Source organism: Rickettsia senegalensis (assembly GCF_056135685.1).
Map to the genome: position 1 here is coordinate 1,326,443 of NZ_JBVYTQ010000001.1, position 52,442 is coordinate 1,378,884.

A 52,442-nucleotide genomic window follows, 5' to 3' on the forward strand; every position below is an offset into this window, starting at 1 on the left:
TCATGGCTAAATCGTTTATAATAATCATATTTTTAGATGTCGTGGTTAAATTTAGGAATAATTGAAAAGGTTTTAGAAAAGTTATAAATATTTAATATTTCTTCATTAACTCAAAAGCTTTTGCAAAATCTACTATATATTCTTCTTGCTTTTCTAAATCTTTAAGCTTGAGATTATTATTTGCCTGCTCTTCATCACCGATGAAAATAATAAATTGAGCATTTTCATTAAGAACGCGTTGTATTCTTTTAGCTATTTTACCTACGGGATCTATAATAGTAGAAATATTTTGTAAGCGTAATTTATCTACAATTTCTAAAGCATAGCAAATATTATTTTCGCCTATAGGTAATACAAATACCGGCTTTACTTCAAATATATTATATTCCCGAATTAAAGCAATTCGCTCGATACCGGCAGCAAAACCGATAGCCGACACATCATCATTATTACCCATGATTTTAGCAAGCCCGTCATAACGTCCGCCGGCAAGAATAGTGGATTGACTCCCTAGCTTTTTCGTAGTGAATTCAAAAGCAGTATGACAGTAATAATCAAGCCCTCTAACCAAACGTGGATTTATACTATATTTCACGCCTAAAATATCAAGGTATTTTAGCAGTTCATCAAAATATTCTTTGGATTCATCGGTATAATATTCAGATAAAATCGGAGCATCAGCTACTATTTTTTGATCGATTTCACTTTTAGAATCAAGGATCCGCATTGGATTTTTGATCAGCCTTATTTTGCTTTCTGCTGATAATTGATCTTTAAAGTCATTTAGATATTCTACCAGTTTTTGCTGATAAGCACTTCTTGATTCACTACATCCAAGGGAATTCAGCTCTAAGATTGTATCCTGCTCTATTTCGAGTGCTTTAAGTATGTCTACTGCTAACTTCAAAGTTTCGGCATCAGTAATAGCACCTTTAGAACCAATATATTCGTAATTTAGTTGGTGAAATTGTCTTTGACGCCCTGCTTGCGGTCTATCATAACGAAAAACAGGACCAGTAGAGAAAAGTTTAAGGGGTAGTTTATGCTGCAAACCGTTTGAAATGAAGCTTCTTATAATACCTGCCGTAAATTCAGGTCGTAATGCTACGGATTCATTGCTTTTATCTAAAAAACTGTAGATTTCTTTACTGATTACGTCAGAACTTTCGCCCATAGAGCGGTTAAAGACTTTTGTATACTCAAGTATTGGGGTACTCATTTGCTTATAACCGTACAATACTCCAACATCCCTTGCTTTGTTAATTATATAGTCGTGAACTTTATAATCATCCAGCAATAGATCTTTCATTCCTCGAAGTGGTTGCAGCTTTTCAGTCATTTGCTTAATTTTGTGGTTTTGTGTGGCTATTAGTGAGGAGTGGCAAAGCATACTGTGTCACCCTGTGGTTCGTTCTATAGTACCGGACAGTTTTTAAAAAGCTCTCGATGTCATTCCTGCGAAAGCAGGGATCCAGGCTAAAAATCTTGTTATACAAGATTTTTTTAAGAGCTCGATTGATCTCGCTTTATGATGGATTCCTGCTTCCGCAGGAATGACATAGAAGAAAAATGTCCAGTACTATGGTACAAGCCACAGGATGACATTGGAATTAGCTATACTTCTCTTTTTATAAAAAACGATCTTACAATATATAAAACAAATATTGTAATAAACCAATATATTAACGCACGACCTGCCGTTAATAGATTAAATTCACCGTCATATATTTGAATAAATAGCAAATAAGCACAAGCAATCAAAATAAACGGTACAATAATAAATACTAACGGACATTTAAAAGGTCTTTGTGCTTCAGGTAATCTTATCCTAAATAATACCACTATTATTGTGACGGTTATATAATCAATTAATGCTCCCATTGAAGTTAATTGCGTTAATAATTCCGTAGAACAAAATCCTCCAAGAATAGCGGCTAAAGAGGCAAATATTACAATCGTAATATACGGACTATCATATTTTGGGTGCAATTTTGCAAAACTTTTCGGTAGTAAACCGTCACGTGCAATAGCATAAAAAATACGAGAAGTACCGTAAATATTCATCATCAACACCGTCATCATACCACAAACCGCACCGGTTGCAACAATAGCAGAGCCAATCTTGCTATTATTGATAGTTAAAGCATAAGCAAGTGGTTGATCGTTATTTAACTGATCAAAAGGTGTAATACCGGTCACAAGCCCTGCCATTGTCACATAAACTATAGTAGTTAGAACAAGCGAGCCGATAATACCGATCATTATATCACGTTTTGGATTTTTACATTCCTCAGCTGCGGTTGCAATCGTTCCAAAACCTGTAAAAGCTAGGAATAAAATAGATGCACCTACTAAAACATTACTAAAACCGAAAGGCATAAAATTGCCCCAGTTAGTAGCATCGAAATGAGGAGCAGCAGCGAGTACAAATACAAATATTGCAGCCATTTTTATGAAAACTAAAATTGCATTTAGTCTCTTACTATCTTTAGTACCTAAATATAAAATAAATCCGATAAATACCGAGATTAAAAATGCCGGTAAATTTATTATACCGCCATTTGTCGGTACGGTAGTTAATTCTTTCGGTAAATTGATTCCGCCTGCTGCTAATATTCCTTGTACGTAACCCGACCAGCCTGCAGCTACTATTCCTGCAGCAACACCTAATTCTAAAATTATGACGCTACCAATCATCCAAGCAAATACTTCACCGAATGCAACATAGGAGTAAGTATAAATACTTCCTGAAGTCGGAAGCATTGCAGCAAGTTCAGTATAAACAAGTGCTACAAAGATACAGGTAATACCTGCAATCGCATAAGATAACATTACTGCAGGTCCTGAATATTTAGCTGCAATTATGCCGGTAACGACAAATACGCCAGTACCAATCATTGCACCAAGACCCAGTAATATTAAATCGAATGCTCCAAGCGTCTTGCTAAGACCGCTTGAGCTACCTATCTCTTTTACTGATTCAAAACTTTTCTTTCTTAAAAAACTCATTAGTTTCTCCTGTTTTAGTGAGCTTGTTTTGTATTCCTTAATGTAATAATTTTTTCGTCATTGCGAGCAGCTATAGGCTGCGTGGCAATCCCATGAAGTAATAACAAAACTCCTGAGATTGCTTCGTCAAAACTTACAGTTTTTCCTGCAATGACGGATTTATGCAAAAATAATTACCTTATATCTCTAGTAATCCATCCGCCGCCGAGTACTCTTTCGCCAGCATAAATAACGCATGCTTGCCCAGGGGCAACGGCTTTTTCTTCGGATAAAAATTTTACTTTCATTTTATCATCGTCGAGTTTGCTTATTTCAGCTAGACGAGGCGGTCTTGTCGAACGAATTTTAACTTCTACTTCTAGCTTTTCATTATCTTTAATCTCATCTGCAAGCCAGTTTATGTCTTTAATTATAAACTCCTGCACATGTAATGCAGACTCCGGTCCTACATATACTATATTGTCCTTAGGATCAATCTTTACTACATATAAAGGCTCGTTATAAGCTATACCAAGGCCACGACGTTGCCCTATAGTGTAATTAATTATACCGCTATGCTCTCCTAGCTCAAACCCGTTTACGTGAACAATTTTGCCACTTTCGCTTGCTCCCGGACGTATTTTATTTATTACACTCTTATAATTTCCATCAGGTACGAAGCAAATGTCTTGGCTGTCGGGCTTATCTGCTACCTCAAGCCCAAATTTACTAGCAAGCCTACGTGTTTCATCCTTAGTAAGCTCCCCAAGGGGAAAGCTCAAATATTCCAATTGCTCTTTAGTAGTAGTAAACAAAAAATAGCTTTGGTCTTTTGCTGGATCAAGTCCCGTATGTAACTCCGCTCCGTTATCGCCATTTACTTTTCGTACATAATGACCGGTAGCGAGCTTGTCTGCTCCAAGCTCTTTAGCCGTTTTAATTAGATCCCTGAATTTCACCGATTTATTACATTGCACACATGGAAGCGGGGTTTCACCTTGTAAATAGCTATCAACAAAATTATCTATTACCGACTCTTTAAACTTACTCTCATAATCAAGTACGTAATGGGGAATACCTAGCTTATTTGCTACCATTTTAGCATCGTAAATATCCTGACCGGCACAACAGGCATTTTTTTTTCCTACTGCCATACCGTGATCATATAGCTGCAAGGTAATACCTATAACATTATGTCCCTGTTCATGCAACATTGCGGCAACCGCCGAACTATCAACCCCGCCTGACATCGCGACAACTATAGTAGACGGCTTATCCCCTAAATTAATCATATCAACCTTAAACAAACAGCAAATTATACTAAATTTATAATTAAATTACAACGCTATCTTTTAATATATTAAAATGCTATAATACCGTCATTGCGTGCGACTGTAAGGAGCGTGGCAATCTCAGGAGTTTAGTACGAGATTGCTTCGTCAAATTACTTCGTAATTTTCCTCGCAATGACGAGAAACTTACAATAATGTAGCCTAAAGGATACAAAAATCATATGTTATTTAAAATATTATACAAAACGATTATTACATTAGCTCTAATTTATTTCGTACTGATTATCTTAGAATATGCACGTCAAGGTTTTATTAATGATTTATCATTACAAAAAGTAGATTTATTTATTCAGAATTCTATAAAAGAGCCTATTTATTTAGTTTCTTATGCCGACGGTCCGGAATATGTTTATCGTAATCAAAATGCTACTACTCACTATGCGATTAATAAAGGTATAGATTTCATATTTAACTATAAGAAAAAGCATATAAATCAAGCATTTATAGAAAAAAATCAAGAAATTTTTAATGAACCTGCAGGAGCGGGGTTATGGCTATGGAAGCCTTATATTATACTTGAAACAATGAAAAATGCACCGGAAGGAGCTATTATAGTATATTTAGATTCAGCTTTTGTTATTAAAAAACATATCAGTAATTTAACAAATCTTTTAGGCGATAATGATATATTACTGGTACATGATCGCGATCGTAAAAACGGTAGTTTTGTTAAAGGCGAAACTTTTGCTTTAATGGATTGTCTGAACGAAGAATGTAGAAATAACGATCATATTTGGAGTGCCGTTATTGTTGTGCGTAATACTGCACTTTCTCGCTCTTTTATTGAAAAATGGCTAAGAAGTTGTGAAGATATTAGAATTCTTTCAGGCAAAGATTATAATATTCATCCTAATTACGATGAATATAAATGGCATCATTCCGACCAATCGGTGCTTAGTCTTATATATCACCAAAATCCGCAATCAGTTAAAGTAATAGAGTATGAAGAAACAGCACCTTTCTTATCTTGGTTTCACCGTAAATATTCAAATAGCTCACCGTTAAAGCCATGGTATAGCATATACGGTATAGAACCTATAATTAATTTTAATACTAACGGCAAAGTTTTACCTTCCACAGCTCTTATAAACACTCCACTGATTGTTAGGCTTCGTAAATGGGTTGTTGAGCATCAATGATTAGCTTTGCCTGCATGGATACCGTGCCGTCATTGCGGGCGAATGTTAGTGAGCGTGGCAATCTCATGAAATAACAACAAACTCCTGAGATTGCTTCGTCAATACTTCGTATTTCCTCGCAATGACGATATCTCTCGTACTTTAAAAAAGCTATAAGATAAAGTAAGTACTTTAATGTCTTGCATTTCAGGGTCAAGCTCAAAATCTTTATCTATATAAAATGTAACCGGCATTAAGACTTTTTCGCCGGCTTTTAATAATTGTTCTTCAAAACAAAAACAATGAATTTTTACGAAATATTTTCCTGCTTTATTTGGAGTAACATTATATACGGAAGTACCTATTATATCGTTATTGCTTAGATTTTCCGTTTCATAGAACACTAGAGTATTCTGCCCCGGAACAATTTGCACTCTTTGTTGCCTGGGAATAAACCGCCAAGGTAAATCTTTATCAACATTAGCATCAAACTCGATAATTATAGGTTTAGTGCCTTTTACCTTAGAATATACACTCATCGTTTCTTTTGCAGTAGTACCTCCATATCCCGTAACTTTACAAAATAGATTATAGATAGGTACGGAAGCAACACTTAGTAATACCATACTAATTATTAATCCCAACAAGGAAAAGGCTAAATTTTTATTGGATTTTTTAGACATTATTTGATTTTATTTAAAAATACTCTAGAAAAAGTTTATTTTAGATCATATATATGTTAGTATACAGAAAAATAGTAAGGTTGGTATGACTAATAATATTAATGCATTAGCAATCTCTAGCGAATCAGGATTTTATAGCTACTTACAGAAAATCAATAAAATTCCGTCACTTACGCAAGAAGAAGAATTTTTATTAGCGAAATCCTATTTAGAAGAGAATGATTTACAAGCTGCACATAAATTAGTAACGAGCCATCTTAAACTTGTTGCAAAAATTGCAAGTGGCTATAGAACTTACGGTCTTCCTATTACCGAATTGGTTTCAGAAGGTAATATAGGTTTAATGCAAGCAGTAAAAAAATTCAATCCCGAACTTGGTTTCCGCCTATCAACATATGCAATGTGGTGGATTAAAGCCGCTATTCAAGAATATATATTAAAATCTTGGTCATTAGTAAAGATGGGAACAACGGCTGCACAAAAAAAATTATTTTTTAGCCTTAATAAAATTAAGCATAAAATTACCAATTTATACTCAAGGGCTATTACTGCCGACGATTTCGTACAAATAGCAAATGAGCTAGGCGTTTCGGTTAATGAAGTTTCTGAGATGAATACTAGAATTTCAGGTTCTGATTTATCGTTAAACAACCCTATAAATAGCGACGATGCAGAATCAGGAGAACTGATAGAACTATTACCGGAAACACGCCCTACTCCCGAAACTATAGCTATTAATAAGCAAGACTCTACCAGTAAAAGGAAGTTACTATCAAATGCTATGAAGATTTTAAATGATAGAGAACTTCGTATTTTTACAGAGCGTAAATTAACGGATACTCCTAAAACTCTAGATATTCTAAGCAATGAGTATAATATTTCTAAGGAACGTATTAGACAAATAGAGAATACGGCTTTTGAAAAAATAAAAAAGTTTATCTTAAACCATAGTAAAAAAGTAGCTTAGCATTCTTACTTGTCATTGCAAGCGAGTGTTGTTACATAGATACCAAAACCGTCATTCCTGCAAGACCTTGTTGCGTAGATATAAAAAAAGTAGCTGCGAACTAAGAAAAGTAGTAAATCGACAAAAAACTTAACCACAAGTGTGTATGTCAAAGCTACAAAAAGTTTGCAACTGGAAAGAATATAACAGAAGTTTAAAGAAAAGAGGAACAATAATTTTCACATTTTGTGAAGAATATTTAAAAGAGTTATATTATGGAGGGGAACAGAGGCAAGGAGGAGCGAGAAGATATAATAGCAAGATGTATGAATATTTGCTAACAATTAAGCTGTTATTAAGATTGCCATGGCGAGCAACAAGCGGATTTGCAGAAGGAATGTTTAGCAAAATATTTGCGGGTAAGTATAATGGACTGAGAAATCAAGACAAAAAATAATCAAATTCGTTTCCTATTTTTATTATATTGTTAAGCAGCTAATTGATAATAATTTTGCGTATAATTCAGATAAACATCCATAGGTTTTTTGTAACCAATACCCGAATGAAATCTTTGATAATTATACTTATACAGATAATTATCAATACCTATCCTCAGTTCTTTAATATTTTTAAAATCATTAATAAATATACAGTTATATTTTATAGTCCTAAAAAATCTCTCTATTACGATATTATCAATACTTCGACCTTTTCCATTCATTGAGATTTGAATATTATTATCTTTTAGTATCTGTATATGGTCATGACTAGTATATTGACTACCCTGATCACTATTAAATATCTTTGGAGCATTATATTTATTAAGGGCATCCTTCAAGACATCAGTAACAAGAGTTGCATCCATAGAATTGGATAATTTATAACTTAATATAGCTTTGCTATGCCAGTCTATAATAGCCGCCATATACATAAAGCCATCATGAGTTCTAATGTAAGTAATGTCACCACTCCAAACCTCATTGACATTAGGTACATGTACTGTTTTTGTTGTTCTAGATTTAGTCCAATATTGATCAAGTAAATAACTGTATACTTTATGCTCATTATCCTTTACAGAAGTAGACTTTCTCTTATGAGGATAAATGGCTTCTATTCCCATCATCCTCATATATTTTAATACTCGATCTCTGCCAATTGAAAAACCATCCTCTAATAACTGATGATAAATATAACGATAACCAAATTCGGGATTATCTGTATATATTTCATCTATTCTATTTAAGATACTTAATTTATCTACACTAAGCGGTTTAACTTTATAATATGTTGTAGAGCGACTAATATCTAGCAACTCACATTGTCTTGTCTTTGGTAGTTGATCTAGCTTGGACTGGACAAGACTCTTTCTATTTGATAAGTCCAAGCTTTTTAGCTTTCCCACAGCCCAGTCCCTCTCCACCGTAGCTTTCCCAAGAGCTTTAGCTAGTTCATCATTTTGTTCTTTGAGATCACTAATTTGTTCTTGATATTCACTCAAAACTTTAGCTGGCTCAAAAGCTAGAGCTGCATTAGCAACAAACTGCTTTTTCCAATTCTGAATTGTCTTGGAGCTTATCTCATATTTTGATGCTAATTGACTTAAGGTAGCATCCTCTTTTATTAATTCTAATACTACCTTAGTCTTTTCTTCACTACTGAAAATCCTAACCTTATTTTTCTTCATCTTTCCTCCTAAGTTTTACCTATTTATTGTAACTTATTTCGGAAACTTGAGTACTATTTTTTCTGTCCAGTTTTCTCAGTCCATTATATAAGGATTTAAGAATACCGGATTATGCCCATGCATCAAGAATCGCTAGTAAGCTAAAGTTACGAGTAAAAAATATGTAGAAGTCAAGATTTAATCTTACAGACATTATAAAAATTATATCTGAATGTCTGATAAGTTATGGCTGTCAGATGAGTATTCAAGATATAAGATTTCGTTATTCTTTTCAACAGCTAACTTTTTACTATCCATAAAAGTCTGCATAGGTGTTTTTCCATAGCAATATTTACCGGAATGCGGTCTTTCATTATTATAATATTCTAGCCAAATATCAAGATCTAGTTGTAGATCATCAAGATCAGTATAGATCTTTTTACGCATAGCAGTATCAAAGAATTCTTGTTTCATAGTTTTATTAAAACGTTCACACATACCATTTGTTTGAGGAGAATATGCTTTAGTAGTAGTATGCTCAATACCCTCAATGCTTAAGAACAATTCAAAAGCATGATGTTCTATATTACCTTTATACTCACCACCTCTATCAGTTAAAATACGAAGTACTGGTATTTGCTGACTCTCATACCATGGTAACACTCTATCATTAAGCATGTCAGCAGCGGTAAGTGCTGTTTTATCAGTATATAGTTTAGCCTCTGCAACCCGAGTGTAACTATCAATAAACACTTGAGAATATACCTTGCCTATGCCTTTAAAATTACCTACATAATATGTGTCTTGGCATCCTAGATAACCTGGATGCTGTGTATCAATCTCACCATGAGCTTCTTTCTCGCTACGCCGTTTCTCTAATACTTGTAACTGAGCTTCGGTAAGAACAATACCATCCTGAGCCATTTTGGCTTCTAATGCTTTAAGTCTTTTATTGATATTATTTAAATCATTACGTAGCCAAATAGGTCTAACTCCTCCAGGTGATACAAGAATACCAGTCTTTTTAAGCTCATTTGATACTCGCAGCTGACCATAAGCGGGGTATTCTATTGCCATATCTAATACTGCTCTCTCTACGGCAGGATCAACTCTATTCGCTATAATTGGCTTCTTCCGACTAATCTCATATAATGCTTCTTCTCCTCCTGTTTCATATAACTCTTTAAACCTATAATAACTGTCTCTACTGTAACCCATAGCTTTACATGCTGACGATATACTACCAAGACTCCTAGCTAATTCTAGTAATCCTATTTTTGGCTTTATTATTTTTTGATTTAGATTCATCTCTAATCCTCCATTTAATATTATCTTAATTTTACTAAATGTAAGATTAAATCTCAACTATTACACATAACTCCCCCATCCATCTGTATAGTAAAAAGTCACCTTGAAATTCTCTAGTTTTTTCAGTAATGATTCTAATGTGCTATCACATCTTGTACCAAACGTATAAGCAACTACTTTTAACGAAATCTTATCCAAGGCATACCAAAGCCATCGTTGTCTGGATTTATTCTGTACATAAGACCATTGTTCATCTATCTCAGGAGCAATAATTACTTCTGTTGTACTGATAGAATGATTTATTGTTTTTTAATACTAGATTTTTTTAAAACACGGATAACTGTATTGATACCCACTTTTAATACTCTTACTGTATCTCTAACTCCAGAGCCGTTGATTGACATTTCTACTATTTGCTCCTTAACTCCAGGCTTAGATGCATTATTAATATACTCCAATTAAAAATATCGATTACACCGCTTGCATTGATATCTCTGTTGTTTTGAAATTGAATATCCTGACTTTATTACTTCTTCTGTGTTGTTACAATATCTACACTTAACATCTATTTTTGCCATAACTCCTTAACTATAATTCTCTCTTATTACTGTTTGAGGATTATAGACTATTTACTCTAAACTGCAATACGGAGGCACGACCAATTATTTTTATACACTAAGCGCTATATTGACTTTTTTTAATCTCCACGCAACAACGCCTTGCGAGGGGATGACGATTAGATATCCATGCGGGAATGACACCGAGGGCATTTTTTGAGCCGTGCAACAACGCCTTTAGTCACTCGCAATGACAATAATGACAAAAAAATCAATTCAGCACGCCTGACCATTCAGGATCAGAAGCATCCGCCGGTGTTATAATTTCTCTTTCATTATGACCCGTTAGGTCAATTACAAAAATTTTATTTTTCCCCGAAGCTTTAGCTCTCGACGGCCAACCTTTAGCAAACATAATAACTCGTCCGTTAGGCGACCAACAAGGGCTTTCGACTAAATATCCGCTTGTTATTATTCTTTCACTGTTCTCATCATCTTGGGGGCATGCTTTCATAATTCCGATATTAAAGGTTTTTCCTTCAGCTCCTCTAGTAATTTTAGTGAATGCTATATAGTCTCCTCTAGGCGACCAACTAGGAGCAGTGTAAGAACCTCCACCGAAACTAATACGCTGAACGTCACTTCCGTCCGAATTCATGATATATAATTGAGGCACACCGTTTCTATCAGAATTATACACAATTTTTTTACCGTCCGGTGAATAGCTAGGGGAGGTATTAATACCGAATCCGTCAGTTAATTTATGAAGCCGTTTAGTAGCAAGGTCAATTTCATAAATATGCGTCGAGCCGTTTTTAGCTATCGACATTACAGCTTTTCTACCATCTGGTGAAAATCTAGGAGCAAAAGATATACCGGAAAAGTCACCTACTATGCTTTCTTTACCTGTTTTTAAATCCTTTTCATAAACAAGGGCTCTTCTTTTAGTTGCGTATGAAACATAAAAAATCTTATCCGCTGAACGAGCAAATCTTGGGGTTAATACTAGGGACTTTCCATTGGTAAGGTATTTATGATTAGCGCCGTCATAATCCATCAAAGCAATTCTTTTTATTTTCGGTAAAGAAGCGCTTTCTGATACATACACTATTTTAGTATCAAAATAACCGGCATCACCGGTAATTTTTTCATAAATTTTATCGGCAATTTTATGTGCTGCTCTTCGCCATAAATTTTCCGGTACTTCAAGAATTTCGCCGGCAAGCTGTTTTTCAAGCAACGTATCCCATAATATAAAGCTAATTTTAAGCTTACCGCTTTCTAGTTTTTTAACTTCACCGTTTACTAAAAGGCTAGCATTAATTTGACGCCACGCAGAAAAAAGCGGTTTATATTCTATTCCTGTCTTCTCTTCTATAAAAGATGCAGAGGAAATAGAACGGAATAACCCCGAAAGTTTTAAATCATTAGAGATAACTCTAACCACATCACCACCTAATACATCATCGGCAGAATTATCGGCATCAAATTTATTGACCGCTATAGGCGTCGGATCAGCTCGCCCATGCTCAATATTTATTGTTTCAAGCGCATAGCTGGTAAAGCTAAACAATAGTGATAGTATAAAATATATAATATTTCTCACTCAAAATACTCCTTTTTATCAAATTCCGTTATGGTTGTTGTAACTCTATGTCATTCCTACGAAATGAAGAGTTGGGATACGAAGATCAACTTGGAAAAGAGCAAGGAGTTCACAAGTCGAGGAGCGGAGCGTATACTTAATACGTGAGCACCGCAGAACTTGTAGAACGACGTAGCCAATTTTTCAAGTTCATCGAGTATCCATTACCCAAAAATCTTCATTAGTTCTTCCCACTCTCTTTTAGTCATACCACTAGTTTCATGGGTGACTTTTTCACCTTTTATCATTCTTTTGATTACGTCTAAACCTTTACGTGAAATATTTGCTCCCTGCAAACGATATTCCTCAAAAGCTTCGTAAGTAAAAGGAACCCAAGCTTTGACTATCTCAAGCATTTTTTCAGCATAAACTCTAATTTCATATTGTGCGTGAGGGTCGGCACGTAACCTTAAAAAATGAAGTAAATTATGTAAATTAATTTTCCAATACCATTCCGTATAATAATTTAAAGTTAAATTCATACGGGCAAGCTCTCTTGCTATTCCTGTGGTATTCTCATCTATAATATTACCATCTTCATCGGCATTCATTAGCTCTTTATAATGCCCGTAACACTGTTTAGCATCTTCTTCTAAAATTGCAAGAACCTTTTCAGCCACTTCTTTCGGTAAGCTATCCCCTTCCCTACATTGTTTATTTACGGCAGATTGGGAAGCAATATTTGCCGGTTCTGGTAAATAAAATTCGTTGCCTAAAATAGAGTATCTTGCCGAATATTCGTTAACACTAGCTGTTCTATGCCTAATCCATTGTCTTGCAATAAATATCGGTAATTTAATATGGAACTTGATATCGCACATCTCAAAAGGAGTAGTATGATAATGACGAAGCAAGTAGTTTATCAGCCCTTTATCTTGATTTAGCTGCTTCGTACCCTTACCGTAAGATACGCGTGCTGCTTGTACTATAGCACTATCATCTCCCATATAATCGATAACTCTAATAAAACCGTGATCCAACACTTTTATAGGCTCGTATAAGATTTCTTCAAGTGCCGGAACTGTTGCTCTTTTTGTGGTGTTATTCATTCTATCCTCATAAATAGGTATTTTATTTTTATTAGGATGTCATTCCCGCGGAAGTGCGTTGTCTGCGTGGATACCACCTCGTCATTGCGAGCATCCATAGGCTGCGTGGCAATCTCATGAAATAATATTCCTGAGATTGCTTCGTCAAAACTTACAGTTTTTCCTCGCAATGACGATTAAGTATCCATGCAGGCAACATCGAACAAGCCGCGGGATGACATCTCATGGCAAATAATTATATAAATTTTTACCGTTTCTTTTTAGCCATAATTTTGCCGGTTGGTATTCAGGATATATATCCTCAACTAGCTCCCAAAAATTTTCGCTATGATTCATTTCTTTTAAATGTGCCATTTCATGAGCTACTAAATATTTCAGTACTTCAAAGGGAGCAAAAACTACTCGCCAATTAAAAGCAAGATTCCCTTTGCTACAACAGCTTCCCCAGCGAGTAACATTTTCCATTATTCTAATATTGGAATAAGTCAAATTATGTTTTTTAGATATATTCTCTACTATTATTTTTATTTCTGCTAATAATGTCTTTTTAAGGAATACTTCTATACTAAGTTTTTAGTATCGTACTACAATATACTTCTAACGTAGAATCATTTAGTTTTATCTGATTTTTAGACGAATCAAGATGTATTATTTCATAAGATTTTCCCAAAATAGAAATCTTATCTTCATCCTTTGGTATCACAGTTACATTACGGCGTAATTTTTGCCTAACCCAATATTCTTTACTTAACAGAAAATTATGACCTTTCTCTAGCTTTGTCTTAAGAGGTAATACAAGCTCTGCACCTTTAGGCGTAATTCGTATGGCTATATTTTTAGCTTTACCACTCCTCCTTACTATAACATTTTGAGGTTCACCGTATTTAGTAAGAGTAATAGAATCTTCCATTTAAAATTCTATATATTTACTCGGATCAACTGCTATTTTGTTTTTACGCATCGCAAAATATAACTTATGTTCTACATGTCCGATAATACTATTTTTAGTAATTTTATCACCTTTTTTAAGTAACAAATCGTCTAAACTCGCATATGCTACTTCTAAATCGTCTTTATCTAATTTAACTATTACTAAATTACCGAATTGTTTATTAAAACCTGAATATATTACCGTTCCTGCCTCTATCGATTTAACTTCGCTATATTCTTTAGCGGCAATATCTATCCCTTTACTTTTACCGGCTTTAAACTCGGTAATAATTACCCCGTTTAACGGTTTTACAAAGTTTGACTGCTCTATCTCTTCTTCATCTTCATTCCGAGATATAGGAATCTCAATATCATCATTATCATCTTCTATAATTTTTGCCTTTGGTTCTTCAAGTCTACCGCTAACTTTTTCTGATACGGAATCGTCTTCCATAGTTCTTTGAACTATCAACCCCTCATCGTGTTCTAATTCGGTAGAATTATTATTTGCAGTAACATCTCCTACTTTATACTCAATTGGAGCAGGCGGCTGTTCAACACAAGCAACTAAACAAAAACATATAACGATACTAAGTGCAACAGGATATTTCATATATTTAACAAAACTATTATTTACATTAGAAAACAAATCTTACATAGTATATAATTTTTATCATTATTTTCCATCAAAAAATTAACTATGAAAACTTATAATATTGTCATAGCTAGTGATCACTCAGGTTATGAGCTTAAGTCTGAAATTATCAATTATTTAGAGCAGAAATCTTTAAAGGTTTATGACTGCGGAACAAATAATACACAAACCGTTGATTATCCTGATTATGCTAAGAAAGTAGTAGATATTATTATTGAAAAATCAGCTCCTATCGGTATTTTAATTAGTGATACAGGAATTGGTATGTCTATAGCCGCTAATCGTAGCTCGAAAATAAGAGCAGCTTTGTGCCATAATATATTAACCGCTGAAAACGCTAAAGCTCATAATGACGCTAATATCTTAATACTCGGAGCAAAAACCATAGATCACAAAATAGTGTTTGATATTATAGATAAGTTTTTAACCACTAAATTTGAAGGCGGTAGACATAACGTTAGATTATTAAAAATAAAATAAGAATATATTGACTTTACTCACATTATCTAACATTATTTCACATAGTACTCATGTAAAAATAGTGAAATGAATCTACAAGATTTTCGTATACATAAAAGACTAAATCTTAATCCTTCAGTAATTGAAGAAATTTATACAAAAATTTCTGAAATTGAAGGAGTAAAAAATAGTTGGTATATTACGGGACAAATCTTACCTCAAACACTAGATCGTCTTACACGTTCAGTAATTATCACTTCAACCGGCTCCTCCAATCGTATTGAAGGTAATAAACTTACTGATGAGCAAGTCGAAAGTTTATATAAAAATCTAAGTGTTAAAAAATTTAAGACTCGTGATGAGCAAGAAATAGTTGGATATTTAAAGTGTCTTGAATTTATCTTTAATAATTATGAAGAAATTAGTATTACGGAATCATTTATATTAAAGTTACATAATGATATGTTGGTTCATAGTGAAAAAGACGCAAGACATAAAGGAAATTATAAATTTGGATCAAATCGTGTAGAAGCAGTAGAAGCAAAAGATCATAATGGTAATGTAGTCGGTACAATATTTGATCCAACTCCACCTTATCTAGTAAAAAAGAAATGCAGGAGTTAATAGATTGGTACAATTGGACGGTTGATAGTAAAACTAAGCACCCTTTAATCATTATTGCTAATTTTATTTTTGAGTATTTAGCAATTCACCCATTTCAGGACGGAAATGGTAGAACAAGCAGATTACTAACTAATTTATTGCTTTTAAAACATGGTTATTTGTTTGTTCAGATTATTTCTCATGAACACATTATTGAAGCAAATAAAATTGATTATTATATGGCACTTAATAAAACTCAAGCTACATGAAAGACAAAATCAGAAGATATTACCACTTGGTTGATTTTTTTCTAAATGTGGTTAAGTCACAAAGTACTAGGGCATTACAAATAATTAAAAATGACAATATAGAGTATTTATTATCTGCAAAACAACTAATGATGTGGAATTGGATTAATACAAAGGAAATTAACGAGTTTAGTCGTAAAGATGCTGTAAATGCACTTGGTTTTCCTGAGAGAACAGTTGAGTCTATAATAAAAAAATTATCTAATTTAAAACGTTTAGAGCGTCTTGGACAAGGAAAAGCTACACGTTATAAGCTTATTAAGTAAAATATGAATCTTCAAGGGTTTAAACAAAAATATAATTATGACGTTGCAACAAAAATGATGCAGCAATATCTAGACATTAAATTTGCTCATTTAGATTGTCTACTACTATTTAGAATGAGTGATTTTTACGAGATGTTCTATGAGGATGCAATATGAGCCAGCAATGTACTTGGTATTGCCTTAACCGAAAGAGATAAAAACGGTGAAGAAGAAATTGCAATGTGAGGTGCGCCTTATCATGCTCTTGAGAATTATTTAACTATGCTAATCGAAGAAAATTATAAAGTTGCTATTTGAGATCAGCTTGAAACTCCTGAAGAAGCAAAAATAGAGGAGGCTATAAAGCGGTAGTTACAAGAGACGTTACACGTATTATAACCCCAGGCACTATAATTGAAGAGAATTTGATTGCTTCAGCTGAGCCTAATTATTTAGCAAGTCTTGTAATACCGAAAAATAAAGTGTAATAGTTGAGATTTAATCTTACATTTAGTAAAATTAAGATAATATTAAATGGAGGATTAGAGATGAATCTAAATCAAAAAATAATAAAGCCAAAAATAGGATTACTAGAATTAGCTAGGAGTCTTGGTAGTATATCGTCAGCATATAAAGCTATGGGTTACAGTAGAGACAGTTATTATAGGTTTAAAGAGTTATATGAAACAGGAGGAGAAGAAGCATTATATGAGATTAGTCGGAAGAAGCCAATTATAGCGAATAGAGTTGATCCTGCCGTAGAGAGAGCAGTATTAGATATGGCAATAGAATACCCCGCTTATGGTCAGCTGCGAGTATCAAATGAGCTTAAAAAGACTGGTATTCTTGTATCACCTGGAGGAGTTAGATCTATTTGGCTACGTAATGATTTAAATAATATCAATAAAAGACTTAAAGCATTAGAAGCCAAAATGGCTCAGGATGGTATTGTTCTTACCGAAGCTCAGTTACAAGTATTAGAGAAACGGCGTAGCGAGAAAGAAGCTCATGGTGAGATTGATACACAGCATCCAGGTTATCTAGGATGCCAAGACACATATTATGTAGGTAATTTTAAAGGCATAGGCAAGGTATATTCTCAAGTGTTTATTGATAGTTACACTCGGGTTGCAGAGGCTAAACTATATACTGATAAAACAGCACTTACCGCTGCTGACATGCTTAATGATAGAGTGTTACCATGGTATGAGAGTCAGCAAATACCAGTACTTCGTATTTTAACTGATAGAGGTGGTGAGTATAAAGGTAATATAGAACATCATGCTTTTGAATTGTTCTTAAGCATTGAGGGTATTGAGCATACTACTACTAAAGCATATTCTCCTCAAACAAATGGTATGTGTGAACGTTTTAATAAAACTATGAAACAAGAATTCTTTGATACTGCTATGCGTAAAAAGATCTATACTGATCTTGATGATCTACAACTAGATCTTGATATTTGGCTAGAATATTATAATAATGAAAGACCGCATTCCGGTAAATATTGCTATGGAAAAACACCTATGCAGACTTTTATGGATAGTAAAAAGTTAGCTGTTGAAAAGAATAACGAAATCTTATATCTTGAATACTCATCTGACAGTCATAACTTATCAGACATTCAGATATAATTTTTATAATGTCTGTGAGATTAAATCTTGACTTCTACAAACATAAACGATTCAACCCTTGACCTTTGATGATAGCCGCTATTAATTTTCCATGCTTTTAAACCTTCATCAAAATTTTTATATTCTCTAATTCCTTTTATTACTTTATCTCTGTAAGCTAAATGTTCTTTCTCTACCTTGCTTGGTCATGCCTCCATATTGCAGTTATGCCTATTAAAAAGCTATACGTTCAATAAGAGTACCAATAACCTTATCATGAATATCCAATGACTTGGAAAAGCAGATTGTCTTACGTGCAAGCCTCTTGCATCTCGTTCTAAGGTTCAAGTTACTTCGTTCTATCCGTTGAGTGTATTTTTTACTGATAATATGCTTTTTAGGGTCTAATAACCTAGCATAACTCCCCCATCCATCTGTATAGTAAAAAGTCACCTTGAAATTCTCTAGTTTTTTCAGTAATGATTCTAATGTGCTATCACATCTTGTACCAAACGTATAAGCAACTACTTTTAACGAAATCTTATCCAAAGCATACCAAAGCCATCGTTGTCTGGATTTATTCTGTACATAAGACCATTGTTCATCTATCTCAGGAGCAATAATTACTTCTGTTGTACTGATAGAATGATTTATTGTTTTTTAATACTAGATTTTTTTAAAACACGGATAACTGTATTGATACCCACTTTTAATACTCTTACTGTATCTCTAACTCCAGAGCCGTTGATTGACATTTCTACTATTTGCTCCTTAACTCCAGGCTTAGATGCATTATTAATATACTCCAATTAAAAATATCGATTACACCGCTTGCATTGATATCTCTGTTGTTTTGAAATTGAATATCCTGACTTTATTACTTCTTCTGTGTTGTTACAATATCTACACTTAACATCTATTTTTGCCATAACTCCTTAACTATAATTCTCTCTTATTACTGTTTGAGGATTATAGACTATTTACTCTAAACTGCAATACGGAGGCACGACCGGCTGGTAAAAGTACTTATCTGCGTCAAAACGCCATTATTGCAATCATCGCTCAAATAGGTTCGTTTGTGCCGGCAAAAAGTGCCAAAATAGGAGTAGTCGATAAAATATTTAGCCGAATAGGCGCTGCTGGTGACTTAATTAAGGGGCAATCAACCTTTATGGCTGAGATGCTTGAAACCTCGGCAATTCTTGCTCAATCTACAAAAAACTCACTAATCATCCTTGATGAGGTAGGTAGAGGTGCATCCACTTACGACGGCGTATCTATAGCGTGGTCGGTGCTTGAATATATCCATGATAAGCTAAAATGTCGTTGTTTATTCGCAACGCACTATCATGAACTTACTGTTATGAGTAATTTTCTGCCGGCTTTACAAAATTATACTACTGCTATTGAGGAATCGGGTAAAGATATTTTATTTTTACATAATATTATCTCAGGTGCAGCAGATAGGTCTTATGGTATTCATGTTGCAGCTTTAGCAGGACTCCCTGCCAGCGTTATAAATAGAGCCGAGCAGATTCTGCTTAAATTTGAGAAAACTGCTACCGGTAAAGGAAAAATATCTTATCGACGGAATCAAATAATTTGAGTTTGTTTAATCTTGAGCCTAATAAAACTACTATAAGCAACAAATTAGATGAACAATTTAGAACTATCGACCCTTGATAAACTATTCTCTAAAGAAGCACTTGAATTGCTTTATGAGTTAAAGAAGTTGGTTTGATGTGGGTTGGCATTGTTGCATGGATCGATTTTTTCGTCATTGCGAGAAGAATTACGTAGTAATTCGACGAAGCAATCTCAGGAGTATTATTTCATGAGATTGCCACGCAGTCTACGATTGCTCGCAATGACGGGGTGGTATCCACGCAGGCAATACCTGCTCGCAATGACGACTTAGTATCCACGAAACACAACCTCCCTTTCCAACCAATATTTACTACAGGCGAAAAAATTGGGGTTAGCGAAATTTTCTTTACCGTAAGTAATTTCTTGTCCATGTGTATCTAAAATATTACCGCCGCCGGCTTTAATTAAAGCGTGGCCTGCCGCTAGGTCCCATTCCATAGTTTGACCGAATTTTGGATATATATCAGCTGCTCCTTCAGCAATTAAGCATAGTTTAATTGAACTGCCTATTGCATTTATCTGACCGAATGAATATTTACTTAAAAATTCTTTAGTAGCTTTATTTGAATTATAAAAACCTATTACCGCATTAAGCTCTTCATGTTTAGGTTCATGATTAACAAATATTTCTTTAGAATTCTGTTCGATTTTTAACCGCCCCTGTACATCGGTATAATATAGCTTTGCTGTTTCAGGGTGATATATCAAGCCGATAGTTGGAAGACCGTTTTCAATAAGCCCTATGTTTACCGTATATGTATTTTTACCGTTTACATAGCTCCGTGTCCCGTCAATAGGATCGATTAACCAAAAAGTATCATTGCTTAATATAGGTAGCGGCCGCTCTTCACATACTATAGCTATTTTGGGGGTTAAGACTTGTAGAGCCTGATAAATTACTTTACTAATTTCCTTATCTGCATTAGTGACTACTGACCCATCTAATTTAATATCAGTCAATATTCCTGCCTTTTTTATATCTAGTGCAACCTTACCGGTATTAATAATTAAATCTTTTAAAGTATTAATTAAATTGTCATTCATAATTATTTATTTAACATTTTGCTAGCTACATCATCTTCTAACCACTGACCGGTATTTAAAAACGTAGATTGCTGCAACTCAGCGATTTGATGATCAGGTGATCCCGGTAACATTTGCCACCCCAAATATTCAATTCCATAATATCCTATATCAACCATGCTTAAATAAGAGTCCATATTTTCTAAATCTTTTTTATTATTCGCAAAAATTACTATTTTTGTAGGTTGTTTCGGTATAATTTTTAAGAACTCTATAAGAGTTTTTACTCTATTTATATTACCGGTAAATATTATACCTAAATAAAAAATAGGGGCTCCAGCATCGCTTGGATTAAATCTAAATACATCTTGATCATTAACTTTATTAGTAAAATTAATATTGAGTCCGTAAAGTAATGTATATAACCATCCTTCATAATTTTCAATTAAATTACATGGAGCAGTTATTTCTTGAAGACCTAAAACTGTTGCACCTTGCTGTTTCATCTTATTAATTAAATCTACCCATTTAGATTCAACAAGCATCATTTGACGCTGCACTATCAATTTTGCAATAGTTTTATTAACTGATGCGTTATCCGCTGCAAGACTATATAAATATTTAGTAAAATTTATATAAGAATTATCCCGGTATCGAAATAATTTGGATTTCGGTGTTATAATAGTATTATCTATATTTATAAGTACCAGCGTATCTGCATCTATCTTCGGTAATAAATTTTTCATTGTTACCGAATCTACAGAGTAAGTAGGAATAATTTGACCATAACTTACACACGAAATAACTAAGCAAAATAAGCTCAATAAAATTTTATTGATTTTTATCATAAGGATTTTTATCTTTTATCTTTTTAGTTTTTAGAGGCGGATTATTTCTTTTTATCTTATTTATTTGAGGTATTAAATCATTAATGATTTTAGTATAATATGCAGCATCTTTATTTTCCGGGGTATTTTTATTATTATAATGATAACCAATAAATAATATATTAGAACTATAACTATTAAGTTGAAACTCCATTGATTTTAATAATTCTATGTTACTGCTAATTATTATAAAAGCTTTAGGCATAAATCCCACTTGAATAAGGAAATTGAGCATCATTTCCGCTTCCGATATATTATTACTCGTCAATATACCTTTATAAAATACCGGATAAGTATTAGCAAAACTGTCTAAATTATTAAAAATAATATAATTATTGTTTGGAAAACTATTTGAAAAATCAATATTGAAATTTTTCTTTAAATAATCAGCAAACCATATTTCAAATTTAGGAATATTATTAAAATTACCGGTAAATCCATCATTTACGGCTATTATAGGGATTTTACTATTACTCATTTCATTTATAAAATTTGGAAAATCAGATTCTTGTAATTCTTTCTTATAACTATCATTAGTTAAAATCAATTGATCTATATAAATAGCTTTTGAATTTTTATTAATATTACGCAAAAGAGGAGTTAGTGTAAGATAAATATCTTTGTCAATTTGTTCACCTATAGGCACTAAAGACTTAAACAAAAATTCATCTAAAACCGTTACTACTAATAAATCCTGAGGTACATAATTTTTATTATAATTTTCTTTAAAATCTTGTTTTATTTTATTTAAACTATCCACTTCTATAATTTCTGCTTTAACTAAGGAACCAGCAAGTAATAGTAAGATGAATAAAGATCTTTTAAACATTTGTGATTTCCATTTTTTTAATTCTGTCATTGCGAGCGAACGTTAGTGAGCGTGGCAATCTCGGGACTTTGGCACAAGATTGCTTCGTCAATTGCTATGGAATTTCCTCGCAATGACAAGAAGTTATACTATTAGTGTTACCACATCATAGTGCTAATATCAATCCATATTAAAATATAATATGGTAAATATGTTTGGAAGTTTTTTTAGCTCGCTTGGCAGCGGCATAGGAAATACATTGGGAGGCGGCATATTTTCAAGCGTGGGAAGATTTGCCGGTAAAATGCTTGGTGAGTATTTAGATCAATTAAATCACGAACCGATAGAATATGACAATATTAAAAATTTCAAAGAAAGTTTTAAATATATAACAGCTAATTACGGCGAAGCTATACCGTTAATTTGCGGTACTGCAAGAGTTAACGGAAAATTAATTTGGGCAGACACAATAAAAGAAATAGCAAATAGTACCCGTCATAAAGAATATTTCCCTTATTTTCATAACTTAAAATCCGTTACTAATTTTACTGAATATAGCTATTTCTTTTCTTTTGCAGTTAGTATTTGCGAGGAAGAAATTACCGAGATTAACAGAGTATGGACAGGTGATAAGGTAATAAATTTAGATTAATATAATTTTAGATTATATAAAGGCTCAGAAACACAATTACCCGATCCTTTAATTGAAAACTATCTCAGCAGCGGCAAAACTCCTGCTTTTGGATCGCTGTAGAAGTCAAGATTTAATCTTACAGACATTATAAAAATTATATCTGAATGTCTGATAAGTTATGACTGTCAGATGAGTATTCAAGATATAAGATTTCGTTATTCTTTTCAACAGCTAACTTTTTACTATCCATAAAAGTCTGCATAGGTGTTTTTCCATAGCAATATTTACCGGAATGCGGTCTTTCATTATTATAATATTCTAGCCAAATATCAAGATCTAGTTGTAGATCATCAAGATCAGTATAGATCTTTTTACGCATAGCAGTATCAAAGAATTCTTGTTTCATAGTTTTATTAAAACGTTCACACATACCATTTGTTTGAGGAGAATATGCTTTAGTAGTAGTATGCTCAATACCCTCAATGCTTAAGAACAATTCAAAAGCATGATATAATGGACTGAGAAATCAAGACAAAAAATAATCAAATTCGTTTCCTATTTTTATTATATTGTTAAGCAGCTAATTGATAATAATTTTGCGTATAATTCAGATAAACATCCATAGGTTTTTTGTAACCAATACCCGAATGAAATCTTTGATAATTATACTTATACAGATAATTATCAATACCTATCCTCAGTTCTTTAATATTTTTAAAATCATTAATAAATATACAGTTATATTTTATAGTCCTAAAAAATCTCTCTATTACGATATTATCAATACTTCGACCTTTTCCATTCATTGAGATTTGAATATTATTATCTTTTAGTATCTGTATATGGTCATGACTAGTATATTGACTACCCTGATCACTATTAAATATCTTTGGAGCATTATATTTATTAAGGGCATCCTTCAAGACATCAGTAACAAGAGTTGCATCCATAGAATTGGATAATTTATAACTTAATATAGCTTTGCTATGCCAGTCTATAATAGCCGCCATATACATAAAGCCATCATGAGTTCTAATGTAAGTAATGTCACCACTCCAAACCTCATTGACATTAGGTACATGTACTGTTTTTGTTGTTCTAGATTTAGTCCAATATTGATCAAGTAAATAACTGTATACTTTATGCTCATTATCCTTTACAGAAGTAGACTTTCTCTTATGAGGATAAATGGCTTCTATTCCCATCATCCTCATATATTTTAATACTCGATCTCTGCCAATTGAAAAACCATCCTCTAATAACTGATGATAAATATAACGATAACCAAATTCGGGATTATCTGTATATATTTCATCTATTCTATTTAAGATACTTAATTTATCTACACTAAGCGGTTTAACTTTATAATATGTTGTAGAGCGACTAATATCTAGCAACTCACATTGTCTTGTCTTTGGTAGTTGATCTAGCTTGGACTGGACAAGACTCTTTCTATTTGATAAGTCCAAGCTTTTTAGCTTTCCCACAGCCCAGTCCCTCTCCACCGTAGCTTTCCCAAGAGCTTTAGCTAGTTCATCATTTTGTTCTTTGAGATCACTAATTTGTTCTTGATATTCACTCAAAACTTTAGCTGGCTCAAAAGCTAGAGCTGCATTAGCAACAAACTGCTTTTTCCAATTCTGAATTGTCTTGGAGCTTATCTCATATTTTGATGCTAATTGACTTAAGGTAGCATCCTCTTTTATTAATTCTAATACTACCTTAGTCTTTTCTTCACTACTGAAAATCCTAACCTTATTTTTCTTCATCTTTCCTCCTAAGTTTTACCTATTTATTGTAACTTATTTCGGAAACTTGAGTACTATTTTTTCTGTCCTGTTTTCTCAGTCCATTATATTATTATTTTTTGATTTAGATTCATCTCTAATCCTCCATTTAATATTATCTTAATTTTACTAAATGTAAGATTAAATCTCAACTATTACAAATAAACAACCTCTATCTGCTGCCTATGCTTGGAAGAATGTAGGTTACTAGTGGGAAAACCATCATTATAATCCTGACGAGAATAGGACCGCTTGGTAGCCGCAAATGAAAAAGATTTGGTTTACCGAGTTTGGCTTTCCGTCAATAGATAAAGCACCAAACCAACCAAACGTGTTCTTTGATCCTAAATGCACGGACGGCGGTAGCCCTAAATATTCCTCGGCAGGTACGGATTTCTCGGTACAACGCAAGCTATTAAAGGATTTATAGAATATTGGCAAACGCAAGAATATATAGAAGAAATGTTTTTATGGACTTGGGACGCATGCCCCTACCCTGCATGGCCGCACGGTAATATTTGGAGCGATAATCATTTATGGGAAAAAGGACATTGGGTTAACGGCAAATTCGGATCTTGTAGCCTTGCGGAGATAATCCTTGAACTATCTGCTAGAAGCGGTATTGACCTGCAAAAATCGATATTTCTACTATTGGCGAAGTAGTAGATGGCTTTATTTTGAATAAAATTTTATCTGCAATAGATGTTATTAATTCTCTAAGAATATTTTACTGTTTTGATGTGATAGCAAGCGAATGTGAAAAAATTAAATTTCTTAAGCGAGGAGCAGGTAATTTAGAGCATCTAAGCAGTGAGAGCCTAATAAAAATTTCAAATAATAGCTATTTAAAGCAAACGGAAATAGCTGAAGAACATATTATTAGCAAGCTTAGTATTAATTTTATCGATAGGTTTAATGGTTATACTAATTCCTATTGTTATATAAGCAATGAAACAGGTTCAAATAGCCCTACCCTCAACGTCAGAATCCCTATTATCTTATCACTACCCGAAATAGAGAAAATAGGAGGATTAATCTTAAAAAATGCTTCTATAGAAAGTAAAGTAATTAAATTCCTAATACCTTCCGTCTTTCATGGGTTTAAGCTAGGCGATTTTTTAATACTTCATTATAACAAACTTAAATATCAAATTAGAATAGTAAATATACAACTACTTTCCCTAACTTCTTATGTTACGGGCATTATAGATAATCTATCTTCTTATTATTTGCCTGCCGCAAATATTTTATCCGGTTTTGAAAAAACCATAAATGAGCAAACTAAGTGTATTATACTTGATTTACCTGGTCATGCCTCCATATTGCAGTTACACCTATTAAAAAGCTATACGTTCAATAAGAGTACCAATAACCTTATCATGAATATCCAATGACTTGGAAAAGCAGATTGTCTTACGTGCAAGCCTCTTGCATCTCGTTCTAAGGTTCAAGTTACTTCGTTCTATCCGTTGAGTGTATTTTTTACTGATAATATGCTTTTTAGGGTCTAATAACCTAGCATAACTCCCCCATCCATCTGTATAGTAAAAAGTCACCTTGAAATTCTCTAGTTTTTTCAGTAATGATTCTAATGTGCTATCACATCTTGTACCAAACGTATAAGCAACTACTTTTAACGAAATCTTATCCAAGGCATACCAAAGCCATCGTTGTATGGATTTATTCTGTACATAAGACCATTGTTCATCTATCTCAGGAGCAATAATTACTTCTGTTGTACTGATAGAATGATTTATTGTTTTTTAATACTAGATTTTTTTAAAACACGGATAACTGTATTGATACCCACTTTTAATACTCTTACTGTATCTCTAACTCCAGAGCCGTTGATTGACATTTCTACTATTTGCTCCTTAACTCCAGGCTTAGATGCATTATTAATATACTCCAATTAAAAATATCGATTACACCGCTTGCATTGATATCTCTGTTGTTTTGAAATTGAATATCCTGACTTTATTACTTCTTCTGTGTTGTTACAATATCTACACTTAACATCTATTTTTGCCATAACTCCTTAACTATAATTCTCTCTTATTACTGTTTGAGGATTATAGACTATTTACTCTAAACTGCAATACGGAGGCACGACCTATCCACGCAACAAGGCCTCCTCGCAATGACGAGACATATCAACTACGTATATTCTTTTTCTTTATTATTTTTGATTTAGCTTTTGTAGTAGATTTATTATTAGAGGTAAGTTTGATTGAAGGTTTAGGGACTATAGGCTTAATATTAAAATGCTGATCTAGTAGCCCCATCATTTTTTGATCACGAGATGCAGCACTTTTGCCTCCTGTAACAACGGCAATCAATGATTTACCATTCCTAGAAGCAGTAGTTACTAAATTATAACCTGCCGGTGTATGAAAACCTGTTTTCATACCTTCTGCACCTTGATAATTTTTAGTAACCCTATTATGTCCGTTTACTATGTTTCCACGAAATACAAAACTGGTTTTAGCAAATAACGGATAATATTTAGGATAATCTCTTTTTAAGGCCATAGCAAGTTTAGCCATATCTCTTGCGGTAGTTTGCTGCAATGGATCATGCCAGCCTGAGGCGTTTTTAAAATAGGTATTCTTCATACCGAGCTGTTTAGCTTTAACATTCATTAAATGAGCAAAAGCTTTTTCTGAACCTTTCATGCCCTCAGCAACCGTTACAGCAGCATCATTAGCAGATTTTATAATTAATCCATTAATTGCCTCTCGAACGGTTATAGTTTCCCCTGCTTTTAAACCCAGCTTACAAGGCGGCATTTTTGAAGCTTTTGTTGATACAAGTAATTTTTTATCTAAAGGCAATTTACCGGCTTCAATTGCTTCAAACATTAAGTATAGCGTCATTAACTTAGTTAAAGAAGCGGGATAAATCCGAATTTGTGAATTATGGGCCTGCAATACTTTGCCGCTTTTTGCATCAATTACTAAACTAGTTTGAACAGGAGGTTTAGGAGTATTTTTTACAGCTTTCTTCGCTTCGCTTATGGGAGCAAAGAAAAATGTTGCAATAAAAATATAAGGTAATAAAAATTTACTAAACATTTTAAATAAATAAAATATTATTCAAATTAAATCAAGTGGGATTTTTCATCATTGCTCAATAAGTATAGATTTCATCATTGCGAGGAGGCGTTGTGGCGTGGAGATTAAAAAAAGTCAATATAGCGCTTAGAGTATAAAAATAATTAAATTTTATATAATTCTAAAAGCTATATTGAGCTTTCCCAAGGGCAATCATTTCATTTAATATATTTATCTTAGTAATTACTTCGTTTTTTCTTCCTTTCTCTGTTTTTTGTTGTAAGTTAAAGCCAAACGTTCGCTTCAACCTAAACATAAACGATTCAACCCTTGACCTTTGATGATAGCCGCTATTAATTTTCCATGCTTTTAAACCTTCATCAAAATTTTTATATTCTCTAATTCCTTTTATTACTTTATCTCTGTAAGCTAAATGTTCTTTCTCTACCTTGCTTTTATTCTTTAATTCATCTTGTGACTTGGCACCCCCCCAAAAAAACAGGTCATGCCTCCATATTGCAGTTACGCCTATTAAAAAGCTATACGTTCAATAAGAGTACCAATAACCTTATCATGAATATCCAATGACTTGGAAAAGCAGATTGTCTTACGTGCAAGCCTCTTGCATCTCGTTCTAAGGTTCAAGTTACTTCGTTCTATCCGTTGAGTGTATTTTTTACTGATAATATGCTTTTTAGGGTCTAATAACCTAGCATAACTCCCCCATCCATCTGTATAGTAAAAAGTCACCTTGAAATTCTCTAGTTTTTTCAGTAATGATTCTAATGTGCTATCACATCTTGTACCAAACGTATAAGCAACTACTTTTAACGAAATCTTATCCAAGGCATACCAAAGCCATCGTTGTCTGGATTTATTCTGTACATAAGACCATTGTTCATCTATCTCAGGAGCAATAATTACTTCTGTTGTACTGATAGAATGATTTATTGTTTTTTAATACTAGATTTTTTTAAAACACGGATAACTGTATTGATACCCACTTTTAATACTCTTACTGTATCTCTAACTCCAGAGCCGTTGATTGACATTTCTACTATTTGCTCCTTAACTCCAGGCTTAGATGCATTATTAATATACTCCAATTAAAAATATCGATTACACCGCTTGCATTGATATCTCTGTTGTTTTGAAATTGAATATCCTGACTTTATTACTTCTTCTGTGTTGTTACAATATCTACACTTAACATCTATTTTTGCCATAACTCCTTAACTATAATTCTCTCTTATTACTGTTTGAGGATTATAGACTATTTACTCTAAACTGCAATACGGAGGCGCGACCCACTACCGTTCCGGCTGAAAATTAATATGCCTTTCTCATTAGTCTTCGTTGTTACGCTACCGTGAATTGTTGCATTATCTTCTAGCGTTAAAGCTGAATCATGATCATAAGCTTCACCGCTCCAGCATATATATTGTAATAGTTGAGATTTAATCTTACATTTAGTAAAATTAAGATAATATTAAATGGAGGATTAGAGATGAATCTAAATCAAAAAATAATAAAGCCAAAAATAGGATTACTAGAATTAGCTAGGAGTCTTGGTAGTATATCGTCAGCATATAAAGCTATGGGTTACAGTAGAGACAGTTATTATAGGTTTAAAGAGTTATATGAAACAGGAGGAGAAGAAGCATTATATGAGATTAGTCGGAAGAAGCCAATTATAGCGAATAGAGTTGATCCTGCCGTAGAGAGAGCAGTATTAGATATGGCAATAGAATACCCCGCTTATGGTCAGCTGCGAGTATCAAATGAGCTTAAAAAGACTGGTATTCTTGTATCACCTGGAGGAGTTAGACCTATTTGGCTACGTAATGATTTAAATAATATCAATAAAAGACTTAAAGCATTAGAAGCCAAAATGGCTCAGGATGGTATTGTTCTTACCGAAGCTCAGTTACAAGTATTAGAGAAACGGCGTAGCGAGAAAGAAGCTCATGGTGAGATTGATACACAGCATCCAGGTTATCTAGGATGCCAAGACACATATTATGTAGGTAATTTTAAAGGCATAGGCAAGGTATATTCTCAAGTGTTTATTGATAGTTACACTCGGGTTGCAGAGGCTAAACTATATACTGATAAAACAGCACTTACCGCTGCTGACATGCTTAATGATAGAGTGTTACCATGGTATGAGAGTCAGCAAATACCAGTACTTCGTATTTTAACTGATAGAGGTGGTGAGTATAAAGGTAATATAGAACATCATGCTTTTGAATTGTTCTTAAGCATTGAGGGTATTGAGCATACTACTACTAAAGCATATTCTCCTCAAACAAATGGTATGTGTGAACGTTTTAATAAAACTATGAAACAAGAATTCTTTGATACTGCTATGCGTAAAAAGATCTATACTGATCTTGATGATCTACAACTAGATCTTGATATTTGGCTAGAATATTATAATAATGAAAGACCGCATTCCGGTAAATATTGCTATGGAAAAACACCTATGCAGACTTTTATGGATAGTAAAAAGTTAGCTGTTGAAAAGAATAACGAAATCTTATATCTTGAATACTCATCTGACAGTCATAACTTATCAGACATTCAGATATAATTTTTATAATGTCTGTAAGATTAAATCTTGACTTCTACACGTAATAGGATTTGCTTCGATATTTACTAATTTTAAACTTTTCCCATTAGTACCGATCGTACCGGTTACATTCCCTGCTCCTATCGTAATAGTACCTGTGTTATCTGCACTTGTTGTAATACTGCCATCTACTCCTTTATCTGCTACTAAACTGCCATCTGCACTAAACAATACATCACTAGTCAGTAGGGCACTTGCTGTAACATTAGCTCCGGCATTAGCTACCTCTATAGTCTGAGCATTTGCTGCAGGAATTGTGCTGTCTCCAGCTCCACTAAACTTCAGCTTAGTAAGCATATTAGTAGCACCAATAGTGCCAGTAACAGTGCCTTTACCTAAAAACTCTAATGTACCAGCTGATGCTCCACTACTATCCACATTACCTGTAATAGTCTCACCATCACCAAGCTGTAACACCCCTTCATTACCTGCAAAATCTACATTACCTGTTATTCCGTTATTGGCTGTTAACGTACCTGCTTTCATATAACTTACTGCTCCAGTGATTAGCTCAGCTGCAGTTACATTTGCTGCTGCATCATTTATAGTCACTGTTGTTGCATCGACAGTTGTGACGTTACTTACTCCGTTAAACAGCACTTTCTTTAACATAGGACCGCCGTTTGTACCTATTGCTCCAGTTACATTACCTGCATTAACTACCAAGATTCCTGTATTATCCCCAGCTGTCGTTACATCCCCTGTTATTCCATTACCTAAAGTTAACTGACCATCAGCATTAAATAGTACAGCTCCGTCTGCCCCTAAATCTAATATTTGATTAAGAGTCACCTGTCCGGTACTATTCATGTTAAATCGCTTTGTAAATACCGTATTATCAATTACAATACTACCCGCTCCTTTAACTTCAAGCTCTTTAAGGCGATGTGTATTATCCTGACCTATTGTATAAGGACCTCCATTATTTGCTATAGTAAGATTGTTCGTAGTTGCCTCTACTCGTACTATCCCATATTCATCTTCTGCATCTGATGGATTTAAGTTGGAATATAATGTAAACTGCTTATCCGCATTACCAGTATTTATTAAATCTAACTCTGGACTTGCTCCTTTAAACGCTATACTTGTTCCATTATTTAATAAATCTATATCACTATTAATACTATCAACATTGAAAATAACATTATCTGCAATATTAGTTTCTTGAATGGTAGTAATCGTTGGATCAGTAGCCGTAGTAACTCCGGCATTTACATTTAATGTTCCATTTAAACCGTCAGTTATTGCTCCTCTAATTGTAGTACCATTACCATTTATATTTAAGACAGAATTTGCACCTATAAAATTAAACCTTACTCTCCCTGTATTTGGCGCATCTTGAATAGGATCAACAGCAGACAAAGTAAGTGATTGACCTTTGGAAAGATTAAAATGTATATTTCCGGCACCATTGGCTGTAGTAGTCTTAGTTATTATAACATCGTTATTTACATTTATTGTTTCTGAGGATGCACTTGTGTAAAAGGTGCTATTTAGAGTTACTGGGGCATTAATATTCAAATTAATACTATTTGCACTATCCCTCCACCCATCTGGGTAAATGATACCTGTTGTAATGCGCTATAATCATTTACTAGAGGAATATTGCCACCCCCTGCATTACCATTTAAAGTAATATTTATATTAGTAGCATTATTAAATCTTGTAATATTTAAACCCTTTACAACACCGGACATTGAACCAATTGTAAGATTTATAGCTAGATCCGTGCTACCGTTACCGACCGATATTGTAGTTACTTCTCGGTCAGCTCGTATAGCACCTATATTATGAGTACCGCTATTTGATACAGTTATATTACCGGAATTAATCACTTCAATAGTATTTCCATCAACAAATGGTGGATTAAAATTAGCATTCGGATTATTAAGATTAACATCCCCCAACCATTTGACTAACAGCTGCTGCATATATTTCATTTACCGGTATGGTCAATGACAGACCTAATATTGATGCGGTTGCTAGAAAACTTTTTAATATTCTAGATTTTTTCCTCATAACTCTTAACCTTATAGTTGATTTATTGACTAAAACTTTATATTAAAACCCTTTAATTTATTAATTTTTATGTAAAGTAATGATATATTTATTGAATTGATGAGGTGTTTTTACAACATTAGGTTTTAGTCTATTAACATATTAATCAGGAGGTTAAAATTAGATAAGATATTAGGTTCTGTGAACATTTCTAAAAAAGATTTTTTAAGTTATAATTTTCTAAAAAATTATCTATTATCATTTTATCTTTTTCATCTATTTTTGAATTTTCCGAGCTTATACGGCTATTAGATAATTTATTTAACTGTACTATTAAGTTAGCTAGTTTATTTAAGGTTTCAGTAACATTTTTGGTATCTTATTTTCATTTCTATGCAGCGTAATACGTACTAATGCATCTTCGAGTAGAATAATGAGTCTCGCTATAAGGTCATACAAATTATTTAACGTATCGCTAATATCTTTAGTCATAATCTATCACCGTTTATAATCGGTGGAAATCCGACAAAAGCTCTTTTTTCATTTAAAGTCATGAAATTAGCATTAGAGATTTTAGCTCATAAATTTTCACGCTTTTCGGTTAATGCAGATATAGAATCACGATCAAAATCAATAATAATATCTTCCTTAAAAAGATATGAAAACCAATTACTCATACTATCCGCAATTTTATCAAGTAAAGGGATTAGCGTTTCTTCCCATAAAGCAAGGCGTGCTCCCTGCATATTGCTGTAGGTATTATCACCATTAATACCAAGCAGCTGCGGCGGCACTCCAAATGCTAAAGATATTTCTCTTGCCGCAGAGTTTTTAGATTCAATGAAATCCATATCCTTTGGGTTGATACTCATTTCTTGCCAGCCAAACCCTCCTTCAGGCGGCAAAGGCTTACCGGCATTACTATTACCGCTAAATTTCTCTGATAATTGAGTTTGTAACCTCTCAAACTGTTCATCACTAAGATAACCGTTACTATCTTTTACTATTAATGCACCGGAAGGTCTCGCCCCGTTTTGTAATAATGAATGATTCCAATAAGAAGATTGTTGATGTAAATCTATAGGAAGCGAAGCGGAGTCTAAACAGGATAACCCGTAATGCTGATCTAGAGGATGATAGTTTTTTAGATGCAAGACTCTACTCATCTTAGCTATATGATCAATCTTATAAATCCTATCACCTTTGCTACTTTTATATCTATAAGCAACTAAATTGTCATGTTCTATAACAAGCTCAGTAGCAAGAGCCGGTAGTAAATAAATTGCTTTAGGATATGAACCCAGAGTTGATAAAATATGACTATTACCGAATAATAATTTGCTTGCAATCAGCTCACTGAAAAAAAAATCCGCACCGGCTTTTTCAGGATTCAGTCTTTTTAATAAATAATGTACCGGATGGTCTGACATTACTTCTCCGGTTCTAGTTTTAAGCACTTTCCACGGCACATGCCCCGCCGATTGGGCAATTAAATTAATACATCTATATACTATAACATTTTCACGATAAGCTTCAGTGCCTACTCTAACTCTCTTTAAATTACCGTATGCAATGTCGTTTAGTTCAATAAAATTTTGTGATTTGGTAGTACTATTCTTCCAAAACTTTTTCCAATAATTTTTTATCATATATCCTAATATATTTGTTGTTTTCAGGATTATATAATGATTTGGGAGATAGACTAAGAGAGCTTAAAATAATAGTACCGGACAGTTTTTAAAAAGATTTCGATGTCATTCCTGCGAAAGCAGGAATGTCTTGTTGTGTAGACCGGAAAACACACTCGATGTCATCCCATGGCTTGGCCTATAGTACCTGACAATTTTTGTTCTATGTCATTCCCGCATAGGCGGGAATCCAGTAAAATAAAGCTTTTAAAAAAAGCTTTATTTTACAAAAACTATGTAATAAAAAATCTTTAAAATTAAAGATTTTTTAGTCTGGATCCCCGCTTTCGCGGGGATGGCATCGGGATCTTTAAAAAAATGTCTAGTACTATAGGATTGACCACGGGATCCAAAAAACAATTAATCACTAAAATTATAACTAATATTTTTTCTAGCAGAACTTATATCTTTTAAACGTTCACAAACCTTTTCAAAAACTTGTTTAGGCAAGATATTTGAAGCATTAATTTGTAAAAATTTATCGTCTTTTAATTTAATCGAAAAAGAAGGTTCTTGGAATTCCGGTCCATCAATTTCTCTAGCAATTTTTATATAATAACCGATTATATGACTGTTGTAATAATCATTTTTACTAATCATTTTCTTAGCTATTTTATTAATCTGCATGTCAGTTTTAGCAGTATAAGTAACCGTAAGAGCAATGCCGAGCATAAGACGCTGTCTGTGACTAAAAGGAATATCTGAAGATAGTATAAATTCTGAAACAAAATTTGCTCTGAGTGTTTTATCAATATTTTTATTATATTGTGCTAGCATTATAGCGAGTTCAATAATAATAAGAGTCGTAGCATCGGAATTAATTAAAAGATATTGTACTGCTTCAATATATTTTTCAATTTTACATATATTCCTATCAAATTTTACTAATCTCTTCACCCTCTCATAAATAATATCTTTTTCTGTTTCATGAGACGGTAACGAATCAAATCTTACTCCTTCTTTTAAACCGTAATTTGAGATAATAATCTTTTCCGGTGAAAATACCTTAATCATCGCTTTTATTACTAGAACTGCATTATAATTTATGGCTTTCTGCTCGTAATAACTCAGCTTTAATTTATCGATTTGCGATAATTTCTCTAAATATAACTCAAACTCTACACGATTTATTTCAAAATTATGTAAATTTTTAAGGGGATAATTTATAGACTCCATATATATACGGCTCATTAGACGTAATGCACCGCCAATTAAATATAAATTAGGGTGATGTGCCGCTCCAAATTCTTCCTCTAGCATTTTAGTAATCAGCCCAACATCACCAAAATTGCTACTAGCAATAATTTTTGTACCAAGCGGCAATGATTTTAATTTACCGACTTTTTTATTTCCAATCTGAGCAAGCTCAAGACTTCCACCGCCAAGATCGGCTACAATACCAAAAGCATCACTAATGCCGGAAATTAATCCGGCAGCAGTTAAATAAGCTTCACGTTCACCTGAGATAATTTCAATATCAATATTGAATCTCTTTTTAATTATAGCTTTGAATTCATCTGCTTTAGGATGCCCCCTAAGTATAGCTGTGGCAACACATCTAATATTAGTAACGGACAGTTTGGTAAAAATATGGATAAGATATTGTAGAGATAAATATGTTTGATGTTTTACGTCTAAATTATCTAAATTAAGTAAATTTGTAAGATAATTTCTAAATTTATAATTAAAAATTTCCGGAGCTCCAAGCTCATCACTTTCATAAACTACAGCTCTTAAAGCATTTGAACCGATATCAATAATAGCTGAACGCATTTTTGGATCTTACTCATTATTTTCCGGAGCAGTTGTTGTTTCAGTCTCTTCTTGAGCCTCATTATTATTTGCCCTAGGATCAAAAGGTACTTGAGTAGGTACAAAAGTCGGCGGTAATAATCTACTAGTAAAAAACTTATCTTCGTAATACTTAATTTTACGAGATTTTATAGGCGGAAAGGATTCTATTAAAACAATTTGCTCATCTCTCGGTAACTGTATTACTTCTTGAGGTAAAAGTAAAGCTCTTTGAACTTGAGAAACGTTTTGGGTTCTAGTAGAAATATTAAGGTCAAAAAATAAAGGTTTACTAAATGATCGTTGTTCTACCGTCTTATTACCGACAAGCTGCGATATTAAATTTGCCGTTTCATAGTTATTAGCAGCAAAAGTAATACGGTATGTTGCATTAGATAAGAAAGAGTTCATTCCCGCATCTTCATATGTTCCTTTTAACTGCTGCGTATCTTGAATAATCAAGAATAACCGAACTCTATAACCTCTAAAATAAGCTATACCGGCTTTAAAAGTATCCATCTTTCCAAGTGTCGGGAATTCATCAAGCAAGAACATTACCCCATGCGGCTCTTCCTTTAAATCCGGCATTTTACGGCTTAAAAATTCTGTCGCCTGCTGATAAAACACCTGCATTAATTTTTGTAAACGCTGTATATTATCGGGTGTTAACCCTACATATACGGTTGTTTTGACTTTTTTAAATTCTTGTACATTGAAATCAGAAGATGCAGTAGCAGAATCAATAAGCGGATTTGCCCATAATTCAAGCGATGAGTTCATTGTAGATATTACACCCGAACGCTCTTTATCTGCTTTTTGTAAAAACGCAGCAATATTCATATATGCAACAGGATGTATTACACCGCCAAGCGTATCGAGTACGACCGCTAGATTATAAACTACGTCGTCACTTCTCATGGTACGCACTACTTCACCGAAAGATTTAGTTTTAGTAGGATCGGCTATTAAATATAAAGTTACACCTAAGAATAAACTTCGTGCTTCATTATTCCAAAAATCCTTTTCCGGCATTATAAGATTTGAAATTTTCTGCACGTCATCAACCATCTGCCCTGGCTTAGTACTAACCCAATCAATCGGATTGTAACAATGCGTAATACCATCGGGATTAGAAGGCTCCCATACAAAAACTTTCTGACCTTGTTTCTCACGCCAACCGCTCGTCAAACTGTGATTTTCGAGCTTTATGTCATGTACTACTACCGAATCACTCCAAAATAACAGGTTAGGTATCACAAAACCCACACCTTTACCTGAACCTGTAGGAGCAAATAATAAAGCATGCTGGAACCCGTCTGCAACAAAATATCCACCGGCATCAACACCTATTAACATACCTTTTTTGGATCTAAGACCAGCAGCCTCTATATCTGACGGATTAGCCCAGCTAGCATCTCCATATACTTTTTCCGGTTGCTCAAAAAATTGTAATGATTTTATTCTTTCAAAATTTTTAATGTAAAATATTACGACAACAATAGCAGGACCAAGAAGAGATGCAAGTAGCTTCAATTTTAAATAATTATAGTCGGCAATTTTTAACTGCCCCCAAACGTTAATAAGCCAGTAAGCCCACTTATAAGCAATATTTATAGCATTTATATCTACACCTAAAGCTCCAACCTCATTAGTAAAAATTGCAACAAATGCACCGCTTATCCAAATGGTACAAAAAATAACAACCGGATGAATTATAGCATGACCGAATATATTTCTTGTAACTCTAAGTATCTTGCGCCATTCCATGAATTGATATTCCTAGTTTTTACTTATTACTTAATATTGTTAATATTCCTACTAAACTGCCTATGTCATTCCTGCAGAGGCGGGGATCCAGCCGCTTTTAATGTCACCCCGTGACTTGATCACGCGGTCTAGTCCTTTTTAAATTTTTTTTCTAGATACCGTGGTCAAGCCATGGTATGACAATAAAAAGTACTGGATTCCTGCTTTCGCAGGAATGACATTATACATATTGCGTAGAAAGCGGTAGACGAAGTTTAATTTGAAAAAGAGCAAGGTGTTTTATATTTTTTGGCTGCAGCGTACAACTAGTACGTGAGGATTAAAAAATATAAAACAACGACGCCAATTTTTCAAATTAAACGAGTCTACACCATGCCTTCGGCGTTTTTATTCTTCTTATAATACACTTCCGAAACATATCTTTTCCCACCGCTACCGCGTTTTAACTGCACAACGATATCTACAACGGTTAAAATATACTTCTTTACTTCTTCAGGCGGCATACCAAGATCTGCTTGCATAACCATAAGCTTTAACTGCTCAATAGCCATAGCGGGACTATCCGCATGCAGTGTTGATATTGAACCGGGGTGACCTGTATTAATAGCACGCAAAAAACTAAAAGCTTCCTTACCTCGCAGCTCACCTACTATAATTCTATCCGGTCTTAAACGCAAACATGCCTCTATTAAATCTTGAGTAGTAACATTTGCGCGTCCCTGTCCTCCTTTGGAAGCAAGTAAATGCACTCTGTTAGGATGGCTTGATAACACAACCTCACGAGCATCTTCTACAGTAATTAATCTTTCTATTGCAGGTATTTCAGTAAGTGCAGCATTAGTAAAAGTAGTTTTACCGGTTGAAGTACCGCCACTAATTATGATATTTTTCTTTGAAACAACTGCATGTCTAATAAATTCTTTAATCTTTTTTTCGGCTAAGAAATTATTTAAAATTACTGCATCTTCATCTACTAAACTCTCTGTTGCAGTATCATCAAATGCTCCCATTTTAGCATATTCATCTAAAGTTAGATTCATACCGCTAGGCTTTCTTATAGAATAAATGATTTGTCCTATCTCACAAGCAGGAGGAAATACTATTTGAATACGATAACCGTTCGGCAAAGTTGCGGAAAGTAAAGGCTTTTCTTCCGAAATCATCTGTTCGGTAGATTGAGCGACTAAACGCCCTAATGAAAGTAGATGTTCACTATCCAATTCCGGTATTTGCTTAGAATATATATCGCCTTTTTTTTCAACCCATGCTTCCCCAGGCTTATTAACCATAATCTCGTTAATACCGTCTTCAGCAAATAAATTTTTAAAAGGCAGTAAAAACGTCTCTAAGGCTGCAAATTCTTCATTCATTTCATTACCTTTGACTTTAATAAAACGGCTTTTGGGAATTTATAATCCTTATTAACGTATATTCTAACCGGCGTACCTTGATTAACCGTTGTCGTCGGCTTAAACTGCTGCTGAGTTATCATATTTTGTACAACATTCGTCACATCCGTAAAAGCTTGAGTAGAAGCTTGTTGTGCTTGTGTCGGAGTCGATGCTATAGAGGTAGTAGTAAGCAAACTTGAAGCTGCCGTATTAACTGCCTGCACTAAGGTTTGAAGTCTCTGCTCAGCAGTATTCGCTGAAGAAGCAGTTTGTGCTGTTGTACATGCTTGAGTCATAGTAGTATAAGCAGTCGAAGTTTTATCGGTAATAGCAGCAAGTATATTAGTACAAATTGTAACTATCCTAGTATTTGCATCCATAGCGGTATTAGCCGCAATAGTTTGAGCAGTATTTAACAATTGTGTTGCCGTAGCACTATTGGTAGCTGCTGCCTGTGAATCTATAGGAGGCGGCACTAACTTATCAAGAACTTTAGCAAGACCTATATTAAAGCCGGATTGTAATACGGCATTTGCAAATTGTTCTTTATATTTATTATCAACTCTACCTTGTAGTCCAGGTCTACCTAAATTATCAACTGCAGGGGAGTCAAATTCTATAGTATAACCGTTAGTCAAATCTATTCTATCCCATATTATAGATACTCTACCATAACTGCTCGCATCAGTTGAGGTTGCATATTTACCGAATATTTTTGATCCTTTCGGTATTAATATAACTTTATCTTTCTCAGAAAATACATCTCTACTAATAATGGCTCTTATTTCACCGCCAAGATCACTATTTATTGCCGTTTCAAGTACTGCATCAATTAATTTACCGCGTCCAAGAACCAAAGACATATCACCGCGATCTTTAAAAGTCGCTTCTGTCGTAATCTGTTCCTGTGTTTTTTTAGGCTCTACACCACCAACTAACACTATAGCTGATTTTCTTTTTGCTTCACGACGTTGCTTCTCTGCATCACTCTCAACTAACGTTCCTGAAGTCGAAGGCAACGAAACCGGCGGCAATGGAAGCGTTTTGTCTTTATTCTCTTCTACAGGAGTAGTAGGAGGTAAGACCGGCGGAACTTCTACTACTGGAGGAGGAGGTGGTGGAGGAGCAGTAGGCGTCTCAAGCTTAGGAGGGTCAGGTAACTTTGGAATCTCCGGAATATTATCATCAACATCCGTAACAGGTTTTACAATATTAGTCGGCACTTGAGTCTTCGGTATTTCTTCTTTTTTATTAGCGAAAAAAAGAGTATAAAAAATATATATAAAAATACCGCAGATTACGACTACTATCGCAATACTCTTATTAAAGCTAACTGAAACTTTTGATAATTCTCTCTGTACTTCAGGAGCATCTGCTCCTGATAAAGAACCGGTATCATTATTATTTTGCTCTTCAGCCATATCTAAATTATATTAGTTAAAGTGTTTTGTTTTCATTCCCCGCGTGAATCAGTTTTTCCGTCATTGCGAGCAGTCGTAGACTGTATGGCAAGCTCATGAAATAATAACAAACTCCTGAGATTGCTTCGTCAAAACTTACAGTTTTTCCTCGCAGTGACGTATCTACACAACAATGACATCGATTAAAACCTTGCCATGTAATTACCATTTTTCTTAGGATAGTAAAATTTAATTACATATACTAAATCCCTTTCATTACCCATCATAAGTTCCGTAGAAGCGATATCAAATTCATAAGTTCTTTTATTAGTTATAATAGTCATATTTGTACGGATATCTTTTTCAAGAGGCTTAATAAATAATCTATTTGCCAAAGGAGTTATTTTCCAAGCATAAGCATCCCCAAGAATTATATTTTGGATTTCTTCATTTTTAGCAAATTCTATATGCGATTGAAAGCCAAAATGCAAAACTAATAAATAAACTTCATTTGGATTATATATATAAGTTTTTATTCTATTATCTTTAGTTATAGATAAATCATCTACATAATTATTACTACTATTATTACATGGATCATCTACAAGTGGACATTCTCGTTGTACTGTAAAACCACTTAATAATATAAAAACTAAAAAATAAAATCTAACTATTGTCATCGTCTACCCTATATCCGTTAACTTGAAACCCTACCGGATTTATGTCAAGTTCTGAATCTGTTAATTGCATAGGCACATAAGCATAACTTACTACCGCTATTTTATTATAAACTAATTGGCTTCCTGATGTTTCATTTACGGAAAATCTAACTATATATTTATCTGCTGCGATTTTTGACCATGATTTTATTACTAAAAATGTAGTATTATCTTCTTTATATTTTATCGTAGGATCAAAATCTTTATTTCTTATATAACCAAGATAATTATAATAAACACCGCTTGTTGAAAATAATCTTATTGTCGTACGAGCTATCGTTGCAAAATCAACTGGATTATATGTTTCCCGTGCTGTTATGTATTTCTTTATAAAATACCTTGTAAGAGACTCATCCGCCGTTAATACCGGTGATGAAATAGGTTCTACCACCGAGGCACGTCCAGTATTACTATTAAGCTGAATAACAAAAGGATCAAACTGTTTAGATTTTACTACAAATGCTATTACTAAAGTTGATATAACCATAAAAATGGTTAGTAGTATTATTAATATGATAAGTAAGTTACGTTGGACAATTAACTTATCGGATCGCTCTTCATACCAATTCTGAGTAATTTTTAAAGGATTAGCTGATTTAACACTTTCTTGATTTTGTGTATCTCCTGAACCGCTTTTCGAGTTGTTACTTGATTTAAAGAAGCCAAATATATTATTCATATCAAAAGTATTTTTATTATTACATTGTTATTGCATAAAACTATTACTTTTATGCTATATTTACTGAATTAACCGGTCTTCTTATACAAGGATTTATGCTTAAACTCGATCCATCATCTATATCAGCAGAAACGCATGGGCTTTTAATTTCATAAGGAGCTGAAGGGGTACATGACAGTAATTGAGCAAGCATCATTAATACTAATAGAAACTTTAATGATTTTAACATTCTAATTATACATTATTAAATTATCTTGTTACTATTTTAAAATTACCTTACTATACAATAGTTCACAAGCATTTTTTGAAAAAATCTATTTATAAATATAAAAAAATATTAAAAAGATTGTAAACTATTATACTCTGAAGTAAATAAAGAGTAGTTATACGAAGTTCAACTTGAGAGCAGAGCGTATACTTAATACGTGGCTACCTGCGGACTTATAAAGATATAGTCGCCAATTTTTCAAGTGGGACGAGTACAACATAATAACTATCATCAATAATTGTTATTGTATAATTTTAATTTATAATTTATTTATTTTAATTTTAAAGTTAAACAATATTTGGTATTGTAGCAACAATATAAACTTATTTTATAGCTTAAATAACATTAAATTAACAAATCATAATCATATTATAATAATTATGATAGAGTTAAAACAGAATAAATTAGATATTAATTTAGTAATTATGGACCCATTAACCAACGCAATACAAGAATATATAAAATCCGGCGAATATTTTATTGATGCAAGAAAATGGTATAATTTTAAGTATATCTTACCGTTAAGTCATAGAAGTCTTCTGCTTTTAATATGCACGATTTTTACCTTATTATTAACCTTAATTTGTATAAATATCAACATATTGCTACCAATAAACGAAAAAGTAAGTTATTTAATAAAAGATGATGCCGAAAAACAAGCTACCGTTACTAATACTAAACATTCAACACTCGCCAATCCTTATATCGCTGTTGCAAATATTATGCTTCAGAATTATGTAAAACAACGGGAAGAATATAATTACGATATATTAAAAGAACAATTTACCTTTATCAAAAATGCTTCTACGAGTATTGTTTATATGCAATTTGCTAATTTTATGAATATTGATAACTCATTATCACCGGTCATAAGATATCAAAAACTATATAGACGCTCAATTAATATATTATCAATTAACAATATAAACGATAACGCGGCAGTTGTTACTTTTGAATCATTAGCACAAAATAGTACGGGTGAAATTTTAGAAAATATGGTATGGGAAGCAAGAATCGGATTTATAATGGATTCGATCAGCACAAGTACATCACCTGATATACCCTTCAATTTTACCGTTACTAGTTACAAGCTAAAGTTATTAAGGAATAAAAATCAGAAATAATATGAAGCAACTAATAATATTTTGTACTTTTATAATACTTACATTAGATGTATTTGCTCTTACTATATCACGACCTCTAGGTCGAGACCCGCGTCTAAGAGTTATGACTTATAACCCTGACGATGTTTTCAAATTCACAGGGTATTACGGCTATCAAGCAAGTATAGAACTAGCAAGAGATGAGGAAATAGTCAGTATTTCTATGGGAGATACTACTTCATGGCAAATAGTACCTGCCGGCCATAGGATTTTTATTAAACCGATGGAACCGGACGCTACTACTAATATGACTTTAATTACTAATAAACGAACTTATTTCTTTGAACTATATGCCGCCGAAACTCTTGATATGCGTGATCCTGAAATGGTTTTTAACGTAAAGTTTCTTTATCCGGATGACGAAAATGACAATATGAGCGGTCATATGCAAACTTTTTCTGCTTCCCTAGCCAGTCCCGATCTTACTCATCCTGAAAAATATAACTTTAATTACTATATTAGCGGCAGCGAAGAAATAGCACCTATTAAAATTTTTGACGACGGCGAATTTACTTATCTACAATTTAGAGATAAAAACGCTGAAATTTCCGGTATTTTTGCTGTAGATGATTCACTTCGAGAATCTTTAGTAAATTATCGCCTTGCTCAAGATAATCCTAATATGGTGATACTTGAACAGGTTTTTCCTAAGCTCGCTATACGTAAGGGTAAAAAAGTCACATGCGTATTTAATCAGTCTTTCAAAACGTATTAATGTCTACCAATGTCATTGCGAGGAGGTATTGTTGCGTGGTTCAGGTTTACCTTTGTCATCCCGTGGATTGACCACGGGATCCAGTCTTTTTTAAATTTTTTTTGGATACCGTGGCGGGGACGCGGTATGACAATGTAATGTCATATTTAATATACTTTCTTACTTTGATTTTACTAACTAGCGGCTTATTTATAATGCTTACAAGCCGTAATTATATTCATAAAATTATCGGGCTTGGAATATTTCAAAGTTCGATATTAGTATTTTATTTAAGTATCGGAAAAATTAAAACAGGCGGTGTACCTATTTTACAAGATGGGCTAACTACTTACACTAGCCCTTTGCCTCATGTATTAATGCTCACTGCTATAGTAGTTGGGTTTGCTACTCTTAGCGTAGCTTTAAGTTTAATATATCAAATTTATAAACATTTTGGTACAATATCAGAAAATGAAATTAATTTTGATAAATGATTTTTTCAATTATGTTATTCTATACCAAATCGTCATTGCAAGAAAATTACGAAGTAATTGACGAAGCAATCTTAGGACATTTGACGGGATTGCCACGCAGCCTACGGCTGCTCGCAATGACGATGGAGAATAAACTTCCATGATTCTAGTTAACCATTTCCCTATCATACAAATATTACTTCCTTTATTCGGGGCTTTGCTCTTAATAACATCTTTTCGCTTTACCGCCATTGCACGAGTAATTACTACGATTTGCATTTTATCTAGCCTTTTGGTCAGTGTTTATGGATATAGCATTATACAAAATACGGAGCTATCTTACACCATGGGAGGATGGAGTTCAAAAATAGGAATAGAATATCGGCTAAATTCACTAAACCAAGCTATTATTATTTATCTTAACTTGGTTTTATTATTCTTTTTGGTTTTTTGTCATAAGATTACTAATCGAACAATCTTAAAATATATCAACAACAATAGAAAATCTTTATTTTACGGTATATTATTATTTGCTCATACGGGCTATTTAGGAATGATTAGTACTAATGATTTCTTTAATTTATATGTGTTTATAGAAATTTCGGCACTTAGTAGCTATGTATTGATAGCCTCAGGTAATAATCCAAAATCTTTAATCGGAGCTTTTGATTATTTAATCATAGGGAGTATTGGAGCGACTCTTATTCTTATAGCCATAGGATTTTTGCTAAGTATTACAGGTAGCTTAAATATGTATGATGTTGCAACTTATCTACAAGCACATCATAACTCTCGTATAATCACTATGGCTACCTGCTTTTTCTTAATAGGGGCTATTTTAAAAACAGCTTTTTTCCCTATGCACTTTTGGATGATGAGAGCTTATAATAACACGGCTTCGGTTATTTTAGTATATTTAGCAGGGATTTCTACTATAATAGGAATATATATAATATACAAATTTACTTATATTATTATAGGCCATGAGACGATTAAAATTTCTATTACAAATTTTATAAGACCTATCGCTTTAGCTACTCTTATTATAGCTCCGTATTTTGCTTACCGTGCAGAAGACTTCAAGAATATTATAATTTATTCATGTTTCACTCAAATAGGTTATGTATTTCTATTATATGTTACTGAGGGCGGTATAATAATTTTACCGAGCTTATTACTTACGGACAGTATAAATAAAATAGCTCTTTTCTTGATAGATGCTTATAATGAAAGCTATAAAAAGAATTCTAACAAAATTTTAACCATAATTATTATTTGCAGCTGCGGCTTACCTATCAGCCCATTATTTTTTATCAAAATAAATATTCTCGGATTATTATTTAGACAAAAACTATTATTAGATTTTGTTATAATCTTACTAAGCTCCGTAGGATCACTATTTTATCATTATAAGCTGGTGAAAGTTACTTTTTGGAAGAATTGATTAACCTTTGACATTATGAAAATACCTCGTCATTGTGAGGAGTTGCGTTAGCAACGACGCGGCAATCTCATAAAATAATTTAAAAAACTCCTGAGATTGCCACGCCAGCATAAATGCTGGCTCGCAATGACGGGGCTTTTCAAAACTGTCTGGTATATAGGTCAAGCGAACTAGGTGACAAGGGAAAGGAAAACATGATTACACAATTTACTACTCCGAATCTCTTAATCTTATCTACTTTATTAGTAGGGGCATTAAACTTAACTAGTCCGTATGCTACTAAAAAAGATAGTTTTATACGTAATTTTTTACTTATTACTATCGCCATTTTTTTCTTCGGTAATATTTTAATTATTGATTGGCTGTTTTTAAAAGGTATAAGAGCAGGATTTGAATTTAATATATTCAGTAATTACTCTATAGGATTCCATCTTGAACCTTTAGGTCTTATATTCTTAAGTTTAATAGGCTTTTTATGGATTTGTGCTTTACTTTATACTCCCAAATATCTTGCTATTAATAATATAGAACACTCTTCTAGATTCTTATTTTTCTTTAACTTAACTATTCTAATCGGTGTTTTAATTGCCTTATCTAGCAACTTATTTACGATGTTTATTTGCTACGAACTTTTAACTATTTCTACAACATTCTTAATAGGACATACTAGAAATAACATAGTACTTAGCGGGTTATACAAATATCTAAAAATTCTGATGATTTCCGCTACGTTATTATTCGTGCCGGCAGTGATAATTATTTATACCAAAGCCGGTAACGGAGATTTTGCGAGCGGTAGCTTAGTAGAAAGTTATTTTTCTCACAGCCAATCCATTATTTTATTATTAATGTTTATTTTCGGTATTGCCAAAACTGCAATTTTTCCGGTGCATTCATGGCTTCCTGCCGCAATGGTTGCACCTTACCCCGTTAGTAGCTTACTGCATGCTGTAATAGTAGTTAAAACAGGATTATTTTGTATTTACAAAATCCTATTATATATATTCGGGTTATCCTATTTACAAATGATATTCACAGGGTTTAACTGGTTAATTTTCATACCGATAGTAAGCATATTTTACAGCTCAATCAAAGCCCTAGGCACGGATAATATCAAAAAAATACTCGCCTATTCCACTATGAACCAACTAAGCCTTGCCTTACTTAGTGCTTTCATGCTAACGCCTAAAGCTCTCGGAGCTGCCACCTTACATTTGGTTTCGCATTCTTTTACAAAAATCTGCTTATTTTATAGTATGGGAGGTATTTACAGTTTAAAGAAAACCGATCAAATACAGAATTTACACGGTACATCCAAAGAATTTCCTTTAATTTCTTTTATTATATCCATCTCTTCATTATCATTAATCGGTATACCTATCTTTAGCGGATTTATTAGCAAATTCTCGATATTACTTGCCGCAAGCGAACAAAATCAAATCATCGTTATGATTGTCGTAATAGCTAGTAGTATCTTCTCAAGCCTTTACCTTCTCAAAATACTAAGCTCTATTTATAAATCTTCTTTGGTGGAGTCTAGCGTAACAAAACCACTCCCCTCTTCTATGAGAATCAGCATAATGATTTGTGCTTTAGCTGTAACATTATTTTACTTTATCCAAATCTTAATCAGAGAATTTTTAGCTTATATTACATAAATATGTATTTACATAATTTGTGTATTTACATATAATCATACAATATGCAATTATTTTTGAGGATAAATATGGCGCAAATTATTAGTGCAACAGAATTTGTGCGATCTTTTTCAGATATTATGAATAGAGTTTACTATAAAGACGAAAGCTTTGACGTGCAAAAAGGTAACCATATCGTAGCAAGAGTTTCACCTGCAGAAACCAAGCCTTCTATGGCAGTAAGAGACTTAGAAGAAGCCTTTAAAAATGGTCCACATCTTGATCCTAAAGATGCTGATCAATTCATGAAAGACATCGAAGAAATAAGACGCAGTACTAGACAAGATATTAAAAAATTGGTTGAAAGATGGGATTAATTATTGACACTTCTATAATCATAGCTTTAGAAAGAGGAAAGGTAAGTACTAAGCAATGGTCACATTATGGTCAGGCTTATATTAGCCCTATTGTGTTAACTGAACTATTAATAGGAGTAGATAGAGTCAATAATGAGAATAAACGTATAAAATGTTTAGCTTTTATAGAATATGTAAAAAGTCTGTTTACTATATTACCTTTCGGTATTGAAGAAGTATATACATATGCACGTATTATTAATGATTTATATAAAACAACGTATAACTATAGGAACCCATGACATGCTAATTGCAACAACGGCAATAACGCATGGTTATCCTCTATTAACTCTAAATGTAAAAGACTTTAAAAGAATTCAGCGATTAGAAGTTTTAACAGTTTCTTCTAACGATTAAAATGTTTATTCAAAATACCAAATTTACATTTCCGCTTACTAATTTCGAGCTTATGTTTGATTTTAACCTGCAAAATCAGCTAATAGCTCTCGCATTTCTAACTGTTACTGCTATCTTAAGTCTTTATACAATTTCTAAAAATAGAAAGTTAGAGATGCTAATAGGTAGCTTATACTGTTTATCATCTATTATATGTGTATTTACAGCTGGTTTTATTTCCATGATAATCTCGCTTGAATTCATGACGATTTTTGCCTGCATAACTATTTTTTGTGACCAATTAAAAATGAAACCGGCTCGTCAATATTTCCTTACTCATCTATTCAGTAGCGGGTTAATTTTGATTGGCATGACTCTTCTAATCCAAGCAACAGGTAATACAGCTTTTATTTCTTTAACGGAATCAGTAAATAATTTTGAGTTACCGGCAATATTCATACTTGCAGGTTGTTTGATTAATGCCTCAGCTATTTTTGTAAACGGTTGGGTGGTTAATTGCTATCCTGCAGCTTCAAGTAGCGGTATTGTATATTTAATAAGTTTTACTACTAAAGTTACTTTAATTATCATTTTAAAATTATTTAGCGGTCTTGCGATACTTAAGTTTTTTGGAATATTAATGATTATTTACGGGTTAGTATTTTCTTTAATTGAGAAAAACCTTAAACGATTAATATGTTATCTTACCGTATCACAGCTTGGCTTTATATTAACGGCTATTAGTATAAATACTCCAAACATGGCTTATCTTATTACAAGCTTTATATTCATACATATACTATATAATGGGTTATTTGCTTTATATTTTACTTATATAGAAGATGAATACAGTATTAAAAATTACCAAGATCTTCAGAATACTCAAATTAATTTTATTTTATTAGGAGGGTTTGTAGTTAGCATATTAATATATACATCTATACTGCCTATTAATTCTTCTTATATCAAAGACGGAATTGCCAATCTTTTAGATGCAAATAATATTATTATATTTTCCAAGATAGCAAGTTGTGCCGTATTATTTGGGTTGTTGATGGAGAGTTTACTATCGTCATTGCAAGCGACTAAAAGGAGCATGGCAATCTCATCAAATATCCTGAGATTGCGTGCGCACAAGACTACGATTTTCCTCGCAATGACGTTAAAGTACTTAACCTACCTCTCCTCGTGCATAATAACTTTATGCGTATGTTTATTCTACCCTATTCAAATATCACATACTGCTAATTTTAAGCTAGTTATCCTTGCAACCTCAATATTATTGGCTTTAATATTTAGAAAAATACCACGCATTTCGACAGAAAACATAAACCTTGACCTGTACCAATATATTGAAAAATTTATATATTTCAGTATCGGTAAATATAAAGAAAGGACAGACAGTACCGAAGATACAGAAGAATATCTTAATTTTAAGGTTATTTGGGATAATATTTTAGGTAAAATATCTGCATGGCATAATCAGCAAACTGCTATATTTATTATATTATTCCTATTAATTAGTTTGATTTTAACATTACAGTAACTCAACGTCATTGCGAGAAAAAACTGAAAGTTTCGACGAAGCAATCTCAGGAATACTACTTCATGAGATTGCCACGTCGCTTCGCTCCTCGCAATGACGTTAAAAATTGATTACACAATAAATAAATTTAGCATATGAAACCACCAACCGCAAATAAACAAAATTACAGCTTTGAAGCCCACGGACAAACAATAAACGATGATTATCAATGGCTGCGTGATCCTAAATGGCCAAATGTAGCAGACTCTAAAATTTTAGACTACTTAAAGGCTGAGAATAAATATACCGAAAATTTCTTTGCCGATCTGCAAAAGGATAAGGAAAAGATTTTTGAAGAATTAAAAGGACGAATCAAATTAGACGATGAGTCAGTTTATGTTAAGAAAAAAGACTACTACTATTATCATAGAGTAGAGGGGAATAAAAATTATCCGATATATTACCGGAAGCATAATAGTATGGAAGCACATGAAGAGATAATATTAGATGTTAACTTTCTTACGCCAAACGGCGGTTTTACCGATGTTGCTAAGCTTGCAATGTCACCTAATCAAAATTTAATGGCTTATAGCGTTAATTTTACAGGTAATGAGCAATATAATATCAAAATATACAATCTTAAAGAGCAAAAATACTTACCTGATAATGTAACAGATATAGCACCTACTGTGATTTGGCATGAAAAATTAGACGGCTTTTTCTATATTACTATTAATGAGAATCAACGCTGGGATAAAGTAATGTTTCACCGTCTAGGTGAAGATGTTACTCAGGATAAATTAATATTTGAGGTAAAAAACCCTTTTCATTTTATCAGCTGTGGGAAATCTGCAAGTAACGAATATATTTTTATAAATTCAGGCGATCATAATGAAAATGAAATTTATGTAATTTCTATGCGGGATAATAATTTTACTCCTAAATTAGTACGAGCTGCAGAAAATAAAATATTCTATGGTGTAGAACATAATGATGATTATTTTTATATTAAAACTAATTATAAAGCTAAAAATTTCCATATTGTAAAGCTACCGGTAAATAATTTTGAAAATGCTAATTGGGATGATATTTATATTAAGGAAGAACAAGACAAATATTTAAAAAGCTTTGAGGTTACAAATAATTATTTAATCTTAAATTATCGTGACCAAGGTTTACCGCTAATTAAAATAAAGCAATTTAAAGATTTACAAGAAAAAATAATTCATTTTCCCGACGAAAATTTCCAAGCAAATAGCTTTTCTACAAACTTTGAGGAAGACGATATCAGAGTAGATTACTCTTCATTAGCAAGACCAAATACCACTTATAGCTACGATTTTGATAGTAATAAATTAACGATATTAAAGACCCAAGAAATACCATCGGGCTTTAACTCAGAGGAATATAAAGTAGAGAGAATATTTGCAGATAATGGAGACGTAAAAGTACCTATTACTTTATTCTACAAAAAATCTTTATTTAAAAAAGATGGCTCTAATCCCTTATATCTAGTGGGTTACGGAGCTTACGGTATCGCTATGCTGGTTAATTTTAGAAATATGGCGGTAACACTTGCGGATCGTGGCTTTATTTATGCAGCTGCTCATATTAGAGGCGGTGATGATTTAGGTCATGATTGGTATGAATCCGCTAAGTTTTTAACTAAAAAAAGCACCTTTGAAGACTTCATAGCTTGTAGTAGAGCTTTAATCAACGAAAGATATACAAGTAATAACAATATAGTAATAATGGGCGGCAGTGCCGGCGGTATGTTAATTGGCTATGTCCTCAACGAAAGACCTGAACTCTATAAATTAGCCGTTGCTCATGTACCGTTTGTAGATGTCCTTAACACCATGCTTGATGAAAGCTTACCGTTAACTCTCTTGGAATATAATGAGTGGGGCAATCCGAAAGAGAAAGAATATTTTGAATATATTAAATCATATTCTCCTTATGATAACATAAAAGCACAAAACTATCCTGCTCTATTCATTACTTGCGGTATATCCGACCCACGTGTAGGTTACTGGGAACCGGCTAAATGGGTAGCAAAATTACGAGAACTAAAAACGGATAATAATCCCTTATTATTAAAAACGAATATGGATACAGGGCATAAAGGCTCTGCCGGTCGCTTTGATTATTTGAAAGAGATAGCTGACGAATTAGTATTTATTTTTAGAGTATTTAATGTGGAGATTTAGTGGCTTCTTGCTGGAATTATGTTATGTCATTCCCGCGTAGGCGGGAATCCAGAAAATGATTGTCACCCCGTGGCTTGACCACGGGTCCAGTTAAAAATACTAAATTTTAGTATTTTTTATTATTTTTATGGATACCGTGGTCAAGCCACGGTATGACAACGAAAAGTACTGGATTCCCGCCTACGCGGGAATGGGTCGTGCCTCCGTATTGCAGTTTAGAGTAAATAGTCTATAATCCTCAAACAGTAAT

General features: G+C 33.2%; 47 protein-coding genes and 10 pseudogenes (1 of these 57 cut by a window edge). 23 read left to right on the forward strand and 34 right to left on the reverse strand.

The window, feature by feature from the left end:
• The 4 genes from AC0ODJ_RS07330 to mnmA all read right to left on the reverse strand — a co-directional run.
• Window positions 1–28, reverse strand: partial view of an ATP-binding cassette domain-containing protein gene (locus AC0ODJ_RS07330; protein ID WP_218460713.1) — the start only. 290 nt of this gene lie to the left of the window's left edge; only the first 28 of its 318 coding nucleotides appear in the window; it begins with the start codon at window positions 26–28; its stop codon lies beyond the left edge, outside the window.
• A 63-nt stretch (window positions 29–91) separates the two neighbouring features.
• On the reverse strand, window positions 92–1,339 hold the full coding sequence (gene hisS / locus AC0ODJ_RS07335) for a histidine--tRNA ligase (RefSeq protein WP_218460712.1): 1,248 nt from the start codon (window positions 1,337–1,339) through the stop codon (window positions 92–94).
• A gap of 275 nt (window positions 1,340–1,614) precedes the next feature.
• Window positions 1,615–3,009: an amino acid permease gene (locus AC0ODJ_RS07340; protein ID WP_218460711.1), complete on the reverse strand. Its 1,395-nt coding sequence runs from the start codon at window positions 3,007–3,009 to the stop codon at window positions 1,615–1,617.
• A gap of 173 nt (window positions 3,010–3,182) precedes the next feature.
• Complete coding sequence (gene mnmA / locus AC0ODJ_RS07345; RefSeq protein ID WP_218460709.1) at window positions 3,183–4,280, reverse strand: tRNA 2-thiouridine(34) synthase MnmA; 1,098 nt, start codon at window positions 4,278–4,280, stop codon at window positions 3,183–3,185.
• Between the two features lie 221 nt (window positions 4,281–4,501).
• On the opposite strand from mnmA, the gene AC0ODJ_RS07350 reads away from it, so the two are divergent.
• The gene (locus AC0ODJ_RS07350) at window positions 4,502–5,479 is read left to right on the forward strand and encodes a hypothetical protein (protein WP_218460708.1); all 978 of its coding nucleotides are present in this window, start codon (window positions 4,502–4,504) and stop codon (window positions 5,477–5,479) included.
• 98 nt (window positions 5,480–5,577) lie between these two features.
• On the opposite strand, the gene AC0ODJ_RS07355 is transcribed toward AC0ODJ_RS07350, so the two are convergent.
• Window positions 5,578–6,141 carry a cytochrome c oxidase assembly protein gene (locus AC0ODJ_RS07355; protein ID WP_218460707.1) on the reverse strand — a complete coding sequence of 188 codons (564 nt, stop codon included), beginning with the start codon at window positions 6,139–6,141 and terminating at the stop codon, window positions 5,578–5,580.
• 85 nt (window positions 6,142–6,226) lie between these two features.
• Here AC0ODJ_RS07355 and rpoH point away from each other — a divergent pair, with 85 nt between their 5' ends.
• Both rpoH and AC0ODJ_RS07365 read left to right on the forward strand, forming a co-directional pair.
• Window positions 6,227–7,108 (forward strand): RNA polymerase sigma factor RpoH, encoded by an 882-nt coding sequence (gene rpoH / locus AC0ODJ_RS07360; RefSeq protein WP_218460706.1) that lies wholly within the window; start codon window positions 6,227–6,229, stop codon window positions 7,106–7,108.
• A gap of 145 nt (window positions 7,109–7,253) precedes the next feature.
• The gene (locus tag AC0ODJ_RS07365; RefSeq protein WP_474465555.1) at window positions 7,254–7,544 is read left to right on the forward strand and encodes a hypothetical protein; all 291 of its coding nucleotides are present in this window, start codon (window positions 7,254–7,256) and stop codon (window positions 7,542–7,544) included.
• Window positions 7,545–7,574: 30 nt separating this feature from the next.
• On the opposite strand, the gene AC0ODJ_RS07370 is transcribed toward AC0ODJ_RS07365, so the two are convergent.
• The 9 genes and pseudogenes from AC0ODJ_RS07370 to AC0ODJ_RS07410 all read right to left on the reverse strand — a co-directional run bounded on the left by AC0ODJ_RS07370 (window position 7,575) and on the right by AC0ODJ_RS07410 (window position 14,888).
• Window positions 7,575–8,771 (reverse strand): IS3 family transposase, encoded by a 1,197-nt coding sequence (locus AC0ODJ_RS07370; protein WP_474464651.1) that lies wholly within the window; start codon window positions 8,769–8,771, stop codon window positions 7,575–7,577.
• 201 nt (window positions 8,772–8,972) lie between these two features.
• The gene (locus AC0ODJ_RS07375; RefSeq protein WP_474465632.1) at window positions 8,973–10,058 is read right to left on the reverse strand and encodes an IS481 family transposase; all 1,086 of its coding nucleotides are present in this window, start codon (window positions 10,056–10,058) and stop codon (window positions 8,973–8,975) included.
• Window positions 10,059–10,118: 60 nt separating this feature from the next.
• Window positions 10,119–10,361, reverse strand: a complete 243-nt coding sequence (locus tag AC0ODJ_RS07380; protein WP_474465841.1) for an IS1 family transposase — start codon at window positions 10,359–10,361, stop codon at window positions 10,119–10,121.
• Window positions 10,358–10,516 carry an IS1-like element transposase gene (locus tag AC0ODJ_RS07385; protein ID WP_474464717.1) on the reverse strand — a complete coding sequence of 53 codons (159 nt, stop codon included), beginning with the start codon at window positions 10,514–10,516 and terminating at the stop codon, window positions 10,358–10,360. The genes AC0ODJ_RS07380 and AC0ODJ_RS07385 overlap by 4 nt, the downstream gene beginning before the upstream one ends.
• Entirely contained in the window at window positions 10,517–10,636 is a 120-nt protein-coding gene (locus AC0ODJ_RS07390) for an IS1 family transposase (RefSeq protein ID WP_121834047.1), read from the reverse strand.
• Between the two features lie 250 nt (window positions 10,637–10,886).
• Window positions 10,887–12,221 carry a Tol-Pal system beta propeller repeat protein TolB gene (tolB, locus tag AC0ODJ_RS07395; RefSeq protein ID WP_218460346.1) on the reverse strand — a complete coding sequence of 445 codons (1,335 nt, stop codon included), beginning with the start codon at window positions 12,219–12,221 and terminating at the stop codon, window positions 10,887–10,889.
• Window positions 12,222–12,424: 203 nt separating this feature from the next.
• Complete coding sequence (gene thyX, locus AC0ODJ_RS07400; protein WP_218460345.1) at window positions 12,425–13,309, reverse strand: FAD-dependent thymidylate synthase; 885 nt, start codon at window positions 13,307–13,309, stop codon at window positions 12,425–12,427.
• Between the two features lie 222 nt (window positions 13,310–13,531).
• Window positions 13,532–14,219 (reverse strand): annotated as a pseudogene (locus AC0ODJ_RS07405) (M48 family metallopeptidase).
• Window positions 14,220–14,888: a murein hydrolase activator EnvC family protein gene (locus tag AC0ODJ_RS07410; RefSeq protein WP_474465559.1), complete on the reverse strand. Its 669-nt coding sequence runs from the start codon at window positions 14,886–14,888 to the stop codon at window positions 14,220–14,222.
• A gap of 51 nt (window positions 14,889–14,939) precedes the next feature.
• Between AC0ODJ_RS07410 and rpiB the strand changes: the two genes are divergently transcribed.
• The 6 genes and pseudogenes from rpiB (at window position 14,940) to AC0ODJ_RS07440 (ending at window position 18,143) form a co-directional block, all read left to right on the forward strand.
• A complete protein-coding gene (rpiB, locus tag AC0ODJ_RS07415; protein ID WP_474465561.1) occupies window positions 14,940–15,374 on the forward strand; it encodes a ribose 5-phosphate isomerase B in 435 nt (144 codons plus the stop codon).
• Between the two features lie 66 nt (window positions 15,375–15,440).
• Window positions 15,441–15,977, forward strand: coding sequence for a Fic family protein (locus tag AC0ODJ_RS07420; protein ID WP_256621219.1), 537 nt, complete (start codon window positions 15,441–15,443; stop codon window positions 15,975–15,977).
• Window positions 15,965–16,225 carry a Fic family protein gene (locus AC0ODJ_RS07425; RefSeq protein ID WP_256621218.1) on the forward strand — a complete coding sequence of 87 codons (261 nt, stop codon included), beginning with the start codon at window positions 15,965–15,967 and terminating at the stop codon, window positions 16,223–16,225. The genes AC0ODJ_RS07420 and AC0ODJ_RS07425 overlap by 13 nt, the downstream gene beginning before the upstream one ends.
• Complete coding sequence (locus AC0ODJ_RS07430) at window positions 16,222–16,530, forward strand: hypothetical protein (protein WP_256621217.1); 309 nt, start codon at window positions 16,222–16,224, stop codon at window positions 16,528–16,530. Before AC0ODJ_RS07425 ends, AC0ODJ_RS07430 begins: the two co-directional genes overlap by 4 nt.
• 3 nt (window positions 16,531–16,533) lie before the next feature.
• Window positions 16,534–16,991: pseudogene (locus tag AC0ODJ_RS07435) on the forward strand (MutS N-terminal domain-containing protein); the annotation flags it as partial.
• A 66-nt stretch (window positions 16,992–17,057) separates the two neighbouring features.
• Complete coding sequence (locus AC0ODJ_RS07440) at window positions 17,058–18,143, forward strand: IS481 family transposase (RefSeq protein WP_121834048.1); 1,086 nt, start codon at window positions 17,058–17,060, stop codon at window positions 18,141–18,143.
• Window positions 18,144–18,356: 213 nt separating this feature from the next.
• Here the strand turns inward: AC0ODJ_RS07440 and AC0ODJ_RS07445 are convergent.
• Window positions 18,357–19,051: pseudogene (locus tag AC0ODJ_RS07445) on the reverse strand (IS1 family transposase).
• Between the two features lie 83 nt (window positions 19,052–19,134).
• On the opposite strand from AC0ODJ_RS07445, the pseudogene AC0ODJ_RS07450 reads away from it, so the two are divergent.
• Window positions 19,135–19,863: pseudogene (locus AC0ODJ_RS07450) on the forward strand (MutS-related protein); the annotation flags it as partial.
• A gap of 173 nt (window positions 19,864–20,036) precedes the next feature.
• Here AC0ODJ_RS07450 and AC0ODJ_RS07455 read toward each other — a convergent pair.
• From AC0ODJ_RS07455 to AC0ODJ_RS07465, 3 genes are read right to left on the reverse strand one after another with little or no spacing between them, the layout of a single operon-like run.
• Entirely contained in the window at window positions 20,037–20,813 is a 777-nt protein-coding gene (locus AC0ODJ_RS07455; protein WP_218460165.1) for a 3'(2'),5'-bisphosphate nucleotidase CysQ family protein, read from the reverse strand.
• 2 nt (window positions 20,814–20,815) lie between these two features.
• Entirely contained in the window at window positions 20,816–21,640 is an 825-nt protein-coding gene (locus AC0ODJ_RS07460; protein WP_218460166.1) for a DUF2608 domain-containing protein, read from the reverse strand.
• A complete protein-coding gene (locus AC0ODJ_RS07465; protein WP_218460167.1) occupies window positions 21,624–22,508 on the reverse strand; it encodes a DUF2608 domain-containing protein in 885 nt (294 codons plus the stop codon). The genes AC0ODJ_RS07460 and AC0ODJ_RS07465 overlap by 17 nt, the downstream gene beginning before the upstream one ends.
• 190 nt (window positions 22,509–22,698) lie before the next feature.
• On the opposite strand from AC0ODJ_RS07465, the pseudogene AC0ODJ_RS07470 reads away from it, so the two are divergent.
• Window positions 22,699–22,944, forward strand: a pseudogene (locus AC0ODJ_RS07470) (host specificity protein); the annotation flags it as partial.
• 331 nt (window positions 22,945–23,275) lie between these two features.
• Here the strand turns inward: AC0ODJ_RS07470 and AC0ODJ_RS07475 are convergent.
• Window positions 23,276–23,632, reverse strand: a pseudogene (locus tag AC0ODJ_RS07475) (integrase core domain-containing protein); the annotation flags it as partial.
• A gap of 61 nt (window positions 23,633–23,693) precedes the next feature.
• The gene (locus AC0ODJ_RS07480) at window positions 23,694–24,890 is read right to left on the reverse strand and encodes an IS3 family transposase (protein WP_474464651.1); all 1,197 of its coding nucleotides are present in this window, start codon (window positions 24,888–24,890) and stop codon (window positions 23,694–23,696) included.
• A 283-nt stretch (window positions 24,891–25,173) separates the two neighbouring features.
• Here AC0ODJ_RS07480 and AC0ODJ_RS07485 point away from each other — a divergent pair, with 283 nt between their 5' ends.
• Together AC0ODJ_RS07485 and AC0ODJ_RS07490 are read left to right on the forward strand one after the other, a co-directional pair.
• Window positions 25,174–25,338, forward strand: a complete 165-nt coding sequence (locus AC0ODJ_RS07485; RefSeq protein WP_256621209.1) for a baseplate megatron protein TIM-barrel domain-containing protein — start codon at window positions 25,174–25,176, stop codon at window positions 25,336–25,338.
• 247 nt (window positions 25,339–25,585) lie between these two features.
• Window positions 25,586–26,302 (forward strand): phage tail protein, encoded by a 717-nt coding sequence (locus tag AC0ODJ_RS07490; RefSeq protein ID WP_474465569.1) that lies wholly within the window; start codon window positions 25,586–25,588, stop codon window positions 26,300–26,302.
• Here AC0ODJ_RS07490 and AC0ODJ_RS07495 read toward each other — a convergent pair.
• From AC0ODJ_RS07495 to AC0ODJ_RS07510, 4 genes and pseudogenes are all read right to left on the reverse strand, one after another.
• Window positions 26,246–26,940: pseudogene (locus AC0ODJ_RS07495) on the reverse strand (IS1 family transposase). The gene AC0ODJ_RS07490 and the pseudogene AC0ODJ_RS07495 sit on opposite strands and share 57 nt — an antisense overlap.
• Window positions 26,941–27,061: 121 nt before the next feature.
• Window positions 27,062–27,982 carry a D-alanyl-D-alanine carboxypeptidase family protein gene (locus AC0ODJ_RS07500; protein ID WP_218459798.1) on the reverse strand — a complete coding sequence of 307 codons (921 nt, stop codon included), beginning with the start codon at window positions 27,980–27,982 and terminating at the stop codon, window positions 27,062–27,064.
• Window positions 27,983–28,142: 160 nt separating this feature from the next.
• Window positions 28,143–28,277, reverse strand: a complete 135-nt coding sequence (locus AC0ODJ_RS07505) for a hypothetical protein (protein WP_474465039.1) — start codon at window positions 28,275–28,277, stop codon at window positions 28,143–28,145.
• Between the two features lie 215 nt (window positions 28,278–28,492).
• Window positions 28,493–29,187, reverse strand: a pseudogene (locus AC0ODJ_RS07510) (IS1 family transposase).
• 281 nt (window positions 29,188–29,468) lie between these two features.
• On the opposite strand from AC0ODJ_RS07510, the gene AC0ODJ_RS07515 reads away from it, so the two are divergent.
• Window positions 29,469–30,554, forward strand: a complete 1,086-nt coding sequence (locus AC0ODJ_RS07515; RefSeq protein ID WP_474465598.1) for an IS481 family transposase — start codon at window positions 29,469–29,471, stop codon at window positions 30,552–30,554.
• A 3-nt stretch (window positions 30,555–30,557) separates the two neighbouring features.
• Here the strand turns inward: AC0ODJ_RS07515 and AC0ODJ_RS07520 are convergent, their stop codons facing one another.
• The 10 genes and pseudogenes from AC0ODJ_RS07520 to AC0ODJ_RS07565 all read right to left on the reverse strand — a co-directional run bounded on the left by AC0ODJ_RS07520 (window position 30,558) and on the right by AC0ODJ_RS07565 (window position 42,255).
• Window positions 30,558–32,114, reverse strand: coding sequence for a hypothetical protein (locus AC0ODJ_RS07520; RefSeq protein WP_474465574.1), 1,557 nt, complete (start codon window positions 32,112–32,114; stop codon window positions 30,558–30,560).
• Window positions 32,111–32,500, reverse strand: coding sequence for a hypothetical protein (locus AC0ODJ_RS07525; RefSeq protein ID WP_474465576.1), 390 nt, complete (start codon window positions 32,498–32,500; stop codon window positions 32,111–32,113). The genes AC0ODJ_RS07520 and AC0ODJ_RS07525 overlap by 4 nt, the downstream gene beginning before the upstream one ends.
• 579 nt (window positions 32,501–33,079) lie before the next feature.
• A pseudogene (locus tag AC0ODJ_RS07530) lies at window positions 33,080–34,240 on the reverse strand (phage portal protein).
• A 399-nt stretch (window positions 34,241–34,639) separates the two neighbouring features.
• Window positions 34,640–36,052, reverse strand: coding sequence for a Ppx/GppA phosphatase family protein (locus tag AC0ODJ_RS07535; RefSeq protein WP_218460838.1), 1,413 nt, complete (start codon window positions 36,050–36,052; stop codon window positions 34,640–34,642).
• A 9-nt stretch (window positions 36,053–36,061) separates the two neighbouring features.
• Window positions 36,062–37,837 carry a type IV secretory system conjugative DNA transfer family protein gene (locus tag AC0ODJ_RS07540; protein ID WP_218460837.1) on the reverse strand — a complete coding sequence of 592 codons (1,776 nt, stop codon included), beginning with the start codon at window positions 37,835–37,837 and terminating at the stop codon, window positions 36,062–36,064.
• Between the two features lie 365 nt (window positions 37,838–38,202).
• On the reverse strand, window positions 38,203–39,207 hold the full coding sequence (gene virB11, locus AC0ODJ_RS07545) for a P-type DNA transfer ATPase VirB11 (RefSeq protein WP_011270800.1): 1,005 nt from the start codon (window positions 39,205–39,207) through the stop codon (window positions 38,203–38,205).
• Window positions 39,204–40,649, reverse strand: coding sequence for a TraB/TrbI/VirB10 family type IV secretion system protein (locus AC0ODJ_RS07550; protein ID WP_218460836.1), 1,446 nt, complete (start codon window positions 40,647–40,649; stop codon window positions 39,204–39,206). Before AC0ODJ_RS07550 ends, virB11 begins: the two co-directional genes overlap by 4 nt.
• A 182-nt stretch (window positions 40,650–40,831) precedes the next feature.
• Window positions 40,832–41,308: a TrbG/VirB9 family P-type conjugative transfer protein gene (locus AC0ODJ_RS07555; RefSeq protein WP_218460835.1), complete on the reverse strand. Its 477-nt coding sequence runs from the start codon at window positions 41,306–41,308 to the stop codon at window positions 40,832–40,834.
• Window positions 41,295–42,026, reverse strand: coding sequence for a VirB8 family type IV secretion system protein (locus AC0ODJ_RS07560; protein WP_218460834.1), 732 nt, complete (start codon window positions 42,024–42,026; stop codon window positions 41,295–41,297). The genes AC0ODJ_RS07555 and AC0ODJ_RS07560 overlap by 14 nt, the downstream gene beginning before the upstream one ends.
• A gap of 49 nt (window positions 42,027–42,075) precedes the next feature.
• Window positions 42,076–42,255: a DUF2706 domain-containing protein gene (locus AC0ODJ_RS07565; RefSeq protein ID WP_218460832.1), complete on the reverse strand. Its 180-nt coding sequence runs from the start codon at window positions 42,253–42,255 to the stop codon at window positions 42,076–42,078.
• A gap of 464 nt (window positions 42,256–42,719) precedes the next feature.
• Here AC0ODJ_RS07565 and AC0ODJ_RS07570 point away from each other — a divergent pair, with 464 nt between their 5' ends.
• The 9 genes and pseudogenes from AC0ODJ_RS07570 to AC0ODJ_RS07610 all read left to right on the forward strand — a co-directional run bounded on the left by AC0ODJ_RS07570 (window position 42,720) and on the right by AC0ODJ_RS07610 (window position 52,192).
• Window positions 42,720–43,418, forward strand: coding sequence for a VirB8 family type IV secretion system protein (locus AC0ODJ_RS07570; protein WP_218460840.1), 699 nt, complete (start codon window positions 42,720–42,722; stop codon window positions 43,416–43,418).
• Between the two features lies 1 nt (window position 43,419).
• A complete protein-coding gene (gene virB9, locus AC0ODJ_RS07575; RefSeq protein ID WP_218460830.1) occupies window positions 43,420–44,172 on the forward strand; it encodes a P-type conjugative transfer protein VirB9 in 753 nt (250 codons plus the stop codon).
• 137 nt (window positions 44,173–44,309) lie between these two features.
• Window positions 44,310–44,645 carry a Na+/H+ antiporter subunit C gene (locus tag AC0ODJ_RS07580; RefSeq protein WP_218460829.1) on the forward strand — a complete coding sequence of 112 codons (336 nt, stop codon included), beginning with the start codon at window positions 44,310–44,312 and terminating at the stop codon, window positions 44,643–44,645.
• Between the two features lie 139 nt (window positions 44,646–44,784).
• On the forward strand, window positions 44,785–46,068 hold the full coding sequence (locus tag AC0ODJ_RS07585) for a proton-conducting transporter transmembrane domain-containing protein (RefSeq protein WP_218460828.1): 1,284 nt from the start codon (window positions 44,785–44,787) through the stop codon (window positions 46,066–46,068).
• A 194-nt stretch (window positions 46,069–46,262) separates the two neighbouring features.
• Entirely contained in the window at window positions 46,263–47,726 is a 1,464-nt protein-coding gene (locus tag AC0ODJ_RS07590) for a proton-conducting transporter transmembrane domain-containing protein (RefSeq protein ID WP_218460827.1), read from the forward strand.
• Between the two features lie 44 nt (window positions 47,727–47,770).
• Window positions 47,771–48,082: a type II toxin-antitoxin system antitoxin VapB gene (vapB, locus tag AC0ODJ_RS07595; RefSeq protein ID WP_371920420.1), complete on the forward strand. Its 312-nt coding sequence runs from the start codon at window positions 47,771–47,773 to the stop codon at window positions 48,080–48,082.
• Window positions 48,073–48,478 (forward strand): annotated as a pseudogene (gene vapC, locus AC0ODJ_RS07600) (ribonuclease VapC). The gene vapB and the pseudogene vapC overlap by 10 nt, the downstream one beginning before the upstream one ends.
• Window positions 48,479–48,530: 52 nt before the next feature.
• Complete coding sequence (locus AC0ODJ_RS07605; RefSeq protein ID WP_474465594.1) at window positions 48,531–50,003, forward strand: proton-conducting transporter transmembrane domain-containing protein; 1,473 nt, start codon at window positions 48,531–48,533, stop codon at window positions 50,001–50,003.
• A gap of 134 nt (window positions 50,004–50,137) precedes the next feature.
• The gene (locus AC0ODJ_RS07610) at window positions 50,138–52,192 is read left to right on the forward strand and encodes a S9 family peptidase (protein WP_218460824.1); all 2,055 of its coding nucleotides are present in this window, start codon (window positions 50,138–50,140) and stop codon (window positions 52,190–52,192) included.
• Window positions 52,193–52,442: the final 250 nt, after the last annotated feature.

Coding starts and splice junctions, on each gene's coding strand:
- AC0ODJ_RS07340 (WP_218460711.1), bottom strand. CDS start 3,009: ATGAGTTTTTTAAGAAAGAAAAGTTTTGAATCAGTAAAAGAGATAGGT.
- AC0ODJ_RS07550 (WP_218460836.1), bottom strand. CDS start 40,649: ATGGCTGAAGAGCAAAATAATAATGATACCGGTTCTTTATCAGGAGCA.
- virB11 (WP_011270800.1), bottom strand. CDS start 39,207: ATGAATGAAGAATTTGCAGCCTTAGAGACGTTTTTACTGCCTTTTAAA.
- AC0ODJ_RS07350 (WP_218460708.1), top strand. CDS start 4,502: ATGTTATTTAAAATATTATACAAAACGATTATTACATTAGCTCTAATT.
- AC0ODJ_RS07425 (WP_256621218.1), top strand. CDS start 15,965: ATGCAGGAGTTAATAGATTGGTACAATTGGACGGTTGATAGTAAAACT.
- AC0ODJ_RS07540 (WP_218460837.1), bottom strand. CDS start 37,837: ATGGAATGGCGCAAGATACTTAGAGTTACAAGAAATATATTCGGTCAT.
- AC0ODJ_RS07610 (WP_218460824.1), top strand. CDS start 50,138: ATGAAACCACCAACCGCAAATAAACAAAATTACAGCTTTGAAGCCCAC.
- mnmA (WP_218460709.1), bottom strand. CDS start 4,280: ATGATTAATTTAGGGGATAAGCCGTCTACTATAGTTGTCGCGATGTCA.
- AC0ODJ_RS07485 (WP_256621209.1), top strand. CDS start 25,174: ATGAAAAAGATTTGGTTTACCGAGTTTGGCTTTCCGTCAATAGATAAA.
- AC0ODJ_RS07375 (WP_474465632.1), bottom strand. CDS start 10,058: ATGAATCTAAATCAAAAAATAATAAAGCCAAAAATAGGATTACTAGAA.
- vapB (WP_371920420.1), top strand. CDS start 47,771: ATGCAATTATTTTTGAGGATAAATATGGCGCAAATTATTAGTGCAACA.
- AC0ODJ_RS07440 (WP_121834048.1), top strand. CDS start 17,058: ATGAATCTAAATCAAAAAATAATAAAGCCAAAAATAGGATTACTAGAA.
- rpiB (WP_474465561.1), top strand. CDS start 14,940: ATGAAAACTTATAATATTGTCATAGCTAGTGATCACTCAGGTTATGAG.
- AC0ODJ_RS07480 (WP_474464651.1), bottom strand. CDS start 24,890: ATGAAGAAAAATAAGGTTAGGATTTTCAGTAGTGAAGAAAAGACTAAG.
- AC0ODJ_RS07365 (WP_474465555.1), top strand. CDS start 7,254: ATGTCAAAGCTACAAAAAGTTTGCAACTGGAAAGAATATAACAGAAGT.
- AC0ODJ_RS07565 (WP_218460832.1), bottom strand. CDS start 42,255: ATGTTAAAATCATTAAAGTTTCTATTAGTATTAATGATGCTTGCTCAA.
- AC0ODJ_RS07500 (WP_218459798.1), bottom strand. CDS start 27,982: ATGTTTAGTAAATTTTTATTACCTTATATTTTTATTGCAACATTTTTC.
- AC0ODJ_RS07355 (WP_218460707.1), bottom strand. CDS start 6,141: ATGTCTAAAAAATCCAATAAAAATTTAGCCTTTTCCTTGTTGGGATTA.
- AC0ODJ_RS07515 (WP_474465598.1), top strand. CDS start 29,469: ATGAATCTAAATCAAAAAATAATAAAGCCAAAAATAGGATTACTAGAA.
- virB9 (WP_218460830.1), top strand. CDS start 43,420: ATGAAGCAACTAATAATATTTTGTACTTTTATAATACTTACATTAGAT.
- AC0ODJ_RS07590 (WP_218460827.1), top strand. CDS start 46,263: ATGATTACACAATTTACTACTCCGAATCTCTTAATCTTATCTACTTTA.
- AC0ODJ_RS07580 (WP_218460829.1), top strand. CDS start 44,310: ATGTCATATTTAATATACTTTCTTACTTTGATTTTACTAACTAGCGGC.
- AC0ODJ_RS07505 (WP_474465039.1), bottom strand. CDS start 28,277: ATGTTTAGGTTGAAGCGAACGTTTGGCTTTAACTTACAACAAAAAACA.
- AC0ODJ_RS07555 (WP_218460835.1), bottom strand. CDS start 41,308: ATGACAATAGTTAGATTTTATTTTTTAGTTTTTATATTATTAAGTGGT.
- AC0ODJ_RS07605 (WP_474465594.1), top strand. CDS start 48,531: ATGTTTGATTTTAACCTGCAAAATCAGCTAATAGCTCTCGCATTTCTA.
- thyX (WP_218460345.1), bottom strand. CDS start 13,309: ATGAATAACACCACAAAAAGAGCAACAGTTCCGGCACTTGAAGAAATC.
- AC0ODJ_RS07460 (WP_218460166.1), bottom strand. CDS start 21,640: ATGATAAAAATCAATAAAATTTTATTGAGCTTATTTTGCTTAGTTATT.
- AC0ODJ_RS07585 (WP_218460828.1), top strand. CDS start 44,785: ATGATTCTAGTTAACCATTTCCCTATCATACAAATATTACTTCCTTTA.
- hisS (WP_218460712.1), bottom strand. CDS start 1,339: ATGACTGAAAAGCTGCAACCACTTCGAGGAATGAAAGATCTATTGCTG.
- AC0ODJ_RS07535 (WP_218460838.1), bottom strand. CDS start 36,052: ATGCGTTCAGCTATTATTGATATCGGTTCAAATGCTTTAAGAGCTGTA.
- AC0ODJ_RS07430 (WP_256621217.1), top strand. CDS start 16,222: ATGAAAGACAAAATCAGAAGATATTACCACTTGGTTGATTTTTTTCTA.
- AC0ODJ_RS07560 (WP_218460834.1), bottom strand. CDS start 42,026: ATGAATAATATATTTGGCTTCTTTAAATCAAGTAACAACTCGAAAAGC.
- AC0ODJ_RS07455 (WP_218460165.1), bottom strand. CDS start 20,813: ATGAATGACAATTTAATTAATACTTTAAAAGATTTAATTATTAATACC.
- AC0ODJ_RS07390 (WP_121834047.1), bottom strand. CDS start 10,636: ATGGCAAAAATAGATGTTAAGTGTAGATATTGTAACAACACAGAAGAA.
- rpoH (WP_218460706.1), top strand. CDS start 6,227: ATGACTAATAATATTAATGCATTAGCAATCTCTAGCGAATCAGGATTT.
- AC0ODJ_RS07570 (WP_218460840.1), top strand. CDS start 42,720: ATGGACCCATTAACCAACGCAATACAAGAATATATAAAATCCGGCGAA.
- AC0ODJ_RS07420 (WP_256621219.1), top strand. CDS start 15,441: ATGAATCTACAAGATTTTCGTATACATAAAAGACTAAATCTTAATCCT.
- AC0ODJ_RS07465 (WP_218460167.1), bottom strand. CDS start 22,508: ATGTTTAAAAGATCTTTATTCATCTTACTATTACTTGCTGGTTCCTTA.
- AC0ODJ_RS07370 (WP_474464651.1), bottom strand. CDS start 8,771: ATGAAGAAAAATAAGGTTAGGATTTTCAGTAGTGAAGAAAAGACTAAG.